Annotated in this window: 44 protein-coding genes and 2 pseudogenes (1 of these 46 only partly in view); 25 read left to right on the plus strand and 21 right to left on the minus strand. The window is 67.7% G+C overall.

What is annotated here, in order from left to right; translation table 11 throughout:
- The 3 genes from ACIBVN_RS22730 to ACIBVN_RS22740 all read right to left on the minus strand — a co-directional run.
- Positions 1–70, minus strand: partial view of a response regulator gene (locus ACIBVN_RS22730; RefSeq protein WP_397139323.1) — the beginning only. The gene continues 569 nt to the left of window position 1, outside the view; the window shows 70 of its 639 coding nt (coding positions 1–70); it begins with the start codon at positions 68–70; the stop codon falls past the left edge of the window.
- Positions 61–1,206 carry a histidine kinase gene (locus tag ACIBVN_RS22735; RefSeq protein WP_397139325.1) on the minus strand — a complete coding sequence of 382 codons (1,146 nt, stop codon included), beginning with the start codon at positions 1,204–1,206 and terminating at the stop codon, positions 61–63. The genes ACIBVN_RS22730 and ACIBVN_RS22735 overlap by 10 nt, the downstream gene beginning before the upstream one ends.
- 67 nt (positions 1,207–1,273) lie before the next feature.
- A complete protein-coding gene (locus tag ACIBVN_RS22740; RefSeq protein ID WP_397139327.1) occupies positions 1,274–2,074 on the minus strand; it encodes an alpha/beta fold hydrolase in 801 nt (266 codons plus the stop codon).
- Between the two features lie 83 nt (positions 2,075–2,157).
- Here ACIBVN_RS22740 and ACIBVN_RS22745 point away from each other — a divergent pair, with 83 nt between their 5' ends.
- The 3 genes from ACIBVN_RS22745 to ACIBVN_RS22755 all read left to right on the plus strand — a co-directional run bounded on the left by ACIBVN_RS22745 (position 2,158) and on the right by ACIBVN_RS22755 (position 4,368).
- The gene (locus ACIBVN_RS22745) at positions 2,158–2,544 is read left to right on the plus strand and encodes a hypothetical protein (protein ID WP_397139329.1); all 387 of its coding nucleotides are present in this window, start codon (positions 2,158–2,160) and stop codon (positions 2,542–2,544) included.
- A gap of 26 nt (positions 2,545–2,570) precedes the next feature.
- Positions 2,571–2,942: a hypothetical protein gene (locus ACIBVN_RS22750; protein WP_397139331.1), complete on the plus strand. Its 372-nt coding sequence runs from the start codon at positions 2,571–2,573 to the stop codon at positions 2,940–2,942.
- A gap of 88 nt (positions 2,943–3,030) precedes the next feature.
- Positions 3,031–4,368, plus strand: coding sequence for a hypothetical protein (locus ACIBVN_RS22755; RefSeq protein ID WP_397139333.1), 1,338 nt, complete (start codon positions 3,031–3,033; stop codon positions 4,366–4,368).
- A 116-nt stretch (positions 4,369–4,484) separates the two neighbouring features.
- Here the strand turns inward: ACIBVN_RS22755 and ACIBVN_RS22760 are convergent, their stop codons facing one another.
- Both ACIBVN_RS22760 and ACIBVN_RS22765 read right to left on the minus strand, forming a co-directional pair.
- Positions 4,485–5,162, minus strand: a complete 678-nt coding sequence (locus tag ACIBVN_RS22760) for a GntR family transcriptional regulator (RefSeq protein ID WP_397139335.1) — start codon at positions 5,160–5,162, stop codon at positions 4,485–4,487.
- Positions 5,162–5,287 (minus strand): hypothetical protein, encoded by a 126-nt coding sequence (locus ACIBVN_RS22765; RefSeq protein WP_397139411.1) that lies wholly within the window; start codon positions 5,285–5,287, stop codon positions 5,162–5,164. The genes ACIBVN_RS22760 and ACIBVN_RS22765 overlap by 1 nt, the downstream gene beginning before the upstream one ends.
- A gap of 45 nt (positions 5,288–5,332) precedes the next feature.
- Between ACIBVN_RS22765 and ACIBVN_RS22770 the strand changes: the two genes are divergently transcribed.
- Entirely contained in the window at positions 5,333–6,274 is a 942-nt protein-coding gene (locus tag ACIBVN_RS22770) for a threonine/serine dehydratase (protein ID WP_397139413.1), read from the plus strand.
- A gap of 297 nt (positions 6,275–6,571) precedes the next feature.
- Positions 6,572–7,441 (plus strand): hypothetical protein, encoded by an 870-nt coding sequence (locus ACIBVN_RS22775; protein ID WP_397139337.1) that lies wholly within the window; start codon positions 6,572–6,574, stop codon positions 7,439–7,441.
- A 206-nt stretch (positions 7,442–7,647) separates the two neighbouring features.
- Here ACIBVN_RS22775 and ACIBVN_RS22780 read toward each other — a convergent pair whose 3' ends face one another.
- Entirely contained in the window at positions 7,648–7,857 is a 210-nt protein-coding gene (locus ACIBVN_RS22780) for a ricin-type beta-trefoil lectin domain protein (RefSeq protein WP_397139339.1), read from the minus strand.
- 477 nt (positions 7,858–8,334) lie between these two features.
- Here ACIBVN_RS22780 and ACIBVN_RS22785 point away from each other — a divergent pair, with 477 nt between their 5' ends.
- Entirely contained in the window at positions 8,335–8,724 is a 390-nt protein-coding gene (locus ACIBVN_RS22785; RefSeq protein WP_397139341.1) for a hypothetical protein, read from the plus strand.
- 116 nt (positions 8,725–8,840) lie between these two features.
- Here the strand turns inward: ACIBVN_RS22785 and ACIBVN_RS22790 are convergent, their stop codons facing one another.
- On the minus strand, positions 8,841–9,266 hold the full coding sequence (locus ACIBVN_RS22790; protein WP_397139343.1) for an enediyne antibiotic chromoprotein: 426 nt from the start codon (positions 9,264–9,266) through the stop codon (positions 8,841–8,843).
- Between the two features lie 396 nt (positions 9,267–9,662).
- Between ACIBVN_RS22790 and ACIBVN_RS22795 the strand changes: the two genes are divergently transcribed.
- The 7 genes from ACIBVN_RS22795 to ACIBVN_RS22825 all read left to right on the plus strand — a co-directional run bounded on the left by ACIBVN_RS22795 (position 9,663) and on the right by ACIBVN_RS22825 (position 16,736).
- Positions 9,663–10,736, plus strand: coding sequence for a cytochrome P450 (locus ACIBVN_RS22795; protein WP_397139345.1), 1,074 nt, complete (start codon positions 9,663–9,665; stop codon positions 10,734–10,736).
- 290 nt (positions 10,737–11,026) lie between these two features.
- The gene (locus tag ACIBVN_RS22800) at positions 11,027–11,464 is read left to right on the plus strand and encodes a Fur family transcriptional regulator (RefSeq protein ID WP_397139348.1); all 438 of its coding nucleotides are present in this window, start codon (positions 11,027–11,029) and stop codon (positions 11,462–11,464) included.
- Between the two features lie 33 nt (positions 11,465–11,497).
- Entirely contained in the window at positions 11,498–13,729 is a 2,232-nt protein-coding gene (gene katG, locus ACIBVN_RS22805; RefSeq protein ID WP_397139350.1) for a catalase/peroxidase HPI, read from the plus strand.
- Positions 13,730–14,067: 338 nt separating this feature from the next.
- Positions 14,068–14,502, plus strand: a complete 435-nt coding sequence (locus ACIBVN_RS22810) for an SRPBCC domain-containing protein (protein WP_397139352.1) — start codon at positions 14,068–14,070, stop codon at positions 14,500–14,502.
- Positions 14,503–14,524: 22 nt separating this feature from the next.
- Positions 14,525–14,851: an ArsR/SmtB family transcription factor gene (locus ACIBVN_RS22815; RefSeq protein ID WP_397139354.1), complete on the plus strand. Its 327-nt coding sequence runs from the start codon at positions 14,525–14,527 to the stop codon at positions 14,849–14,851.
- Positions 14,848–15,231 carry a VOC family protein gene (locus tag ACIBVN_RS22820; protein ID WP_397139356.1) on the plus strand — a complete coding sequence of 128 codons (384 nt, stop codon included), beginning with the start codon at positions 14,848–14,850 and terminating at the stop codon, positions 15,229–15,231. The genes ACIBVN_RS22815 and ACIBVN_RS22820 overlap by 4 nt, the downstream gene beginning before the upstream one ends.
- Positions 15,232–15,836: 605 nt before the next feature.
- Positions 15,837–16,736 carry a M23 family metallopeptidase gene (locus tag ACIBVN_RS22825; RefSeq protein WP_397139358.1) on the plus strand — a complete coding sequence of 300 codons (900 nt, stop codon included), beginning with the start codon at positions 15,837–15,839 and terminating at the stop codon, positions 16,734–16,736.
- A 91-nt stretch (positions 16,737–16,827) separates the two neighbouring features.
- On the opposite strand, the gene ACIBVN_RS22830 is transcribed toward ACIBVN_RS22825, so the two are convergent.
- From ACIBVN_RS22830 to ACIBVN_RS22850, 5 genes are all read right to left on the minus strand, one after another.
- Positions 16,828–17,427: a GTP-binding protein gene (locus ACIBVN_RS22830; RefSeq protein ID WP_397139360.1), complete on the minus strand. Its 600-nt coding sequence runs from the start codon at positions 17,425–17,427 to the stop codon at positions 16,828–16,830.
- A complete protein-coding gene (locus ACIBVN_RS22835) occupies positions 17,408–17,806 on the minus strand; it encodes a DUF742 domain-containing protein (protein ID WP_397139362.1) in 399 nt (132 codons plus the stop codon). The genes ACIBVN_RS22830 and ACIBVN_RS22835 overlap by 20 nt, the downstream gene beginning before the upstream one ends.
- Complete coding sequence (locus ACIBVN_RS22840) at positions 17,803–18,237, minus strand: roadblock/LC7 domain-containing protein (RefSeq protein ID WP_397139364.1); 435 nt, start codon at positions 18,235–18,237, stop codon at positions 17,803–17,805. The genes ACIBVN_RS22835 and ACIBVN_RS22840 overlap by 4 nt, the downstream gene beginning before the upstream one ends.
- Entirely contained in the window at positions 18,234–20,555 is a 2,322-nt protein-coding gene (locus tag ACIBVN_RS22845; protein WP_397139366.1) for a nitrate- and nitrite sensing domain-containing protein, read from the minus strand. Before ACIBVN_RS22845 ends, ACIBVN_RS22840 begins: the two co-directional genes overlap by 4 nt.
- A gap of 257 nt (positions 20,556–20,812) precedes the next feature.
- Positions 20,813–21,805 (minus strand): helix-turn-helix transcriptional regulator, encoded by a 993-nt coding sequence (locus tag ACIBVN_RS22850; RefSeq protein WP_397139368.1) that lies wholly within the window; start codon positions 21,803–21,805, stop codon positions 20,813–20,815.
- A gap of 62 nt (positions 21,806–21,867) precedes the next feature.
- Here ACIBVN_RS22850 and ACIBVN_RS22855 point away from each other — a divergent pair, with 62 nt between their 5' ends.
- The 5 genes and pseudogenes from ACIBVN_RS22855 to ACIBVN_RS22875 all read left to right on the plus strand — a co-directional run.
- Entirely contained in the window at positions 21,868–22,455 is a 588-nt protein-coding gene (locus ACIBVN_RS22855) for a DinB family protein (RefSeq protein ID WP_397139370.1), read from the plus strand.
- On the plus strand, positions 22,452–22,913 hold the full coding sequence (locus ACIBVN_RS22860) for a VOC family protein (protein ID WP_349452094.1): 462 nt from the start codon (positions 22,452–22,454) through the stop codon (positions 22,911–22,913). Before ACIBVN_RS22855 ends, ACIBVN_RS22860 begins: the two co-directional genes overlap by 4 nt.
- Before the next feature lie 64 nt (positions 22,914–22,977).
- Positions 22,978–23,613 (plus strand): class I SAM-dependent methyltransferase, encoded by a 636-nt coding sequence (locus ACIBVN_RS22865; RefSeq protein ID WP_397139373.1) that lies wholly within the window; start codon positions 22,978–22,980, stop codon positions 23,611–23,613.
- Positions 23,614–23,702: 89 nt separating this feature from the next.
- Complete coding sequence (locus ACIBVN_RS22870) at positions 23,703–24,224, plus strand: hypothetical protein (protein ID WP_397139375.1); 522 nt, start codon at positions 23,703–23,705, stop codon at positions 24,222–24,224.
- Positions 24,225–24,603: 379 nt separating this feature from the next.
- Positions 24,604–25,794: pseudogene (locus ACIBVN_RS22875) on the plus strand (ATP-binding protein); the annotation flags it as partial.
- Between the two features lie 1,686 nt (positions 25,795–27,480).
- Here ACIBVN_RS22875 and ACIBVN_RS22880 read toward each other — a convergent pair.
- Positions 27,481–28,317, minus strand: coding sequence for an ABC transporter permease (locus tag ACIBVN_RS22880; RefSeq protein ID WP_397139377.1), 837 nt, complete (start codon positions 28,315–28,317; stop codon positions 27,481–27,483).
- Positions 28,314–29,339: an ATP-binding cassette domain-containing protein gene (locus tag ACIBVN_RS22885; RefSeq protein ID WP_397139379.1), complete on the minus strand. Its 1,026-nt coding sequence runs from the start codon at positions 29,337–29,339 to the stop codon at positions 28,314–28,316. Before ACIBVN_RS22885 ends, ACIBVN_RS22880 begins: the two co-directional genes overlap by 4 nt.
- A gap of 827 nt (positions 29,340–30,166) precedes the next feature.
- Here ACIBVN_RS22885 and ACIBVN_RS22890 point away from each other — a divergent pair.
- Together ACIBVN_RS22890 and ACIBVN_RS22895 are read left to right on the plus strand one after the other, a co-directional pair.
- A complete protein-coding gene (locus ACIBVN_RS22890) occupies positions 30,167–30,649 on the plus strand; it encodes a YcxB family protein (RefSeq protein ID WP_397139381.1) in 483 nt (160 codons plus the stop codon).
- 104 nt (positions 30,650–30,753) lie between these two features.
- Complete coding sequence (locus tag ACIBVN_RS22895) at positions 30,754–31,485, plus strand: phytanoyl-CoA dioxygenase family protein (protein ID WP_397139383.1); 732 nt, start codon at positions 30,754–30,756, stop codon at positions 31,483–31,485.
- A 193-nt stretch (positions 31,486–31,678) separates the two neighbouring features.
- Here ACIBVN_RS22895 and ACIBVN_RS22900 read toward each other — a convergent pair whose 3' ends face one another.
- Positions 31,679–32,461, minus strand: a complete 783-nt coding sequence (locus ACIBVN_RS22900) for a L,D-transpeptidase (protein ID WP_397139385.1) — start codon at positions 32,459–32,461, stop codon at positions 31,679–31,681.
- Between the two features lie 215 nt (positions 32,462–32,676).
- Here ACIBVN_RS22900 and ACIBVN_RS22905 point away from each other — a divergent pair, with 215 nt between their 5' ends.
- Positions 32,677–33,429 carry a hypothetical protein gene (locus ACIBVN_RS22905; protein ID WP_397139387.1) on the plus strand — a complete coding sequence of 251 codons (753 nt, stop codon included), beginning with the start codon at positions 32,677–32,679 and terminating at the stop codon, positions 33,427–33,429.
- A 281-nt stretch (positions 33,430–33,710) separates the two neighbouring features.
- On the opposite strand, the pseudogene ACIBVN_RS22910 reads toward ACIBVN_RS22905, so the two are convergent.
- Positions 33,711–33,806: pseudogene (locus ACIBVN_RS22910) on the minus strand (IS5/IS1182 family transposase); the annotation flags it as partial.
- Between the two features lie 821 nt (positions 33,807–34,627).
- On the minus strand, positions 34,628–35,041 hold the full coding sequence (locus ACIBVN_RS22915; protein ID WP_397139389.1) for an SgcJ/EcaC family oxidoreductase: 414 nt from the start codon (positions 35,039–35,041) through the stop codon (positions 34,628–34,630).
- A 229-nt stretch (positions 35,042–35,270) separates the two neighbouring features.
- On the opposite strand from ACIBVN_RS22915, the gene ACIBVN_RS22920 reads away from it, so the two are divergent.
- The gene (locus ACIBVN_RS22920) at positions 35,271–36,104 is read left to right on the plus strand and encodes a hypothetical protein (protein ID WP_397139391.1); all 834 of its coding nucleotides are present in this window, start codon (positions 35,271–35,273) and stop codon (positions 36,102–36,104) included.
- Positions 36,105–36,499: 395 nt separating this feature from the next.
- Here ACIBVN_RS22920 and ACIBVN_RS22925 read toward each other — a convergent pair whose 3' ends face one another.
- Positions 36,500–37,030, minus strand: coding sequence for a DUF3558 family protein (locus tag ACIBVN_RS22925; protein WP_397139393.1), 531 nt, complete (start codon positions 37,028–37,030; stop codon positions 36,500–36,502).
- A gap of 483 nt (positions 37,031–37,513) precedes the next feature.
- Positions 37,514–38,158: a DNA alkylation repair protein gene (locus ACIBVN_RS22930; RefSeq protein ID WP_397139415.1), complete on the minus strand. Its 645-nt coding sequence runs from the start codon at positions 38,156–38,158 to the stop codon at positions 37,514–37,516.
- Between the two features lie 171 nt (positions 38,159–38,329).
- On the opposite strand from ACIBVN_RS22930, the gene ACIBVN_RS22935 reads away from it, so the two are divergent.
- The gene (locus ACIBVN_RS22935) at positions 38,330–38,674 is read left to right on the plus strand and encodes a hypothetical protein (protein ID WP_397139395.1); all 345 of its coding nucleotides are present in this window, start codon (positions 38,330–38,332) and stop codon (positions 38,672–38,674) included.
- Positions 38,675–39,521: 847 nt separating this feature from the next.
- Here the strand turns inward: ACIBVN_RS22935 and ACIBVN_RS22940 are convergent.
- Together ACIBVN_RS22940 and ACIBVN_RS22945 are read right to left on the minus strand one after the other, a co-directional pair.
- Positions 39,522–40,142: a hypothetical protein gene (locus ACIBVN_RS22940; protein WP_397139397.1), complete on the minus strand. Its 621-nt coding sequence runs from the start codon at positions 40,140–40,142 to the stop codon at positions 39,522–39,524.
- 540 nt (positions 40,143–40,682) lie between these two features.
- Positions 40,683–41,714, minus strand: coding sequence for a zinc-binding dehydrogenase (locus tag ACIBVN_RS22945; RefSeq protein WP_397139399.1), 1,032 nt, complete (start codon positions 41,712–41,714; stop codon positions 40,683–40,685).
- A gap of 92 nt (positions 41,715–41,806) precedes the next feature.
- Between ACIBVN_RS22945 and ACIBVN_RS22950 the strand changes: the two genes are divergently transcribed.
- Together ACIBVN_RS22950 and ACIBVN_RS22955 are read left to right on the plus strand one after the other, a co-directional pair.
- Positions 41,807–42,280 carry an Lrp/AsnC family transcriptional regulator gene (locus ACIBVN_RS22950; protein WP_397139401.1) on the plus strand — a complete coding sequence of 158 codons (474 nt, stop codon included), beginning with the start codon at positions 41,807–41,809 and terminating at the stop codon, positions 42,278–42,280.
- Positions 42,281–42,976: 696 nt separating this feature from the next.
- On the plus strand, positions 42,977–43,894 hold the full coding sequence (locus ACIBVN_RS22955) for a sulfotransferase domain-containing protein (RefSeq protein ID WP_397139403.1): 918 nt from the start codon (positions 42,977–42,979) through the stop codon (positions 43,892–43,894).
- The last annotated feature ends 467 nt before the right edge of the window (positions 43,895–44,361 follow it).

Consider the following 44,361-nt stretch of genomic DNA (forward strand, 5'->3'; position numbering starts at 1 on the left):
CGAAGCGTTCGAGCAGGCCGACCAGGCCCTCCCGCAGCAGTACGGCGTCCTCCGCGATCACTACCCGCACGGGATCTCCACTCGTATCAGGGTCGGCCCGCCGACCGGGCTGGACAGGGACAGCCTCCCGCCCACCACGGCCAGCCGGTCGGCGAGCCCGGTCAGCCCCGTCCCCTTGGCCGGGTCGGCGCCGCCCACGCCGTCGTCGCGCACCTCGACGACCAGCGTGCCGCGCTCAACCCGCGCCGCGACGGCGCCCCCCGTGGCCTGGCTGTGCTTGGCCAGGTTGGCGAGCGCCTCGCTGACCACGTAGTACGCGGTGACCTCCACGGGCGCGGGCAACCGGCCGTCGAGCTCGACGGCCACGTCGACGGGCACGGGCGAGCGCCCTGCCACGTCGCGGATCGCCGCGCCCAGCCCGCGGTCGGTGAGCACCTGTGAATGCACGCCCCTGATCAGCTCGCGCAGCTCGGCCAGCGCCTGCTTGGCCTCGTCGTGGGCGCGCTCGATCAGCCGGCCCGCGGGCGAGTCGTCCGGCAGGTCGAGCCTGGCCAGGCCGAGCGTCATCGACAGGGCGACCAGCCGCTGCTGCGCGCCGTCGTGCAGGTCGCGCTCGATCCTGCGGCGTTCCAGCTCGAACGCGTCCACCAGCCTCGCCCGCGACCGCAGCACCTCGCTCAGCTCAAAGGCCTGGGGCGCGAGCATCGCCCGCACCATCGTCCCTCTGGCGCCGCCCCAGGCGGTGATCGTGTAAGCGGCGACGGGCAGCAGCAGAACGCCACCCGCTGAGGCCACGACGGCGACCACCTCGTCGCCGGACGGCTGCACGACCGGCGAGAGGATCAGAAGCACCGGTCCGCCGACGGTGAACGCCAGCATGATCAGGTCGATCCACCACAGCGCGAGCACCGTGAAGACGGCCAGCCCCGCCTCCCTGCTGCGCCTGTCCGGCACCTCCGGCAGCGGAACGCCGTCCACGAGCCGCAGCCTGCGCCGCTCGAACCAGGCGACGAGCGGGAGGCTCAGCGCCAGCACGACCGGTGCCGCGACCCAGCCGAGCGAGACCGTGGCGAACGCCCCGACCCCGACGGCCGCGCCCGGGACGGCGCTGGCCAGCAGGTACGCCGCGGAGCGCCACGGCCAGGCCGAGCCCAGGAACGGCAGCGGCCGCTGCGTGAGCGCCTCCAGCGCGGTCCGGTTGAGCACCTTCCGACGGTATCGGCTGGTGCGCGGGCCGAGCAGTAGTGCTGGGTCTACCTCGTGCGAGGGGCGCTCATCGGCCGAGGAAGCGCGTGAGCACCGGGGCCAGCGCCTTCGGGTCGACCATGTGCGTCTGGCCCTCGACGATCTCGCGTACGGCACCGGGGACGAACGCGGCGACCGCGTCCGCCGCCCGGTCGAAGAAGTCGCCTCCCCCGCCCACGAACGACTCCGCGCTCGCCCCGCCGGTGGCCACCAGCGTCGGGCAGGCGATCCCGGCCAGGCGGTCGGCGGGCGGCCGGCCGTCGCCCATGCAGGCGGCGTCGTACGCGAGCGTCGGCGCGACGGCCTCGAGCCCCGGCCACGCGGGCGAGTTGCGGGCCTGCTCCACCATCTCCTCCGTGGCGCCCGCCGTCACCATGAACAGCGCGAACGCGTCACCCCTGCGGCCCTCGGCCAGCAGCGCGTGCAGCCGCTCGACGTATTCGCGCCAGCGCTCCCGCCCGTCGGGGGCCACGTTGTACGGCACCTCGTACACGGCCAGCTTCGCGATCGGCAGCCCGGCGGCCGCGGCTTCGAGCGCGAGCGCGCCGCCCGACGAGGCCCCGAACAGGTGCGCGGCCCCGCCCGCCTCGGCGATGAGCGCGGCGATGTCCTCGATCTCGCGTTCGACCGCGTACGGGAGGGTGTCGCCGCTGTCGCCCCGTCCGCGCCGGTCGTAGTTGTAGACGGTGAACTTGCCCGACAGCTCCTGCGCGAGCTGCGCGTTGCCGGAACGGTCGACCGAGGCGCCGGCGACCAGAATGATCGCCGGGCCGTCGCCGAGGCGTTCGTACGCGATGGATGTGCCGTCTTTCGACGTGACGCAGTGCATATGGCTCCTCCGGAGGCCCTTATGACCATCCGATCTCGCTGGGTGACTATCGGCGGCGGCGTTATAGGACTACCGTCGTGCGTATGGCGATGCCCATTCCATCACGGCGGAATTCGACGGACAACGACAAAGCCCCCGACACCCCTACCCCGCCGTCGTGGCCCATGTCGGCTCCCCGGCTTTCCCAGGGGGACCGATCGGAGGAAACAGCATCAATCATCGTAAATTTAGACAAGGCGACACTTGATGCGGTTCATCAAAAAGCCCGCTCTGATGGCCGTATGATTTCCGACGTGATTCGCGCCGCGGTGGAGCGCGAAGTCAGCAACATGACGCACGCGACCATCCTGATCCAGCGCTGGAACCTGCAGTGCGAGGATCTGGACCGGGCGGCAGACGCGTTGCAGGTGGACCGGATTTCGGATGAAGTGATGCTCGGGCTCGGCCTGCATCGGAATCAAGAGGATTGACCATGCTTCCTGGGCGAGTTCTCGATGTGGGGGCGCTCGTCGACATAGCGGTCGCCAAGACGAACCATTCCCGCAGCATCGCGGCACTGTGTCTATACCGGGGCGGCGGGTTGTGCATTCCGGCGACCGCACTGACGCTCGTCTATTCGATCGTCCCGCTCGCCACGAAGGTCGAGCTTTTCGATCTGATCAGCAGCACGGCCGTGCAGGTCGACGAACTCACCGCGGGAAAGGTGCCCGACATCGCCGAGATCCTCGACGGGTCGGCCGACATCACCGCGGGCCACGTGATTTTATGCGCGCGGGCCACCCGGTGGCCGATACTGACCGATCGTCCGCGCGTCCTGCGCAACCTGGATCCGGGGATCCTCGTCGACCCGCTGCCCGAGCAGAACTGACCCGCGGAGGTCTCGGCCGGGCAGGCCGGTCCATGTCCGGAACACCCACTATTGTGGGGGCCCGGACACACGAGGAAGCAGATCCACCTTGGCTCATCGCGCCCTGGTCATCGCCATGCTGCCCGCGGTCGGGCTGCGACTGCTCGCCGTGCTCGGGTTCCCGCCGTCGATCCTCTTCTACGGCGACTCGTTCGCGTTCCTGCGCGAGGACGTGAGCCCCGGCACCACCAGACCCTCCGGATACTCGCTGCTCCTCGCGCTGCTCCGCCCGGCGCACAGCCTCACGCTGGTGACCGTCCTGCAGCACCTGCTGATGCTGGGGCTCGCGGTGGCGGTGTACGCACTGCTGAGGCGGCGCGGTCTGCCGGGCTGGGGCGCCGCCCTGCTGGTCACCCCGCTGCTGTACGACGAGTTCCTCATCCTGCTCGAGCACATGATCATGGCGGACGCGATCTTCATCGTGCTGGTCACGGCCGCGATCCTGCTCATCGTCCGGCGCGTCACGCCCGCCACGGCCGCCGTCGGCGGCGTGCTGCTCGGCCTGGCCGGCATCACCAGGACGGTCGGCCTGCCGCTGCTGATCCTGACGGCCGCGTACCTGCTGATCAGACGGTACGGCTGGCGCCCGCTCGTGGCGCTGCTGGTGGCGGGTGCGATCCCCCTGGGCGCGTACGCCACCTGGATGAAGGCCGAGAAGGGGAAGTTCGCGCTGACCGAGGCGGACGGGAACTTCCTGTGGTCCAGGACCATGAGCTTCGCCGACTGCGCGGTGATCAAGCCGCCGGAGCGGCTGGCCGTGCTCTGCCCGGACATGCCGGTGGAGCAGCGACCGTACCCGCCGCACTGGTTGTGGGAAAGCTTCTCGCCGCTGCTCAAGGTGCCGGGGACGGGCAATCGCAACCAGCTCGCCGGGGAGTTCGCCAGGCAGGCCATCCTCGCGCAGCCGGGCGAGTATCTCGCGGCGGTCGCGACCGACCTCGCGCAGCTGCTGCGCTGGGAGCGTACGGCCGTGGACGAGAAGACGCCGTACAAGCTCCCCACCGCCGAGCGGCCGCTGGGCGAGTCCGTGCGCGGCGTCGCCGAGTCGTACGAGGCCGGACCGGCCGCCACACAGGTGGTCGAGCCGTTCGCGGGGTGGCTGCGCGCGTACCAGCGCTTCGGTTATGTGCCGTTCCCGCTGCTCATGCTGGCCCTGGCCGGTGCGCTGACGGCCGCGCTGGTGCGGCGCCGCTGGGACGCGCTGCTGCCTGGGGTGGCGGCGCTCGCGCTGGTCGTCTCACCGCCGTTCCTGGCCGCCTATGACGTGCGGTACGTGATCCCGGCGATCCCGTTGATCTGCCTGGCCGTGGGGCTGACCGTCGGCACCCGCTCGCCGTCCCCCCGGGAGCCGGCCGAGGCCACGCGAGCGCCACTCAACGTGGGCTGACAGCGAAGTCGTTCAGCGCCGAGGTGACCGGCGTGTGCGGATGCGTCGTATACGATAGGCACCTGCTCTTGAAGGGCGCCACGGCACGCGCCAGTGGGCCGTTCTGCGGCGGTCGCCTACGCCTTGGCCGCCTTCTGGTCGAGCCAGGTCAGGACGAGCTCCATGCCCTGGCGCCAGTGCTCCTCGACCACGTTCGCCGCCCTGGGGAAGTCGCGGGCGACGACGGCGGCGAGCGTCTCGCGGTGCTGCTGGTCGGCCACTGCGCGGGAGCGGGTCTCGCGCATGTAGGCCAGCTCGTAGCGGGAGAGGTTGACGCGGAGCTGGGTGGTGAGCGACACGAGGTGCTGGTTTCCCGACGCGGCCACGAGCGCCCCGTGCCAGACGGTGTCGAGCCGCCAGCGCCGCACCGCGTCGTCGCAGCCCTCAAGCTCGTCGAGCGCGCGGTGGAGGGTGTCCATCGTCGCGGCGTTCGGCGCGTGCGCGGTGCGGATGGCGAGCCCTTCGAGCGCGCCCAGGATCGGGTAGAGCTCGGTGACCTCCCGGCGGTCCAGCGACCTGACGGTGAAGCCCCTGGCCAGCGCCGACGACAGCACCCCCTCGGATTCCAGCCTGAGCAGGGCCTCCCGGATCGGGGTGCGCGACACCTGGAGGGCGCGGCTCAGCGCGGCCTCCGTGATCGACGCGCCCGGCGCATAGTGCCCGGACAGGATGGAGTCGACGATCCGGGCGTACACCGCTTCGCGCAGTGGCTCGTTGCGCTGGATCGCCTGCGGCGCGAGGTCGGGAGTGCTCATCAGCGAAAGGGACTTTCGTCGCGGTGTCGGCGCTCGAACTCCGAGCGCATGCATAGCGTATCCAGGCTGGTCATGCGGTCCACGGCAAGAATCCCATCGAGGCGGTCGATCTCGTGCTGCAACAGCTTCGCCGTGCTTTCGAGCGCCTATCGTATACGATAGACGGCGTGATGAACCTCAGCCTGTCGCTCGAGCGCATCGAGCGAGCCAGCGATCTCATCGACCCCGCGTTCCTCCACACCCCTCAGTACGTGCACACCGGGCTCTCCCGGCGGCTGGGCCGCGACACGGTGATCAAGGTGGAGACGCTCAACCCGATCGGCTCGTTCAAGGGCCGCGGCGCCGACCACTTCATGCGGGGCGTGCCTCTCGACCGGCAGGTGGTGTGCGCGTCGGCGGGCAACTTCGGGCAGGCCATCGCCTATGCGGCCAGGGCGCGGGGGCTGGAGGTGCGGGTGTTCGCGGCGACCGCCGCCAACCCGGCGAAGGTGGCCGCGATGCGCGAGCTGGGGGCGCGGGTCGAGCTGGTCGGGGCCGATTTCGACGAGGCCAAGGCCGCGGCGCGCGCGTACGCCGACCGGCATCGCGAGTGCCTGTTCGTGGAGGACGGCCACGATCCGCGCATCGCCGAGGGCGCCGGCACGATCGCCGTGGAGCTGGCCTCCATGGAGGTCGGCACGCTGCTCGTCCCCGTCGGCAACGGGGCGCTGATCAGCGGCATCGGCTGCTGGATGAAGGAACGCTCACCCCGTACCAAGATCGTGGGGGTGTGCGCCGCCGGAGCCCCGGCGATGGCGCACAGCTGGCGCGAGGGCAGGCCGGTGTCGTCCCCGCAGGCGGCGACCGCGGCCGACGGCATCGCCGTCCGGGTGCCGGTCCCGGTAGCCGTCGACTGGATGCGGGAGTACGTGGACGATGTCGTCCTGGTGTCGGAGGAGGCCATCCGCGAGGCGCTGTTCGTCGTACGCGACACGCTGGGGCTGCTCGTCGAGCCCTCGGGCGTGGTGGGCGTCGCGGCGGCGCTCCAGCACGAGTTCGCCGACGCGCCCCTGGCCACGATCATCACGGGCGGAAACCTCTCTGACGACCTGCGGGCCGAGCTTACTTCGTAGTTGAAATACGCCAATTCCCCGCATCCTGTCGATGGTGCCTGCCGGTTGAGTATCCGCAGGTGGGCGGCACCAAGCACAAGGAATCCCAGGCATCCAGACCCCGCCTGAGACCATGAGGCCTGCGAGGTCCGGGCCGAACGTGATGATGCCTCAGGTTGGTGCTGGAGTTTACTCCTGGGCCTCCAGCTTTCTGACGTGATTTGTGGTAATTATGGTGACTGCTGGTGAACTCTCCCTCATCCTTTGTTATGGTCACTCCTCGTCCGGGATTGGGACAACCTTTACCTGAGGAGGATCATGCGGACCCCGAGGATCGTCGCCCTCACCACCGCTGTGGCGGCGGCCGCCGCTCCAATGTTGGCTCTCGCGTCCCCAGCGATCGCCGAACAGCGCACCACGACGACCACAACGACAGTCCAGAACAGCCCACTGGACTGGCTCTCCCTTCCAGCCCTCGGCGCCACCGATTGGCTGTCGAAGGTCAAGGAGTTGCTGAACACGGGCTACGTGCCCGAGGTGTTGAGCGTGACCAACGCGGCCAACCCGCAGTACACGTCCGTTTGGGTCAAGGACACCACCCGCAAGGTGAACGTCCTGCAGGGCCTTTCGGCGACCAGCCTGCAGCAGCGCATCACTGACCAGCTGAAGCTCGGCTACGTGCCGACCCTCATCTCGGGCACCGGTACGGGCTCGGGCGCCGTCTTCGCCGCGGTCTTCGAGAAGACCACCGAGAAGGTCCAGTCCAAGCTCACCCTGACCAAGGACGCCTTCGTCAGCCTCAACACCAAGCTCGCCGCCGCCGGCTACACCCTGTCCTCGCTGGACGTGTACGGCACGGCCGAGAAGCCGCTCTACGCGGCCGTCTGGGTCGTCGGGGGCGTCGCGGGCACCGTGCAGGTGACCACCGGCCAGACCGTGGAGCAGCGCGGCCAGGAGCTGCTGGCCAAGGCGAAGCAGGGCCTGCAGCCCGTTCTCATGTCCATCGAGCCCGGCAACCTCTACACCACGGTGTGGAGCAAGACCAACGCGACGGGCCTGAAGGAATACCTGAAGCTGAACCGCGTGACGTACACGCTCAAGGCCACCGAGATGAAGGCGCTGGGCTACAAGCCCGAGATCCTCGACACCAACGGCGACCTCATCGCGGCCATCTGGAGCAAGGGCTAAAGAGCCGTCTGATCGTCGGGACGGCTCGCGCTGGGCGGTGCGATGAGCCGAGTCACTGGCCTCCCTCACAGTGCTCGGGACGCGTGCCGGAAGGTGAGCTGCCGTACGGTCTTCGGCGCGGTGGGCGCCTTGCGCACGAGACGGCCCACCGCGCTGAAGGGCTCCTCCCGGTCGGGCGGAGCCCTTCAGCTTGATGTGGCCGGGCGTCAGGCGCGTGTCCACCGCTGGTTGGCGCCGCCCGAACAGTCCCAGATCTGCAGCCGGGTGCCGTTGGCCGTGGAGCCGCCGGTGACGTCCATGCACTTGCCGAGCGCGCGCACCGAGCCGTCACTGTTCCAGGTCCGGCTCTGGGCGGCGGTGCCGTTGCAGTCCCAGAGTTGGACGGCTGTGCCGTTGGCGGCGCCGGCGCCGGCCACGTCCACACACTTGCCGCCGATGCCGGTGATCTGACCGTCTCCCGGCGCGCGGTGATCACCAGGTTGCCGGCACCGTCCATGGCGGCGTTACGGGTGCTGTTGGTGTAGTACTGCTGCTCGTTGTTGCCCCAGCCGCTGCCGCCGATGTCGAAGCGCCATTTCGACTGGTCGACGGCGCTGCCGGCGGATCCGTTGAACTCATCGGACCAGACGAGCGGACCTGGGGCGGGGGCGGCGTCGGCGGTGCCCGTCATGGGACGAGCAGCGCGATCAATGCGGCGAGGGCGGCGCCGGTGTCAAGAGAGCGCTCTCCCAGAGTCGATCGCTCGCCGGAGCGGTGGTCGGCAATTCGCGGCATCCACAGCGGAACCTCGCGATCACCGGGTTCGTTTCCTGGTTAGCGCGAGCCCCGGGGGAAGGGTGGTCATGGGCGCGAGCAGAACCAGTGAGCGGCGTCTGAGAAGGCGTGCCCGGCGGGTGGCAGGCAGGTTCAAGTCCGTGGCGCCGGAGAAGCGATGGCGCCTGACCGCACGGCAGCGGCGGCGCGTGGCGCACCAGACCAGGGCGGACCGCGCGCGGGGCAGGACGGTGTGGCGGGAGTGGGGGCCGGTGACGGCGGTCACGCTGACCGTCTTCGAGCTGCTCTATTTCTTCGTGGTCGCCGACATGCTCGGGGGGACAAGCATCACCGGTGTGGTCGTGACGGCCGCCGTCGGTTGTGCCACGGTCTGCTCCAGATTCGTGCAGGAATATGCGATGCTCCGGAACACGGACGCCAAAAAGGCACCATTCCTGGTGGTCGGGGTCGTATCGGTGGGCGTAATGCTGGTCGCCATGGCTGCCGAAACACTGTGGAGAGCGTTCTGAAGAACGCCCCGGAAAAGGGAACGCGGGCCTGAGAGCCTCGAAAGACGAGATCCCGCCCGGCCATCAAGCTCGGGCGGGATCTCGTCAACCAACATCAGACCATCTCAACAACGGCCTCAGGACTTGAAAGAGATCTGCTGGGAACCGAGGTATACGGCCGCGTTCCCGGCGCCGACGGAGCAGGCCGTGGCAGCGCAGTCGACCGCGCCCACCGGGGTGCCCTCGGGCGTCACGCCCTGGAAGCTCTTCTTGACGACCAGCGACACGCTACTCGAACCATTGGCGTCCGTGGTGACCGTCTTTCCCGACGCCACATTGCACGCGAGTTTGTCGTTGACGGTCGCGCACTGAGAGACGAAGTACTGCTCGTTGGCTCCCGCACCGGTAATCGCCACCGTGACGGTGCCGCCGTCGGACAGGCCCGTGGCCGGCGTCACGGAGACGCCGGGAGCCGCGGCGGCGAAAGCCCCGGGCTGCGCTGCGATGGTCAGGCCCCCGGCCACGACGGCGGCGACGACACCGAGCTTGGCGAGAATCCTCATTTTCAATTCCTCTCTCCGGCGATTTGATTCGCTCCTACGCAGACAACTCTGCGGCACGCGTATCGGTTGAACCAGAGAAATGCATGTCCGCAAGTTGTCCGGCCATTTCCACTTCCTGTCAATCGCGTAGTGGCCGACCGCGCAGGCGCCGGCGGCTTTGTCCTCTGAGATGTGGCCACGAGGAGATATTGACCAGGTACGGGCTGTTCCGTACGTTCAGGGCGTTTGTTGGACGGCATCGCCAGGAGGGCGACCATGACAGCACAGTCCAGCACCACATGGCCTTGGCCGGACCTTCCACCCGGTCCCTTCGGGACCCCCTCGTCCGAGCTGGCCCGCAGGCTCGCCGAGGCTCCGATGGAGCACACCACGATGCCCAGCGGAGACCAAGTACCCATGATCGTCAGGTACAAGGACGTCCGTGCTGTGCTCACCTCGCCCGACAGCAGCCGCAACCTGCGCGAACCCGGCCTGCCCAGGATGGTCAGCGGCACCGCCCTGGAGGACGACCCCGCGGCGCTGATCAACCAGGACCCGCCGGAGCACACTCGCTACCGCCGCATCATGCAGGGCACCTTCACCCCCAAGCACATTGAGCGCTGGCGGCCACGCGCGGCGGCGATCGCCAACGAGTTGATCGACGCGGCCGGCCAGGAGTTCGACGTGGTCGCCGATTTCGCCCTGCCGCTGCCCGCACGGGTGATCTGCGAGATGCTCGGCGTCCCGATGGACCGGTTCGAGCAGTTCCGCGGCTGGACGGAGATGTTCCTGTCCACTTCCGAGGCGAGCAGCGAGGCCAGGGGCGAGGGGTTCGCCGCGTTCATGGCGTACGCCGGAGAGCTGATCGCGGAGCACCGGGTCAGGCGGGGCGATGATCTGATCGACCTGCTCATCGAGGCGCGGGACGACGGGGACAGGCTGAGCGAGGCCGAGCTGACCCACATGGTCTTCACGCTGATCATGGCCGGGCACGAGACCACCGCCTCGATCATCATCCGGGGCACGTACCGCCTTCTGTGCCACCCCGAGCAGTACGCGCAGCTGGCGGCGCGACCCGAGCTGCTGGAACCAGCGGTGGAGGAGATCCTGCGCTGCGAGGGGCCCGGAGGGAACGGCCTGCTCCGGCGGGTCACCGGAGACATCGAGCTGTCCGGCGGCGTGATCCCGGCGGGCGCCGTCGTGCTGCCCAACCCCACCGGCGCCAACCACGATCCGTCGGCGTTCGCCGATCCACAACGGTTCGACATCCACAGGTTCGCCGAAACGGCGGTCAACCCGCACCTGTCGTTCGGCCACGGCCCTCATTACTGCCTGGGTGCCAACCTGGCCAGGATGGAGCTGCAGGAAGCCTTCCGCGCCTTGGCGACGCGGCTGCCCGGCCTGTGTGCGCAGGAGGATCTGGCGACGCTGCGGTGGAGCGACGACGGGCTGATCTACCGCCCGCTCCGGCTGCTCGTCAAGGGCGGCTGAGCCACCGAAGCCGAGAGTGATGTACATGGGCCGGCGGAGCGCCGCCGGCCCGGGCCCGATGGGGCCACATCTACCAGCCGGGGTGCGGCCCGGCACGCGTCGGACCGGCGTTCAGGCGCGCCCTCGCCCTGCCGTCCTGCCGCGAAGAGGTCCGCCCGCGCGTACGGCACAGCGGTTGCCGTACGCAGCGGAGCAGGTACTCACCGGAGACACGCCGCCTGACGCCGGCACTAGACTTGTATCGTTCGTTATCTTGTATGATTCGTGTTTATGAAGTCAGGTTGGACGCCATGACCGCATCCAGGACTCCGACCACCGCCGAGGAGCTGCGCGGTGCCGGCCTGCGGGTGACGGCCGCCCGTGTCGCGCTGCTCGAGACCGTCCGGGACGGTGACCACCTCGATGTCGAGGCGATCGCCTCCGGGGTGCGCGATCGCGTAGGACATGTCTCCCTTCAAGCCGTGTACGAGGCCCTCCACGCGCTCACCGCGGCGGGGCTCGTACGCCGCATCGAACCGGCCGGCAGCCCGGCCCGGTTCGAGGGACGCGTCGGGGACAACCACCACCACGTCGTTTGCCGGTCGTGCGGTGCCGTCGCCGACGTCGACTGCGCGGTCGGCCATGCGCCCTGCCTGACCTCCTCCGACGACCACGGCTTCTTGATCGACGAGGCCGAGGTCACCTACTGGGGCCTGTGCCCCGACTGTTCAACCGCACGCACTTCCTGAGCCCCGTGATGCGCCAAGTCCGGAAGGATTCCCATGTCTGAGAACCATGATGCAATCGTCACAGACGCGAAGGCGGAGGGCGCAGGCGGCTGCCCGGTCGCGCATGAGCGCGCCCTGCACCCGACTCAGGGTGGTGGAAACCGCCAGTGGTGGCCGGAGCGGCTCAACCTGAAGATCCTCGCCAAGAACCCCGCCGTGGCCAACCCGCTCGGCGAGGAGTTCGACTACGCCGAGGCGTTCAAGAGCCTCGACCTCGCGGCCGTGAAGCAGGACATCGCGGAGGTGCTGACGACCTCGCAGGACTGGTGGCCGGCGGACTTCGGCCACTACGGCCCGTTCATCATCCGGATGGCGTGGCACAGCGCGGGCACGTACCGGATCAGCGACGGCCGCGGCGGCGCCGGGGCCGGCCAGCAGCGCTTCGCGCCCCTCAACAGCTGGCCGGACAACGGTAACCTCGACAAGGCTCGCCGCCTGCTGTGGCCGGTCAAGAAGAAGTACGGCCAGACGCTCTCGTGGGCCGACCTCATGATCCTCGCCGGCAACGTCGCCCTGGAGTCGATGGGCTTCAAGACCTTCGGCTTCGCCGGCGGTCGTGCGGACGTCTGGGAGCCCGACGAGGACGTCTACTGGGGCCCCGAGACCACCTGGCTCGGCGACGAGCGCTACACCGGCGACCGGGAGCTCGAGAACCCCCTCGGCGCGGTCCAGATGGGCCTCATCTACGTCAACCCGGAGGGCCCGAACGGCAACCCGGACCCGCTGGCCGCGGCCCGCGACATCCGTGAGACGTTCCGCCGGATGGCGATGAACGACGAGGAGACGGTCGCCCTGATCGCGGGTGGTCACACCTTCGGCAAGACCCACGGCGCGGGCCCGGCGGACCACGTCGGCCCCGACCCCGAGGCCGCCTCGATCGAGGAGCAGGGCCTCGGCTGGAAGAACAGCTTCGGCACCGGCAAGGGCGGCGACACGATCACCAGCGGTCTCGAGGGCATCTGGACGAACACCCCGATCACCTGGGACAACAGCTTCTTCGAGATCCTGTTCGGCTACGAGTGGGAGCTGTTCAAGAGCCCCGCCGGCGCGAACCAGTGGCGGCCGAAGGCCGGCGCGGGCGCGGGCACCGTCCCCGACGCGCACGATTCGTCGAAGAGCCACGCCCCGACGATGCTGACCACCGACCTCTCGCTCCGGTTCGACCCGGTCTACGAGCAGATCTCGCGGCGCTTCCTCGCGAACCCCGACGAGTTCGCGGACGCCTTCGCCCGTGCGTGGTTCAAGCTGACCCACCGGGACATGGGGCCGATCGCGCGCTACCTCGGCCCGGAGGTCCCGGCCGAGACGCTGCTGTGGCAGGACCCCCTCCCCGCGGTGACGCACGAGCTGATCGACGCTGAGGACATCGCCTCCCTCAAGGGTCAGATTCTCGCCTCGGGCCTGTCGGTGTCCGAGCTCGTGTCCACCGCGTGGGCGTCGGCCTCGTCCTTCCGCGGCAGCGACAAGCGCGGCGGCGCCAACGGTGCGCGCATCCGCCTCGAGCCGCAGAGCGGCTGGGAGGTCAACGACCCCGACCGGCTGGCGACGGTGCTGGGCGCCCTGGAGGGGATCCAGAAGGCCTTCAACGGCGCCCAGACCGGCGGCAAGCAGGTCTCGCTCGCCGACGTGATCGTCCTCGCCGGCGGCGCCGCCGTCGAGAAGGCCGCCAAGGACGCCGGCTTCGACGTCGAGGTGCCCTTCAGGGCGGGCCGCGTGGACGCCTCGCAGGAGCAGACCGACGTGGAGTCGTTCGCCGCCCTCGAGCCTGCCGCCGACGGGTTCCGCAACTACCTCGGGAAGGGCAACCGGCTCCCGGCCGAATACCTGCTGATCGACCGGGCCAACCTGCTGACCCTGAGCGCCCCCGAGATGACGGTCCTCATCGGTGGCCTCCGCGTCCTGGGCGCGAACCACCAGCAGTCGCCGCTCGGCGTCCTCACCACGACCCCCGGGTCGCTGACCAACGACTTCTTCGTCAACCTGCTCGACCTGGGCACGACGTGGAAGGCGACGTCCGAGGACGCGAACACCTTCGAGGGTCGCGACTCCGTCACGGGCGAGGTCAAGTGGACCGGCAGCCGGGTCGACCTCGTCTTCGGGTCGAACTCCGAGCTGCGCGCGCTCGCGGAGGTTTACGCGAGCGACGACGCGAAGGAGAAGTTCGTGAAGGACTTCGTCGCGGCGTGGAGCAAGGTGATGGACCTGGACCGGTTCGACCTGGTCTGATCAACGACGTCCAGGTCGGCCCGCGCCGGCCGACCTGGAACTATGCCTGAAGGCCGATGGGCCGCGCGTCATCGCGCGGCCCATCGGCCTTTTTCGGCTTCCTGCACTCTTGCGTTTTAAGGTCGCTGTCCTGTGGCAGCGAACCTTGAGCTTGGCACAGAGGGATGCCCGATCATGCCGCCGGTCCGGTTGTGCAGGTTGCCGTCCAAGCTGGTGAGGGATGCCGCATTTGGGGGTGCATAGTAAGTCGCCCTCCGCGCCGGGGCTTGCAGGGCGATGATCGCAACCTGTAGGTTGCCAATTAATTGGCAACCTACAGGTTGCGAAGGAGAGTGAGCATGGTTTCGGACGCGATCGAACGTGTGGTGGTGCTGCGGCACCCCATCGAGCGGGTGTGGGCAGCGCTGACCACCGCCGAAGGGCTCTCGCGGTGGTTCGGCTCGGTGGCGGAGATAGATCTGCGGCCCGGTGGGCGCGCATTCTTCCGTTGGGACGACCTCGACGAGGAATCCGTCGCCACGATCGCGGTGGTCGACCCACCTCACCGTTTCGCGTTCAGGTGGGCAATCGAGGGCCTGCCGGAGGATGACGCACCCCAGACGCTTGTGGACTTCATCCTGGAACCGGTGCCGGACGGTACTCGGCTGCGCCTGGTGGAGAGCGGGTTTGCCCAGGCCGCCGACGACGTGGCCCAGTCTGCCCACAAGGCCAACAGCCAGGGGTGGGACACGGAGCTCGTTGACCTAGAGACCTACCTCGATGCGACCGTCTGATGTGGAAGGGCAGGCCGTTGCAGTGTTCGCGGCGCTCACCGATCCAACGCGGCGGGCGCTGCTGGAGGAGCTCGCCCGCGCCGGGCCCGCAACCGTCACTGATCTGGCGCGACGGTTGCCGATCAGCCGCCAGGCGATCGCCAAGCACCTACGCCAGCTCGCCGAAGCGGGCCTGATCAGCTCCGGCGAACCGGCCGGCCGCCGCCATCCCTACCGGTTGGAACCAGCCGCCATTCGCACAGCCCAGGTGTGGCTGGCCAGGCTCGCCAACAGGTGGGATGACCGGCTGGCCGCGCTGGAAGGTGCATTGGACGCCACTGACACGAACCGAGGAGTCACGCAACAATGAGCGAGCCTGAATTCACGGCCGGCCTGAACATCGCCATGAAGATCCCCAAGGCGCAGTACGAGGCCACCGTGGCCTTCTACCGCGACACTCTGGGCTTCGACGTCAAAGAGGACGACGTCTCCTACGCTCCGACCGTCTCGAGAACTCATTCGGTGCGGTTCGGACCCAATACGCTGTGGCTCGACTGTGTCGACAACTACAGCCAGCCCGACCTGTGGCTGCAGCTCCACACCGACGACCTGGACGCGGCAGCGAGCAAACTGGCCGACATCGGTATCCACCCGTGCGACGAGGTCGAGCCCCTGGAGAACCTCGATTCCAGAACCCACTGGATCAAGAACCCAGCCGGTGTCATACATCTGCTCGCGGAGTCCGGCTGATCCTGATGCCCCGATGAGGTGAGCAGCCACCCTCGGCGGTATCGCGGAGCCAAACGCCCAGCTTCCCGAGTCGCTCAAGCTTCGATGACACAAGCCCAAGGTTTGCTGTCGCAGGACAGTCGCTCGCCCTGGATGATCACGATTGGGTGGCGGAGCGGCACATCGTCGTGACATGAGTACGGCCATCGCCGACGAGTCCGCCGGGATTTCGCCCGGGTACTACCGATCATCGGAACCTCGGCTACCCCTCCAAAACCCTCCAAGGCAGGTCCGGGACGACCTCGGGGACGCACCAGCACCCCAGCTCAGCGCCACCCCACGCTCAAGAAGTCAGCGTGACCGGGTTAAAACGCAAGTGCACTCTTCGGGGGCTCAATCGAACGCGTTATCGCAAACTGCGTTGCTGATTATGCGCGCCCCCTCCGGCGCGGAGAGCTACAAAATTTCATGCTGCAGACATTGATGAAGAGAACTTTCAGAGCTATGTTCATGATCGACCCGCCCTTCCACGGGCGGCGGAATGTCGAAATGCTCGCTTAAAGCGGCATCAAGGTAATGGGCGCCTAACCGTATCCCCCCATACGCACCTGTTCAGAGAGGTGAGCATGCCCACAACCGACAGGCCGACCTGGTCGAAGACCTTCAGGCCCACGATCACTGCCCTGTTAGTCACTCTCGCGACAGCGCTGATTCCCCAGGCAGCCTCGGCACAGAGCACAAACGTGCTGGCCGTGTCGCACAAGAGCCCGTTCAACTGCGGGAAGACTTTCTACGCCAACAACTGGACCCCCAGCCACAACCCATCTGGCTCCATCGACTGGCAGGACTACGGGGGCGATGACATCAACGGCGAAACGGTGCGCGCCACCGCTTCTGGCACCGCGTACTTCTACGACGCGGGAAGCACGAGCTACGGCAAGTGGATAGAGGTCCGCCACAGTGACGGCACCAGGACCCGCTACGCCCACCTCGCGACCATGGTGAGGTCGGCGGGCGGCTCGATGAGCGTCAGCCAGGGCACCGCGATCGGGACCGTCGGCTCGACGGGCGGCTCGAACGCTCCGCACCTGCACTACGAACAGCGAACCTCCACCGGTGCGATGGACACCAGCCCGACCGTGGACGGCGTGACCGTGTCCTTGGGCCAGAAGAAGGCCGTCACGAGCACCAACGCCTGCGGCGGCAACCCTCACACCCCTGAGGAAGTCTGCGGCAGCGGTTACTCGGTCATCGACTCGGCGGCCCTCACCGGTGGCCGCACCTACCTGCTCTACAACTCGGGCAACGGCTACAACTGCGTCGTGACGCTGAAGACGACGAACCTCGGCTCGGCATCGGCGGTGTCGGCGTTCCTGGAGCCGGAAGGGGAAAGCAGGACCACCGACTCGGGCAGCTACGGCTACTACGCGGGGCCCGTCAGGCGCGACGCGGCCGGGCAATGCGTCAAGTGGGGCGGTTCGGTCGGCAGCAGCTCGTACACCAGCCCCTTCGAACACTGCGGTTAAGAGCGTGACTCATTTCCGCAGGCGGACATGACGTCAAAGGCCACGACCTGATCACGGGAAGTGGCCTTTGGCGACGGACCGGACCAGCCGGTCAGGCCACGGGGCGCGGTGCGGTGCGGGACTTGGCAGCCATCAGGTGGTCGATGAGCGCGAGCAGCACATCGCGACCCGCCCTCCGGTCGCGGGCGTCACAGAGCACCAGCGGCACCTGCGGGTCGAGAGCGAGCGCCCTGCGGATCTCCTCCTGCGTCCGGTCCCGCACACCGTGGAAGCAGTTGACGCCCACGACGAAGGGGATGCCGCGGCTCTCGAAGAAGTCGATCGACGCGAAGCTCACATCCAGCCGGCGGGTGTCGACCAGGACGACCGCGCCCATCGCGCCATTGACAAGATCGTTCCACATGAACCAGAAGCGTTCCTGCCCGGGGGTGCCGAACAGGTAAAGCACCAGTTCGCTGTTGATGGTGATGCGCCCGAAGTCCAGCGCGACCGTGGTGGTGGCCTTGCCGCTCACCCCGTCCAGATCGTCGACGCCGACGCTGGCATGGGTCAGGTACTCCTCCGTACGCAGTGGCGGGACTTCGCTCACCGCGCCGACCAGGGTCGTCTTCCCGACACCGAAACCACCCGCGATCAGGATCTTCACTGCCAGGGGAGCAACGTCCTTCTGGTCAGAGTTTGCGTAGCCCATCCCTCACCGCCTCAAGGATTGTCATATCGGGAAGACCGCCCGCCTGCGCGAAGGCCAGGGGTGGCCGGGCCCGCATCTGACCGGTCTCGATCAGGTCGCCGATAAGGATCTTGGTCACGGACACCGGGAGGTTCAGCGCGGAGGCGACTTCGGCCACCGCCAGAGGTCGCTTGCACAGAGCGAAGATCTTGCGGTGCTCCGGCTGCATTCTCCTCAGGCCGCGTCGCCTTCCCGAAGAGTCCTCGGAAATCGCCGTAACCAGGGTGATCAGCGTGAGGTCGTCCTGCTCGGGGGTGGTTCGCCCGCCGGTGATCGTATAGGGGCGGACAAGGGATTCGTCGGCGTCATCGTCGTCGAAGCCCTCCGTCCAGTGCTTCATCCGTGTCTCCCCGCGTCATCGGCCCGCGGGGTACGCGTGTCGGTTCCCAGCTTCTGGCCGACCTGCTGGATCAGGGTGTGCATCGCGACGGACATCAGTTCGGCGTCGACCTCCTGGGAGGCGACCACGGCCAGATGGGTGCCGCGGCCCGCGGCCGTGATGAACAGCCACAGCTCGGCCATCTCGATGATGACCTGGTGGACCGGTCCGCCGCTGAAGAGCTGCCCGACACCGCGAGCCAGGCTCTGCTGGCCGGTGGCGATCGCGGCGAGGCGTTCGGCGTCCGAGCGTTCGATGGTCCTGGACCGGCTGATCACGAGGCCGTCGTCGGACAGCACGATGGCGTGCCGGGTGCCCGCGACCTGCTCGACCAGGCCGTCCAGAAGCCAGTCCAGGTCTGCGTTGGTGGCGGTGGTTCGCTGCGTCATCATCGATCTTCCGTCGTAGGTGAACCGGGCTCGGGGGATCCGTCCGGCCGGGGCTGGAAGGCGTCGTCGCCGGTCCGGCGCCTGCGAGACTGCCTCTGGAACGCGCCGATCGTGGCACTGGATCGGCTGGGCTGGTCCCGTACGGCCCAGGTCTCCTGTCCGGTCCGGTCATCCCTGTCCGCCGGGACTCTGAGCTCGGTGACCAGGTTTGCCTGGCGCACCCGCTGGGGCAGCGGCTGCCGGTCGGCCGGCGGGGGCGCGGGCGCGTCGTCCCCGGCGGGTGCGGTCACGTACGCCATCGCGCGTCCCCTGGAGCGGGTCGGCAGCGGCTCGCCCTGCTGAGGCGGGCGCGGAGCTGCCGTACCTTCCTGCGGGTGCGGCCGCGGACCGGTCGCGACCGGGGGGACCTCCTCGGGGGGCGTGGCCGGCTCGGGCACCGCACGGGGGCGCTCCACCACCAGCGGTTCGGGGAGCAGCACGATGACGCGGGTGCCGCCGAAGGCCGACGACCGCAGCTCCACCTGCAGGCCCAGGCTTGCGGAGAGCCGGGCGACCACGTACAGGCCGAGCCGCACATCGTCGGCGTGGGTCATCACGTCGAGCTGCGGCGGCGACTGCATCAGGGCGTTGGCGGCGGCGTACTGATCGGGTTCCATGCCCAGGCCGCGGTCCTCGATCTCCACCGCGACGCCCCGGCTGACCGGTGCGGCCCGCACCTCGACGGGGGTCATCGGCTTGGAGAAGGTGGTGGCGTTCTCCATGAGCTCCGCCAGGACGTGGACGAGCGGTCCCACCGCGCGCGCGGCCACCCAGGGCTCGCCCTCCACGTCGATCATGATCCGCCGGTAGTCCTGGACCTCGCCTTGCGCGGCGCGCAGGACATCGAGCAGCTGTACGGGCTTGCGCCAGCGGCGCTGCGGCTGGCCACCGCCGAGGATCACCAGGTTCTCCTCGTAGCGGCGCAGCCGGGCGGTGAGGTGGTCCAGGTCGAACAGGCCCTCCAGCACCTCCGGATCCTCGTGCTTGCGCTCCAGTTCGTCTAGCTTCTTGAGCTGAAGGCCGATGAGAATCTGCGTACGGCGGGCGATGCGCTGGAGCATGCGCTGGAAGCCACGGTGTTGTTCGGCTTGCCGCACGGCGGTGAGGACAGCGCTGCGGCTGGCCAGATTGAGGGCCTGCCCGAGCTCGCCGAGCTCGTCGGGGGTGGGCTCGACCATGTGTACTTCCGCGTCCACGTCGACGTCCTCGCCGCGCTCCAACCGGGCGACCACCTTGGGCAGCCGCTCCTGGAGCTCCTGGGCATCCTCGCGCAGGTGGAGGATGCGCCGGCGAAGAATGGCGGTGAGGCGCCAGCTGGTGAAGATCACCAGCCCCAGGGCGAGCAGGCCCACGGTGGTGACGCTGATGAAGATCACGAAGAGCATGTCGGCGTGGTCGTAGCCGATCTTGCCGACGTTGTCGAGCCGGAGCCGGAGGAGCTGCATCACTTGCGTGGTGACCGCGTCCACCGAGGAGCGCCACTCGGCGCGGTCCCCGCGCACTGTCACCTGGTCGCTCTCGGTGCCGCCCTCGGAGGTGCCCAACCGCCCTTCCAGCGCGATCATGGCCTTCCACGCCTTGCCGGTCGTCAGCGTTCCGTACCGGGTCTCGTTGCCCGTGAGACTCGGGATCACCCGGGACTGCAGGAGGTGCTTCCTGGTGCCGATGGCGTCGGCGACCAGGCCGTACTCGTCCCTCGTCAGGCTCCCCGCCTGCCAGCCACGGGCCAGAATGGCGTCTTCGCGGCCGATCATGTCGAGGATCCAGAAAAGGTCGACCAGGGTCTGCGCCTTGCTGTTCACCTCGCCCTCATCGGTCTCGCTGAGGACGGTCAGTACGCCGAGGTCCGACTCGAGGACTCCGCTGTAGTAGTCGAACGCCTTCTGCGCGCTGGACGAACCGCCATCCACCGCCCAGCGCTGCTCGTCGAGGAGGTCGAGGTCGCGCTCAGTGCGGGCGATGGCGTCGGTGAGCCCCTGCTGCCCGTTGGTGGTTTCCACGGCTGTCAGGGGACGGAAGGCGCTCACGGCCTGGTCGGTCACCGCGCGCTGCTTGACAAGCTGGTCGCGCGCGGCGCTACGGGGGTTGGCCTGCACCTCCGCGGTGAGCCGTCGCTCCTGGTCAAGGCTGAAGAACAGGTTGGCCGCAGGTCTGCCGACGGTTTTGGTGGCCAGATCCATCTGGGCCTTCTCCGCCCGCCACTGGGAGGACAGCTGGAACATGCCCGAAGCCAGCAATGGGGTGAAAGTCAGGCTCGGCACGAACACGACAATGAGCAGCACGGTACGCAATGGCAGCCGGCGGACACCAGCCAGTCGCCGCGGCCCGCCGCCGGCGGATGATCCGTCGGTCTTCGTTCGTCGTCGCCCGACCCTGCCCAAACCAGCCACGTGCCGGACACTCTCCTCACCCGATCGGTGCGATCTATGATGACAATCACCCAAGTAGGCGATTGGTGCCTGATCGTAGCCATACAGCAGTTGAGTCGAAAGTCCCCGTTACCACTTCGCCGGCCCTGGTGTGCGGCGCCGGCGCGGGCTCATGACTCCTCCGTGTCCGTTGAGATCGCGGCACCGGCCGACAGCAGTCTCTCGGCCAGCACGCGACAGCGCCTCCGGAGCTCCGGGGGGTCGACCACCTCGAAGTCGTGCCCCAGCAGGAGCACGTGCATGAGCACGAAGTCGAGGCTGCCGCCGCCGGCGAGCACCTCGCAGAGCCCACTGCCCCGCCGCCGTACGACGGCCGCCGACGCCGGGATCTGCGCGCGCACCGTGTCGGCCGAGGCGTGCACGAGAAAGCGCGCCTGGTGCCGGTAGACCCGGCTGGCCACGCTCTCCTGCACGTACGCCGCCGCGTCGGGCGCCACGCGCGGGCGGAAGCGCCAGGTCCGTGCTGACACCTCGGTCATCCGGTCGATGCGGAAGCTGCGCCAGTCGTCGCGATCGAGGTCGTAGGCGAGCAGGTACCAGCGCCGGTCGGAGGCGACCAGGCGGTAGGGCTCGACCCGCCGCCGTCGCACCTCGCTCCCGGACGGGTAGTCGAAGCCGGCCTCGACCTCGTCGCGGCAGGCTCTGGCCAGCGTCATGAGTGCCTCGGGGTCGACCGGCGTGCGGCCTCCGCCGAAGGACTCCACCGAGCCGGAGAGCGCGCGTACCTCGTGCCGCAGCCGGGTGGGCAGCACCTGGTCGAGCTTGGTCAGTGCCCGGAGAGCGGCGTCGCCGGCGCTGGCGACCGCGCCACCCGCGCCGGCGAGCAGCGAGACCGCCGTGGCGATCGCCTCCTCGTCGTCGAGAAGCAGCGGCGGCAGGTCCTGCCCTGGACCGAGCTGGTAGCCGCCGCCGACACCCTGGCTGGCATGCACCGGATAGCCGAGCCTGCGCAGCCGCTCGACATCACGCCGTACCGTGCGCGGCGTGACCCCGAGCCGGTCGGCGAGCTCGGGTCCGGTCCAGACCTGGCGCTGCTGCAGCAGCCCGAGCAGGGCGAGCACCCGCTCCGTCGTACCCCGCTCGTCACCGCTCGCCACGTCCATGTCACCCACCCTGCCAGAGATAGCGGACCGATCCTGTCCGCCAGGGGCGTCAGGGTGGCTCCATGAGCCCAGACGAACTCGACTGGAACCGGACGCTGCGCGAGCAGCTGGAGTTCCATTGGCACCATCAGCTCCGGGACCGGCTCGACGGCCTCACCGACGACGAGTACTTCTGGTCGCCGGTGCCGGACGCCTGGAGCGTGCGGCCGCGCGGCAGCTCGACGGCGCCCGTGCAGGCCGGTGCCGGGGACTTCACGATCGACTACGCCTTCCCCGAGCCGGTCCCCCCGGCCTTCACCACGATCGCCTGGCGACTCGGTCACGTCATCGTCGGCGTGCTCGCCGCGCGCAACGCGGCGCACTTCGGCGCGCCGGCGGCATCCTACGAGACCTGGGCGTACGCCGGCAGCGCGGCCACCGCGCTCGACCAGCTCGAGGCCCAGCTCGACCGCTGGCTGGCCGGCGTGCGCGGCCTCGACGAGGCCGCGCTCCGGGTCCCCGTCGGTCCGACGGAGCCCTTCCCCGACGTGCCCATGGCCGATCTGGTGCTGCACATCAACCGCGAGCTGATCCACCACCTGTCCGAGGTCTGCCTGCTGCGCGACCTCTACCTGCACACGAAATCCGCTGTGAACGGAGCAAGCCGATGAGCCGCCACATCCAGGTCACCTTCGACGCCCACGACCCGCAGGCGCTGTCGTCCTTCTGGCGCGACGCGCTGGGCTACGTCCACCCCGGTCCGCCCGGGGTCGACCTGCCCGAGGGCGCCGACCCGCTGGCCGCGTGGGAGGAGTTCCTCGAGCGGGTCGGCGTACCGAAGGAGGAGCGGAACACGAGATCGGCCCTCGAGGACCCGGACGGGCACGGCCCACGGCTGTTCTTCCAGCGGGTGCCGGAGGACAAGGTCGCCAAGAACCGCGTCCACCTCGACGTCCGTGCGGCTCCCGGGCTGCAGGGAGAGGAGCGGATGGCGGCGCTGGAGGCCGAGTGCGACCGGCTCGTCGCGCTGGGCGCGACGCGGGTACGTCGCCACGAACCCGATCCCCCGATGAGCGGCGGCTTCATCGTGATGACCGACCCCGAGGGCAACGAGTTCTGCCTGGACTGACGGAGCTCCACCTTGGCCAGAAGTCAGTACGACGGCGCCGGCCGATGAACTAGAGTCGTCCGCCATGGCCGAATCCTCCTATCTGACGGCGACGGCGGAAGCCTACGACGCCGTCGCCGAGATCTACGCCGACTTCGTCCGAGACTCGCTCGACCGCCTGCCCATGGATCGCGCGGTGATCGCTGCGTTCGCCGAGTGCGTACGGACCGCCGGCGCCCGCCCCGTCGCCGAGGCCGGATGCGGCCCCGGATATATGACGGCGCACCTGCGGGACCTCGGGCTGGATGCCTTCGGCATGGATCTGTCGCCTGCGATGATCGACCTTGCCCGCGAGGCCTATCCCGATCTGCGCTTCGAGGTCGGTTCGATGGATGCCCTCGACCTGGCCGACGGCGAGCTGGGCGGCCTGTTGTCGTGGTACTCCGCCATCCACATCCCGCCACAGGAACTGCCGCCATATTTGACCGAGTTCAGCCGGGTGCTGGCCCCGGGCGGCTACCTCCTGATCGGTTTCTTCGAATCTGAGGGCGGTCCGGTGGTGAGCTTCGATCACAAGGTGACGACGGCCTACCGGTGGCCGATCGACGACCTCGCCGAACTGGCGCGCAAGGCGGACTTCGTCGAGGTGGCGCGAATGTTGCGCGAGCCCCTGGAGGATGAGCGGTTCCGCCGGGGCCATCTGCTGATGCGCCGACAGTAGATGGCCCCGGCACGGCGACCACGGCATCATCGAGCAGCGGGAACTCGGCGCGTTGGTGCCAGTGGTCGCCGTCGCTGACGAAGAGGAGCTTGGCCGCCCAGGGCGACCGTTCTGCAGGAGTCCTGATCCTCGATCTGCCTGACTTCACGCCCCGCTTCATCAAGATCCACAAGGCGCTGGTCACCGTCGGCGGTTTCGAGTGGAACCACGACGGCACCCGCTTCCTGGTCAGGCACGGCAGGCTCGGCAGCACGACCGTCCGCCTGTACGACCTCCAGGGCAAGGCCACCAAGGAATACCAGGTGCGCGGCAGGCCCGGCGGCGACGGGCGCGGCGTCTTCTCCCCCTCCGGCAAGCGGTTCGTCACCGCCTGCCTGCCGCTGGAGAAGGCCGCCTGCGTGTGGGACGCGGCGACCGGCAAGGCCGTGACGAAGCTTCCCGTCGTCGCGGGCGCACGGCCCACCACCCTCGGCTGGTACGACGAGAAGCACCTGCTCATCTCCACCGCGGCCGGCATCGGGATCATCGACCTGACGGGCCGGGTGACCGAGACGCTGCTCAAGCTCGGCAAGAATGCCGAGATCTACCCGCACTTCGCCGCGCTGAAGTAAGCGGTCGGGGCGCGGAGCCGGTTCCGCGGGACTCGACATCGAGGACACCGTCTGCGGGCCGGCGCGTACCGGCTCCTCACCTTTGAATCGTCCGTAAGCTGAGGGTGTGTCCCCCGCACTGGTCCTGCTCGACGGCGTTCGCTGGCAGGGTGCGCGGGTGGTCGGCGATCGCGCGCATACCTTGCTTGCCGCACTCGCCCTGCAAGGGCGCGCAGGGGTCAGCGACGAGCGCCTGGTCGAGGAGTTGTGGCCCGACGAGGCGCCGGCCAATCCGACGAAGGCGCTGCAGGTGGTCGTCTCGCGGACCAGGGCGGCGACCTGCGCCGACGCCGTGGTGCGGGTCCCGCGTGGCTACCGGCTCGGGCTGCCCGCTGCTCAGGTGGACGCGCTGCTGCTCGGCGCGCTGGTGGAGCAGGCACGGGCCGCACTGGGCGAGGACGACGTGGCGCTCGCGCGTCGCCGTGCAGAAGAGGCCATGAGTCTCGTGGCCGGCGGCTTGGACGACGCCACGGGCGCACTCGCCGAGCTGAGGAGCGTCGCAGCGAAGTTGGTGGCCGAGGCGCGACGGGTGGCGGCGATCGCGCGGGGCAGGAGCGGCGCTCACGAGGGCGCACTGCCGCTGCTTGAAGAGGCCGCGGCCGATCGGCCGCACGACGAGGAGCTGCTCGCCTGCCTGCTGCGCAGCGAGGCCGCCGTACGAGGTGCCGCCGCCGCTCTGGAGCGCTACGAGCGGTATCGTGCGGGCCTGGTCGCGCGGCTCGGCACCGAACCAGGGCCTGAGCTCGCCCGCGTGTACGCCGAACTCCTCGCCGCGGATCGGCCGGTGCGTGTGGGCATCCTCTTCGATGGTTCCTCGCTGCTCGGCCGAGACGGCGACATCAGTGCGGTGCACGCCCTGTTGCAGACCAATCGGGTGGTCTCCATCATCGGTCCCGGCGGGCTGGGCAAGACGCGGCTGGCTCATGTCGTCGGCAGGAACGCCGCGCAACCCGTCGTTCACTTCGTCGAGCTCGTCGGCGTCTCCTCGCCGCAGGGCGTGGTGGGCGAGGTGGGCTCGGCGCTCGGGGTCCGGGACTCGGTCAGCGGACGTCTCGCCATGACCGCCGGGCAGCGCTCCGACGTTCGCGCCCGGATCGCCCAGCATCTCGACCAGGCTCCGGCGCTGCTGATCCTGGACAACTGCGAGCACGTGATCGAGGCGGTCGCCGACCTGGTGGCGTTCCTGACCGTGACGACCCGCGACCTGCGGGTGCTCATCACCTCGCGCGCCCCCTTGTCGATCCCCGCCGAACGCGTCTACCTGCTCGGCGAGCTGCCCACGGGCGACGCGGTGGAGCTGTTCCGCCAGCGCGCCACGGCCGCCCGCCCGGGTGTGCGGATCGAGGAGGGTGTGGTCGAGGAGGTCGTCGACCGCCTCGACGGGCTGCCGCTCGCGATCGAGCTGGCCGCGGCCAAGGTGCGGGTGATGTCGGTGGAGGAGGTCGCACGGCGCCTGGCGGACCGGTTCGCCCTGCTGCGTGGCGGGAACCGTACGGCCCCCGACCGGCACCAGACGCTGCTCGCGGTCATCGACTGGTCGTGGAATCTGCTGAACGAGCCAGAACGGCGGGCGTTGCGGTGGTTGTCGCTGTTCGGCGACGGTTTCACGCTGGCCGCGGCCGAGCACGTACTCGGCCAGGACGCGCTGCACGTCGTGGACGCGCTGACCGAGCAGTCGATGCTGAGCGTCCGCGAGACGGCGTACGGCCTGCGCTACCGGATGCTGGAGACCGTCAGGGAGTTCGGGCGGATGCGGCTGAAAGAGGCCGGCGAGGAGGCGCCCGCTCGGGCGGCGCAGCGGGCCTGGGCGACGGCGTACGCCCTCGAACACGCCTCCGAGCTGTTCGGCCCGGCGCAGTTCGCGGCGGCCGACGCGTTGCGTGCCGAGGAGAGCAACCTTGCCGATCTGCTCCGGCAGGCTCTCGGCGAGCCCGATCCCGTTACGACGATCCAGTTGCTGACCGGCGTCGGCGCGCTGTGGTCGATCCGCGGCGACCACCCCCGGATCTTCGTCCACCGGGACGCGATCACCCAGGCGATCGCCGGCTGGACGCCGCCGCCGCACCTCGTCGAGGTGACCAGGGCGGCCATGCTGATCACGATCGTGAACATCATGATCGTCACCGACGGTGACGATCCGCTGCGCGACCTGCTCCGCACGCTGCCCACCAGCGACACGACGGATCACCGCATAGCGGCGATGGCCACGGTGGTGCTCGCGTGCGATTCGGCCGACGACGCCGACGTACGCCGCCGGCTGGCGGAGTTGAGCCGGAGCGACGACCGTGACGTGGCCTTGGCGGCGGCGCACACCAGCGTCCACGCCTTGGAGAACGCGGGAGACGTGACCGGGGCGATCGAGGCCGCCGAGCGGACCCTGACGTTGCTCCACGAGGACGAAGGGCCGTGGCGCGCCGCGATCACGCACGCCGTGCTGGCCCACCTGGTCATGAAGCTCGGCGACCGCCGGCGGGCGGTCGGACACGCGCGGACCGCCATCCCGGTGCTGAGCCGGCTCGGCGCCACCGACGACGAGACCCAGCTCCGCTCGGTGCTACTGACCTCCGCACTCGCCGACGGCGACCTCGACACCGCGGAGGCCGAGCTGGCCGAGATCAACCGGATCAACGACAACGAGGCAGTGCTCGGCGGGGTGGCGATCGCCTCGTTGTGCGCGGCCGAGATCGCCCTCGCCCGCGGCGAGACGGCCGCCGCGCTCGCGGAATACCGCCTGGCCGTCCAGCGGGCGCGCGACCTGCGCCTGCCCGGGGTGCCGCGCGCGGAGTTCACGCCGTGGACGACCGTCGCGGAGTCGGTCACCCTGACGGCGTACGCGTACCACGCCCCGCCGGAGGACAGCCGGTACGGCGAGGAGCTGTTCTCCATGGTCCGGGGCTACGACCTGATGGCCGCGAAGAACCCCGTACTCGACTACCCGCTGTGCGGCTCGATGCTCTTCGCGCTCGGCGCCTGGGGGCTGCTGCGGGGAGCCATGGCCCCTGGTGACGCGATCCGGTTGCTGGTGCTGGCCGAGCGGTTCTCGTACAACAGCAGCATGCCCAGCATGGCCTTCGAGCGGATCGAACCCTACGCGGAGCGGGCCGCGCCCGGGATGATCGCCGCCGTGCGGGCCGAGTACGGCGATCGACGCGGCTCCGACCTGCTGGACGAGGCACGCAGCCACCTCTCGCATGTCTCCGGCCATGACGGGCGGGGGTCACATGTGCCGCTTGTAGCTGCGTACCGACAGCGGCGCGAAGATCGCGATGACGATCAGGCACGCCAGGAGCGTCCAGGCCACCTCTCCGCTGACGAGGGCGCTGTTGGCGAGGTCACGGGTGGCCGTGACCAGGTGTGAGACCGGGTTGACCCGTACGAACGCGGCCAGCCAGCCGGGCAGGGTGTCGACGGGGACGAACGCGTTCGACAGGAACGTCAGCGGGAACAAGATCATCATGGAGATGCCCTGCACGGCCTGGGCGCTCCGGGCGATCGTGCCGACCCAGGTGAAGACCCACGCCAGCGACCAGCCCGTGAAAATCGCCAGCAGGATCGCGGCGAGCACGCCGCCCGCCCCGCCGCCCGGGCGGTAGCCCATCACCAGGCCCATGGCGAAGGTCAGAGTGGCCGCGATCGTGTAGCGCAGCAGGTCGGCCACCATCGGACCGGCGAGCGGCGCGATCCGGGCGATCGGCAGCGACTTGAACCGGTCGAAGACGCCCTTCTCCATGTCCTCGCGGAGTTGCGTGCCCGTGGCCATGCACGTCGTCAGCACGGTCTGGGCGAGGATGCCGGGGATTATCAGGGGAAGGTAGCTCTCCACGTCGCCGGTGATGGCGCCGCCGAAGATGACGGCGAACATCGCGGTGAACAGGATGGGCTGCAGCGCCACGTCGAAGAACTGCTCCGGGTTGCGGCGCATCTTCTTGAGCGCCCGCCACGCCATCGTCAGGGTCTGGCCGAGCGTCTCCCCCATGGAGACGCGCCGCCGGGCGGCCGCCACGCGGTCGGCGGCCCTGACCGCCTCGCGGGCGGGTGCGATCACGGTGCTCATCGCTTCTCCTCCGTACCGGTCTCGTCGTTCCCGTCCGCCCCGTGGCCGGTGAGGGCCAGGAAAACCTCGTCCAGGCTGGGCTTGGCCACGCTCACCGAGGAGATCGACACCCCGGCGGTGCGCAGCGCGATCAGTACCTCCGCGGCCAGGTCGGCCTGGTCGAGGGCGACGTTGAGTCGGCCCTGCTCCGGGCTGAGTACCGGGTCGGAGCCGAGGACCCGCCGCACGACCTCCACCGCGGCGGGCACCGCGCCCGGCTCGGCGAGCAGCAACTGGAGGGTGGAGTTGCCGACCGCGGTCTTCAACTCGTCAGGTGTGCCCTCGGCGACCTTGCGGCCGTGGTCGATGACAGCGACGCGATCGGCCAGTTGGTCGGCCTCGTCCAGATATTGCGTGGTCAGCAGCACCGTGCAGCCGTCGGCGACCAGACCGCGGATGGTGTCCCACATCTGGCCACGCGTGCGCGGATCGAGACCGGTGGTCGGCTCGTCGAGGAAGATCAGTGGTGGCCTGGTGATCAGGCTGGCCGCCAGGTCGAGGCGCCGGCGCATGCCGCCGGAGAACTGCGCGATCGGCCTGTCGGCGGCCTCCTCCAGGCGGAACTGGCCCAGCAGCTCGGTGGCGATGCGCCGGGCGCGCGGCGCGCCGATGCCCTGCAGGCGGCTGAAGAGCCAGAGGTTCTCGCGGGCGGTCAGGTTCTCGTCGACCGACGCGTACTGTCCGGTGACGCCGACCAGCTGGCGGATCACGTGCGGGTTGCCGGCCACGTCGACCCCGAAGATCTCGGCACGGCCCGAGTCGATCTTCAACAGGGTGGCCAGCATCCGTAGCGTGGTGGTCTTGCCGGCGCCGTTCGGGCCGAGGACGCCGAAGATCTCACCGGGGCGTACGTCCAGGTCGATCCCGTCGACGGCACGGTGCTCGCCGAACGTCTTCACCAGCCCTTCCGCATGTACGGCCAGAGCGGTGCCCCCGTCGGGGACCGGGCCGCGCCCGGTACGTCCGAGTTCTGTGATGCTCATGGCTTCACTCTCAGCGGCGCCGGTTTCACGGTGCCCTCGACCAGGTTTCACCGGTTTCCCGTGAGCCCGCGGATCCGTTCCTTCGCGCCGGCCTTCACGAGGTGATGTCCCGGCGAATGCCCTGCAGGCCGCCGAGACCCTCATCCGCCGCCGACTACCGCGCGGTTCCGGGCGCGAGAGTCGAGTTGCTGCCCGGTCTCGGACACTCACCCATACTCGAGGATCCGCCGCGGACCGCCACACCCCTCCTTGCCTTCACTGCAATCCATGCCACGCAGGCCGACTGAACGGGACGATGAGCCGTTGTTCGCCGTGCGGACGCAGGCTCCCTTCCCTGCCGTCGCCGTCGTCCCACCCGTCAGAGGAGCAGGCCGACTGAGGATCTACCGCAGGACACCCATCGCCGGCCGCATGCGCATCTCAGATAGCGCACGACTCCTTCGGAGGTGTAGTGAGACGACTCGACCTCCGCGCTCATGCTGGGCTGGGAACAGCTCACACAGCATTCGAAGGGATGATGATCTTTGGGCAACGGCATTACTGCTCCAGGTGTAATCGGCGGAAATCGCCCGGCCGGGTCCTCTCATCCTGTGTGGTGGCGCGCATCAGAACAAGTGGCTCTTGCCGGGGGTATCCGTAAGAAAAGCTGATGCTAGGGCGGGTCATTTCTCATATGAGCTGGCTGTATGCGGTGGCGGCGAGGCAGGCGCGACGGCGGAACCATCGGGCACGCGCTTGGTGACGGTACCGATTGGCTCATGCCGACACGGCGTTGCGACTTCGTACCGGAGCCGTGAAGGATGGGTCATCATACGAACGAAGGCGGCATGGTGGACTTCACAGTCAAATACGAACCCACTCCTGACGAAGTGGCGCGAGCGCTCGGGCAGGGCCTTCGGCAACAACTCAAGATCGCCTATCTGGCGCTGCCGGTGGTCCTGGTCGTGGCGGGGCTTGTCTGCATCCTGGTCGACGCCACATCCATGGGCATCGGCATGCTCGCCGGGGCAGCTGTCTTCCCGCTCGTGCTGACTTGGTCGATCCGGCGGACCGGCAAGCGGCGGCTCGCCTACCTTTGCGTGCCGACCACGCTCCGGATCACCGACGAAGGGTACGAGTGCCGAACCGACCAGTCCACGATGACGACGCAGTGGTCGCTGTTCGGGCGGATCGTGACAGGCACCGAGTTCTGGCTGTTTTTCGTGGGCAAACAGTTCACGGGTTTCCTTCCCAGACGCGCCTTCAGCAGCGAGCAACAGGCCGAGCTCGACGGCCTTCTGGCTCCTCGACAGCGCGCAGGAATCACCTGAGCTGCGGACAGGGCGAACCGCGCGATCGAGATCCGTGGTCCTCGCTGTCCACCCTGGGGGACGCCTTCCATAAATGAGTGGACACGGTTATTAGCGTGTTGGATATGAGCGTTGTTGATCTCGACCGGTTCATAGCCGATGGGTTCGTCAAGCTCGAAGCAGCCGCCCCCCGTGAAGTCGGCGACGCTGCCAGAGCACTGCTGTGGCAACAGATCGGCTTGTCACCGCAGGATCCTGCCGGCTGGAAAGAGCCGGTGGTGTGGGCTTCAGACCTCGCCGGTGAAGGTCCCTTCGGAGAGCTCATGCGGAGTGCGCGGCTGGCCGAGGCGCTGGACGAGGTCTGCGGAACCGGCGGCTGGCTGCCGCGCGGTGTGCTCGGCATGGTGCCGGTGCGGTTCCCGCGTGTCTCCCCCGCCAATGACCGAGGGTGGCATATCGACTCCAACGCCGCACAGCCGGACGGCACTTACCTGTGCAGCGGGAAGCCGGAAACGATGCTGCTGCTGACCCTGATGTCAGATGTCGGTCCTGACGACGCGCCGACCCGTATCCGGGTCGGGTCGCATCGGGACACGGCCGCGGTGATGGCGGGCCAGGTGCTCGACCCGTTCGAGGCCGGACCGTTGGTGGACGCTGCCAGCTCACACCGTCCACTCGCCTACGCGACGGGCCAGCCGGGTGACATGTACCTGGTGCATCCCTTCACCGTCCACGCCGCCGACGAGCATCGAGCTGACGAGCCGAGGTTCATGGCTCAGGCACCTGTCTTCCTGACCGAGCCGGTGACTCCGGAGGGGAGCAACGCATTGGCTCGGGCCATCGCGGACAGTATCTGAACCGATGGGTCGCCATTCGCGCACGTCACCATTTACCTGGACGCGGCGACCCGCTTCAGCGGGGCCGAGCAGATCCTGACCGATCCTCTCGGACTCACCGCGGGCGTCGCCGCCGTGCCGGCACCGGCCGCGCTGGTGGCCCAGGAACGCGGCTGGCTCTAGCGGACCACCACCCTCAACGCCGCCCTCATCCTCAGGGAGCGATCAGAACCGGAGTCCCCAGAGGCAGTCCTGCCAGCACCTTGAGCGCGCGAGCAGGCACCCTGATGCAGCCGTGCGTGACCGCCTTGCCGAACACCTTCGGGTCGGGCCAGCCGTGGAAGGCGACCGTGCCGGGACCGCCGCCGAACGTGTCGAGCGTCGGCGAGTGTGTGCCGAGAGGCATGATCAACGGGCTGTAGGAGGCCTTGTCCTTCGGCGACATCAGGGCCAGCAGGAAGGTCCTGCCCACCGGGGTGGGCGTCTCAGGGCCGCCGACGGCCACTGTCCAGGTGCCGAGCTTCTTGTTCGCGTTCATGATGGTCAGCTGCCTGGTGCCCAGCTTCACGATGGCGCGGTAGCGGCTGCGCGCCTTCTTCAGGCCCTTGGCCTTGATCCAGCCGGTCACGTGGTTGGGCTTGCTGGGCAGGAGCACGCGGTACCAGCCCTTGCGCGCCTCCACCACCGGGACCCAGGTCTGGCTGCCGAGCTGCTTCGCCGGGAGAGTGGCCGCAGGCTTGCCGCCGGGCTGGGCGTAAACGGCCACCGTGCGTGCGGGGTGGACCACCACGCCGCTCATCTTGCCGTACGTGTCGGTGTCCTGCGGCAGGCCGCTCAACTCCGTGAACGTGGTGGCGGTGGGGAGCGCGGTCACCGTGACCGAGGCGCCGGCGGCGAGGGTGACAGGCGACGCGGCGACGCCGGTGGAGGTCGAGGCGACGAGGCTCACGGCAACGAGCGCGGCACCGATGAGTCGGCGGGGGGCATCGAGCGGCACGATCGGCTCCTGAAATTCTGTGACACATACGACACAACGCGTAACCGTATGGCCTGTTAGATAACGGTTTGGAACGTTTGAAGATCTTTGGCCAGCAGGTGTGACATTTTTACACAGATGAGCCCTGTGAGGCTCCAGTTCTCTCATACATCAGAGGTGCTGTCGTGTTACCCCCCAGACTCTCTTCAGTCCGTCGCTGGTTCGCAGCGGCACTCATGTTCGCAGTGGCAGCGCTCGCGGCGCTCGCCATCTCCAGTACGGCCACAGCGGCGGCGGTTCAGGGGACGCCGCCCCGCGACAACGGCACCGTCAAGGTCCACAACTGGACGACGCCGGAGTACGACCGGCGCGACGATCCGCAGGTCTGCTGCGTGTTCTATCTGGTCGGTTTCAACTTCGACCGGGGCCAGAAGGTGAGCTGGGAGATCAAGTCCTGGCCGCCCACGGGTAACGGGACCACGGTGAAGAGCGGCACCCTCGTCCTCGACAGGAGCGGGCATGGCCGTACCGCCGACATGACCCTGCCGGGCGGGCACTACAAGCTGTTCTGGACCTTCGAGGGCAAGCATGGCGCGCCCAAGCACAAGACGTTCTGGGTCAAGTGTGAGTCCGAGCCCACTCCGACGCCGACGCCGACGGTGACGCCCTCCCAGACGCCCACGCCCACGGTTACGCCGTCTCAGACACCCACGCCGACGGTGACGCCCTCCCAGACGCCCACGCCGACGGTGACGCCGACTTCCACACCCAGTTCGACGCCCACGGCGACCCCCACTCCCACCCAGACCCCCACCTCGACGCCGACGTCGCCGAACACGCCGACCCCCACCCACCCCAGTGAGGGTGAAAGCGTGACGGTGACCCACGACTGGATCAAGTGGGACGAGAACGTCACGCAGCCGCAGGACGAGCCCAAGCCCGCGCCCACCCCGACGCCGGTGAAGACCAACATCCCGGTCACTGGCTGACACGCGACGCCGAACGACGGAGGGCCCGGATCAACACGATCCGGGCCCTTTGTCGTCTCTCAGCTCCAGACGAGCATCCGCAGCGGATTCGCGTTCACGTTGCGGTGGATCAGCGAACCGAGTTCGCTCGGCCGCGGCGGGCACAGTCCCGCAGCAGACTCACCCAGGACTCGTACGATTCCCGGTAGCCGTCGGTCATGGCGATGAGTTCCTTGGCGCTGTCGTGGGCATTGCTTCACTGGCGCGTCTGGGTGAAGGCGCTCCAGGACGCCTGGCTACCGAAGATCCACTTCCATCCCGCGCTTCTTACGCTTGCCGGAACAGCAGGGCCGATCGGCGGCCACGCGGTCGATTGGGATGAGCGTGCCGTCCAGCACCGGGCTGGGTAGCCGGCACGCTCGGTCACCAGTAACACCCGTTCCAGGCGGGGATGAGCGGCGGGCGAGCAGCACGATGGCCTCACGGATAGCGCCACGGCGAGCCGCCCTATTCTTGCTTTTCTGCAAACTCAATGACCTGAAGGTACGCCCGTGACCTAACCATCAAGACTGTCGACTCGCGACACTGCAGCTTATGGCATTAATTGGACCAGGTGTAGCCATTGGTAGTGACCTGGCCTCCGCCAGACGTTTCTGCCACGGCATGAGCCGGGCTTGCAAATCCGATTCCGGCGGCAATAATCGCCGCAGCGATGAGCATTTTTCGTGCTCCGATTTTTGAAGCCACGGACACCTCCGAACGCGAAACCCCAGGCGATCCTAATTTCGCCAAGGCTCGACGGAAGTGATCGTACATAAGTTATCCGATCCTGACAAGAGCCCTAATTTAGGACATGTCCCATTATGCGGATTGTCGCCGACATTACCCATATTAACAGTTGGGTGACTGTCTGGAACGTTGAGAAATTTCATCGTGGCAGTACGCCGGGACACGGTTACAGCCGCACGAGCGGTCCGATCTCAAGTCTCTCCAGACACGTCTCAGCCGTTCTGATGCCACATGGGCGCAAGGTCGTCCCTCATGGAGTGGTCGTGATCTGGGTGTTCCCGGACACTCAAGATCAGGACGAACGCGTCATTCAACGTGCGGACGTGGTGTGCGAGAAGACGCCGGCAGCATGAGGCTGACGCGGTCTTGGTATGCGGGTTGGCGGGTTGGTGCGCTGCTTGTCGCTGGAGCTGTGCGCCGTCGAATGCGGTCAGTCGCTGCCGAGAACGCTGGTGTTCTGGCAGGCGGTCAGAAGCCACCGCCCACCCTCCTTTGCCATGACGAACAGCGGCGTGCCCACCTCCGTTCCGTCGGACGTTCGGTAGACCTGACGCACCTTCACGGCTGCGACGTCGGGTCGGATGAACAGCACATGTTCCACCTCCAACGTGACCGTCGCGCCCTGCATCCCTCCGGGAAGCACCTGGCGCGTGAACGTCGAGATCGCATCACGGCCGAAGAGGCGCTTGCCACTGCCCGTGGTCCAGATCGCATCCGCTCGGAACTGCGCAACGAATTCGTCAGGGAGTTCGTTGTTCTGGGAGTGCTCGACCGTGGCCACCACCTGCTCGATCGCTTCGATATCGGCCTGGCTGGTCTGCTCAGCGATGTCCGTTGTGCTCATGAAGATCACGGTAGAACCTTAAGCTTGCTTGAGGTCAAGAGCTTCAATGTGGTGGGCGACTTCCGAAAATACGAGAGCGGAACCAAGGACTACCCCGCCCGCCCGCATCGAGGGCTATCACCACTTGGTGATCACCGGCCTGCACCGGATCGTTACAAGACATCTCTTATCTCGCCAACACCGCCCTCTTACTCTTTTCCCTGCTATATCAATCCAAGCAAGGACACTAATGAAGCTCTTCTTCGCAGGCCTCGTGGCAACGGCCGCGGCTGCGGCCGTCTGCGCGGTGGCCGTACCCGCTCAGGCGGCCTCCGTCGCATCCGTGCAGGCCGCTCCAGTGGACCCGGTGAAAACCCTTAAGGCCCAACTGGCCCCGGACAAAGGCGTAAAGATCACCGAATCGAGCAGCATCACACTCGATTTCACCGCCGACGGCCGGACCATGCAGATACAGGTGAACACCCATACGGTCGGCACCCTGGCTTTCGACAAAGGCAATGTAGCGGCTGCCGACCTCCGTGTCCGCATGTCCTCACGCCAGAAAAGGTCTACGCCTCCCTACCGGGTCATCGCTGAGGGCAGAAACGCCTACGTGACCAACGCCGGCATCGCCAAGGCGCTGCCTTCCGGTCGTTCCTGGATCCAGTCGAAGGCCAGTGGGCACGAAAACGCTGTCCTCGACGTGGGCGTCACTCCAGCGGAACTGCAGTTCATGCTGGACAACGCATCAGAAGTAGCGACCGGCCAATATCAGGGCACCGCCACACTCGCTGACTTCCGGCACGACAAGTCCGCCGGGGAAGGCAACGTCGAGTTCCACCTGTACTTCGATGAACACAACCTGCTCACCCGCACGGTCGTCGACACGACGACCTACCCGGACGGCGACACCACGGCCTATGACCAGATGGTCTTCCACACCGACACCAAGTATTCGAACTGGGGTGCCAAAGTGAAGATCGCTGCACCGGCGGCCGGCAAGGTCATCAGCGAGAAGAAACTCAACGCGAAGACCCGCAAGGCCGTCATAAAGGCTGGCTATCCGGAGAGCGGCCCCTTCTAACCTGCGCCACGAAGGAACCGACGTCGGCGGGCAAACCCGTGCACATCTTTCCCGCCTGAGCGAGCGCCCCCTTCAGAGGGGCAGGGGGGAACTAATCAGGAGATACCGAGCCTTTTCATCTGTGGCCGAGCCGGCCAAGAGCACATTCCTGCGGATCTGGCGAAGGCCCGTGAGACGGCTCGGAGCGCCGAGAATCACCGCGATTATTTCGCGCGTCTCGTAACTGCGATTGGTTTGATGTGGTGCTCAAGCGCGGCGAGTAGAGCATGGGTGGCCTTGATGGCGGACTGCCATTCCTGCTCGTCGCGCAACAGGCCTCGCCCGCTCCCCCTTCAAGCGAGAGGCGGTGATCGTTTATTCGTCCTGACAGAATGAGCAGATTGAGCTCATCCTGCTCAGTTGGATAGGCCAAGCTGGAGCTTAGTAATAATCAGCTCGCTCAATAGGGTGGCGATCCCACATAGGTCCTTGGGGGCGTCGGATTCAGTTCGGCGGACCAACATGCTGAAGGAGCCGCTTGAGAGAACGGAGTCACTGGATCCGACAATGACGTTCTGGTAGCACGATTCCTTGTCTGCGGTCTGGACCACAGGGTAGCCAGCTATATAGAACCGTCGAGCACCTGGATCATCCGCATTCGCCCTCCACGTTTTTTCATGGGGATACGGAATCCAGGTTATCTGAACGCCCGTAGAGACCAGCCAGTAGCACGACTCCGCAGGACCCTCGGACAGATCGATCACGCGACCGGGCATCGTGATTCTGTAGGCGGCGCGGTCCTCGTCGCCATCGAGCAGGGCGCAGGGGGCGCCGGCGTACTCGCCCAGAGGTTGCGTCAGATCGGGCGGATTGGGATGCGAGACAGAGGGCGATGCTCGTGGGTTCGAAGGGTTTGCGGAGGAGCAGCCGACCAGCAGGATCAGCATCGCGAAGAGGATCGCCACTGGTCTTACGCATCGATCTCTTGGGCTGGGGGGCATGCGCTGAAAGCTAGCGTTCGAACATGGGGACCGGTCCCGAATGCCTGAACTCACCGACTGGCCATTCCAATCTGAAGTTATAGGTGGCGGGCATGCCTGCGGGAAGACTTGATCGACAAGTAGGAGAGCCCCCGATAGAAGGGTTGTCGACCAAGATCAACCTATGCACCAGTACCTCTGAGTTGCTGGTGTACCGTGCCGCGCTGCCATTGTCCCTCGCGGGTTCGCGAGATGCGGGCTCCGCGACCGGTCGATAAGCCCGCATGGTCACATGTCTGCACCACGGCGAGCGGCCAGGTCGCTTCAATCGACTCGGGCAGGCCCCGGTGTGCTCGCCAGCCGTAGGCGACGTGAGGCCCCTCACGGCCGGTTCGTATCGGGTGCCGCGTTCTGAGAGAGTAGCGGCACGAGCATGAGCGCGAGCCTTCCCTACTTGTCGTGCTGTCGGCGCACCATCTCGTTGATCCAGATGGGCGCGAACGGAGACGTGCAGCCCGGGGAAGTCGGGTAGTCCTTGAGCACTTCCAGGCGCTCACCGATGTCGATTGCACGGGAGCGGTGCTCGGCATGCTCGATCCCGATCTGAGCCAGGCAGTGGTTCATCGCCCACTGCAGGCGATCCGGGGCGTCTTTCATCTCCGCCTCAATGACGTCGAGCAGTCCTGCGAGGTCGAGGCCCTCGGGCTTCTTCGCCACGCGTTCGGTGGTCAGCGCCCAGCCGGCACTCGCGACCACTGGATCCGGATCGGCGGACCAGGCCAGGCGCAGCTCTTCGGAGTGCGGGTTCTTCTTCACCACGTAGTTCACGAGCCAGTCATGCACCTTGGGCGTGCGCGCCTCGCGCACCATGACGTCCAACTCGTCACGCTCGAACGCCTTCGGGCGGCAGATCAGGATCGCCAGCAGTCTCGCCGCGGTGTCATCCGTCCCCCAAAGCTGGCACGCGAGTTCCTGCTGCGTCTTCAGCCGTTCCGCGAGCGCGCGCAGCTTGCTGAGGTTCACACCGTGATCGTCGCCGTGTTTCTCGTTCACCTCGCGTATCTTCGGGTCCTCGAGCTCGGCCAGCTCCGCCATCACCTCGGCCACCGTCGTCTCGGTCAGCGTCGTCTTGGCCACCTCAGCCTCCTGTCCGTCACGTGCGAGATTCAGCCTAGCGACGGAAGTCGGCCTCCTGTCGTACACGCCGATTCGGCGGCAGCCACCGAACTGCACTACCTGGAGGACTGGGGACCGACGTTGGCCGAGATGCGGCGAGTGCTCAGGCCCGGCGGCCGGCTGATCGCGTCGGTGCAGCACCCTCTCGTGGACTACCTGATCCAGGATCCCCGGCCCAACTATTTCGCGACCACCAGCTATACCGACGAATGGACGTTCGACGGACAGTCCTTCCCGATGACCTTTTGGCGCAGGCCGTTGCACGCGATGACCGATGCGTTCACCACCGCCGGCTTCCGCCTAGATGGGCCGATTGTTGAGCGGCGCGAGGGGCGAGATCAATCCAGATGCAACTCACTAGCTCAACCTCATAGCCTCAGCCCCATGAACGACCATGCCCTCGTCCCGGACGACTTCGCCGTCCCCCATACCTAGCCACCCCGCAGTTCCGTCTGGAGCCCCTTGGACCCCAGCACAACGCTGCTGACCACGCTGCCTGGACCAGCAGCATCGAGCACATCCGCGCGACCCCGGGCTTCTCGGATGATGGATGGCCTCCCGTGGGCGGCATGACCCTGGAGGCGAACCTCGCCGACCTGCAGCGCCACGCGAACGACTTCGCTCAGCGCCGCGGAGACCTACACCGTCCTCGAGACGGCCAGCGACGAGGTGATCGGATGCGTCTACATCTATCCCTCCGCCAGCGACGACCATGACGCTGACGTGTCCTCCTGGGTCCGGGCTGATCGAGCCGAGCTGGACGTGCCCTTGTACAAAGCCGTGACAGCCTGGCTGTCCACGCATTGGCCCCTCGGGACGCTCAACTATCACCTGCGCTGAGACCACATCCCGCAGGGAACCACATCGACCTCTGCGGGGACGCCTCGCATTTCAACACCCGCCACAGGGTGATCAGCTGGACTCGTAGCAGTGCTAGTTTCGACGAAGATCAACGAGGCCATCCTCGACCACAGGGAATGGCCTTCTACGTGGGCAAATACCGACGTCTCGTTCTACCGTAACTACGTGGATCCCTTTGACGTACCACCAAGCCCGGACGGTCGTCCGTCGACCCAGCTCATCGTGGGCCAGGCCTGAGTGGCGACGATCACTCCGAACGCGGTCGTGATCGCACCCAGATCTCCACCTCCTGTACTTGAGGGTCGCCTTGGTGCGCGTATCGGGGATCCTGGTGATCAACAGCCCGCGCGAGGCCCCGATGCGGGCTGACAGGACTGCAGGCGACGCGGATTCGAACCCTTCTGCGACGACGGGAAGCCGCTCAGTCTGAAGCGACTGAGTCGCGGAAGAGGAAGCTGTTCGAGCGATCCGTGTGCAGGTAGTGGTGGAACCGCGTGGCCTTCACCTGGGCTGTCTTGTCGGCGGCGACGACCGTGAGGAGGACGTACCTCTCGGTCAAGGCCACCCGCTGCTTGGCGTAGACGTACTTGTCGAGCAGCTTGTCCCGGCGCCACTTCACAGCCCGGGAGGAGCTCGCCAGGTGCATGGCCGTGGCCTTGGCAGCCTTCGCGGTGGGGAAGGACATGATGACCTGGACCGCCGTGAGATGCCCTCGGTAGGCCGCATAGGCCAGTTGAACGACACGCTCGCACTTGTTCTTGGCCAGCACACCGCGCCTGTCCACCGGCGCACAGGAGTCGTACGTCCAGCCGCCCACCTTCTCAGCCTTGAAGGTGACGCTGCCCGCACGGAAGTTCCAGTCGCCGTATTCGTCGGCGTCGATCGGTGAGTCCGGGCGCTCGGTCTCGCTGGGGCTCGGTTCCTTGGGCTCGGGTGTGGGATCTGTGGTCGGCGAAGCCGCGGCGGTGTTCGGGTCGGGGGCGCTGAGGTACTTGTACAAGCTGAACGTGAAGCCGCCCGGCAGAAGCACTGCCAGGATCACGACCAGAGCAGAAACCACCCCCGGGTATTCCCGCAGACCTGGTTGCCGAGGGTATCCCATGCATTAATTGTGGTGTACTTCATTACCTTCTGCCCCATGTGTCGCAGAAGTTCTGCATGCGGTTCGCCTTCTGTGAGACAGAGACAGGCCTGCGCTCACCTACCAGCACGCCACGCGCGACGCTGACCAGCGAATCGCCGACGCCCTCAGGGCCCGCGTAGGCCGAACAACAGAAGATCGACAAAGGCTAGTCGAGTGATCTTTGCCCCTGGTCTTGCTCCGAGCGCACGTCTGCCCGGCATTCGAGAACAAGCCGCTCAACGCGATCAAGGAGCAGAGGGCGTACCGCTTGCTCAAGGCCATCATGAACACGGCAGTCGTCAGCAACAGCGACATCGAAGTCACCCTCTATGTTGCCCGTGGAGCGATCTCGGCCGGTATCCGGTCGCTCGCCCATCCGCTACGGCCCTTCAGAATCGAGGAGTGGCCGCCAGGACCAAGCGGTCATCGACCCGCCGCCTGACCGGCGCCGTCCAGAGATCACGTTCTCACTAGCGCCTTTATGACTTCACGCCGGTCCATCCGCTGGTAGGCGGTGGCCACATCTTCCAAGAAGACCTCGGCGGTGAACACGGGGGAGGGGTCGAGCGCGTCCGACAACACGTCAGCGACCAGCGGTTCCAGGTAGCGGCGGACCGGTGCGACGCCTGCACGCAGCGCGATGTTGGAACGGAAGAACCGGTACAGGTCCACGGTGTGCACCCCGTTCGGCACGCCGACGGAACCGATCGTGCCGCCCGGACGGGTCAGGGCGAGCGCGAGGTCCAGTGCCGACTGCGTGCCCGCGCACTCGGCCACCGAGCTGACGCCCCCGTTCGTACTGTCGATCAGTTCGGGAACCGTGGCGGGGTCGTCGGCGTCCAGGGTGTCGGTGGCGCCGAACGTACGGGCCAGGCGCAGACGGTCGGGGTGGCGTCCGATGGCGAAGATGCGTTCTGCGCCTACGCGGCGGGCGGCGAGCACGGCGCACAGCCCCACCGCGCCATCACCGATCACGGCGACGCTCTGGCCGGGGCCGACTCCAGCCAGGACGCAGGCGTGATGGCCGGTGGACATCACGTCGGTGAGCGGCAGCAGTCTGCGCAGCAGACTGTCGTCGGCGGCGTCCGCGCGTACAGGGACGAGCGTGGCATCGGCGAACGGCACCCGGACCGCCTCGGCCTGCCCGCCCTGGTTCGAACCGCCCCAGAACCCGCCCCGCACGCATGAGGTCTGCAGGTCGTCGCGGCAGCGCTCACAGGTGCCGTCGGAGAACGCGAAAGGTGCCAGTACCAGATCGCCGGGCTTGATCCTGGTGACCTCACGGCCCACGTTTTGGACCACGCCGAGCCACTCGTGGCCCATCCGGTCGCCGGGGCTGAACTTCTCCTGGCCCCGGTACGGCCACAGGTCGGAGCCGCAAACGGCGGCCAGCGAGATGCGTACCAGGGCGTCGGTGGGCTCATGGATGGCGGGATCGGGGACGTCGGTGATGTGGACATCCCCCACGTCCCGGATGACGGCTGCTCTCATGAGGGGTAACCGTATGCCGCCCGGCCTTGCCCATCCCATACCATCTCGGAGGCGGAGGCTATCTGTGGCTTGCGATACGGAGGTGTTTGGCGATGCCACCAGTCGATTCGTCGCTGGACGCGCTCGACCTGCAGATCGTCCGAGAGTTGACCCGCGACGCCCGCATCAGCCATGCCGAGTTGGGCCGGCGGGTCAACCTCAGCAGGCCCGCCGTCGCCGAGCGCGTACGCAGGCTGGAGGAGACCGCCGTGATCACCGGCTACGCCGCGCACGTGAACCTGGCCCGCCTCGGCCTCCCGCTCCAGGCCCGCGTCTGGCTGCGCCCCCGCCCCCGCTCCCGCAAGGGCGTCACCCAGTTGCGCGAGCGCCTACTGGCCATGAAATACGTGCTGTCCTGTGTACACGTCACCGGCGAGAACTGTTACGAACTGGCCATCGCCGTACGGGACGCGGCCCATCTGGAGCAGGTGATCGAACAACTGGCGGAACTGGGCGACACCACCACCTCGGTCGTACTCTCCCAGCCCGTGCACCCGCGTGACGTCGACGTGACCGCTTGGACGTGACCGGCCGCTCGAAGAAATAGCCAGGCGGCCGGACCGCGCCCAAGCGGGTGCGCTCCACCAGGCGACGGCAGGACGCACCGTGCCCCCGCGGCGCGTCTCCTGGCTTTCCGGAGGAATGCTCGGACGTCATTTGCCGTAGCACACCTTCAAGCCGTCCTGCGAGACGCCATCAGGTACCTCGACCTGTGCGGCTTGGCCGAGAGCGGGGTCTTTGACGTTGTACCCGTGGTCGCGGAGGCACTGGAGGGTCTTGAGCTCCTTCTCCTTGGTTTTGCTTGCAACTACCGACCGCACTTGTTCGTGAGTGGCGACGCACCCCGAGCTTCAGCGAAGTTGATGGTTGCCAGTTCTGACCGCACCCCGACGGTAGGCGGCAATGGACCGCTGACCTGGGCTCACGACGGCCAGCCGGATCTGTCCGGGAGCGGCCATACCGAGCTGCCCGGTGGCGGCAACGCGATTACCTAGCGTGATTGGCGTCCAAGGTAGACGCGCGCGTAGCCGCCGTTCGGCGCTCATCCTCTGGCCTTCATGATGCCCTCGCGGAGTGTCCGAGATCGGACATTATGGGCGGGTGCTGCGCTACGTACTGTTGCGCGACGCCCTTCGGAACCTCAGTCTTGAGCCCTCGGCAGGATGTCGCGCGGTGAATCATCTGGGCCTCACGGGATCGGATCCGCTGCAAGGATGACGGCCGTGCGCCGCTACGAGACGAGTATGTACGACAGCAACCGCTGGGACGGCTTCGAGCTCCGCCCCGGCGACATCATCATCAGCACCCCGCCAAAGTGCGGGACGACGTGGACGCAGATGATCTGCGCCCTGCTCATACTGCAGGAACCGGAGCTCCCGCTCCCGTTGGACACGCTCTCGCCGTGGATCGACATGGTGACTCGCGCCCGCACAGACGTGTTCGCGGACCTGGAAGCCCAGACGCACCGCCGGTTCATCAAGACCCACACGCCGCTCGACGGGATACCCAACGATCCGACGGTCACGTACATCTGCGTCGGGCGGGACCCGCGCGACGTGGGGCTGTCGATCGACCGCCATATCGACAACACCGACATCGGCGCGTTCCTCAGCCAACGCAAACGGGCGGCCGCGATCGACGGTATCGAGCTCGGACCATTGCGGCCACCGCGGCCGCGCCCCGACGGCGAACGGGACCGCTTCTGGCAGTGGGTCGACGACGAGACGCCATCGACGCAGGTCGGGTCGTCGCTGCGGCGCACTGTAGAGCACCTGCAGACGTTCCGGGACGCCGCCGACGATCTCGACGTCGTGTACTTGCACTACGACGACCTAAAGGCCGACCTGGAGGGGCAGATGCGGCAGATGGCCGCGCGCCTCGGCATCGACGTCGACGAGCACCGATGGCCCCGCCTGGTCCAGGCGGCGACGTTCGAGTCGATGCGCAGCAGGGCCGACACGACCGTCCCCGCCGGCGGTCCGGAGCACTGGATCGATCCCGCCGCGTTCTTCAGCCGCGGCACGAGCGGCCAGTGGCGCGACCTCCTCGACGACGCCGACCTCGCCCGGTACGCCGCGCGCGTGCGGGCGCTCGCGTCCGACGATCTCGTCGAGTGGGTGCATCGCGAGCCGATCGACTGAGATCCCCGTCTGGCGGTATCCCCGCACTACCCAAAGCTGATCGTCAGCGCCGCCCGCCGCCCATAACTGCCGATCCGCGCTCGGGACCAACATCAGGGGTCTGCGCCTCAACCGACGCCGGATTCGGCGATCGGGGCAGTGTGGCAGCGCGTCGGCTAGCGAATCTGGTCACACTCTGTGATGGTCATAGCGCCTTCTTCCTTGCCGCCAGCGGCCAGATCCGGATGGCCGCCGACACTGCGCCGCCGCCCCGCCCCTCCTCGGTGCGAATGACCTCGGGCCGGTGAGTGCGGTCAGCTCTCACGAACAACGGACCCGACTCCAGGCCCAAGATCGCGGTCGAAACTGGCGAGCAAACGCGGTCCGTTGTCGGGATCTGGCGCAAAGTCCGTGAAGCGGTGACGGTGCGTAATGATCGTTAGGTTGTGAGGAGCACTCGTTTGCGGAGGAGGAGAAAGCCGGCACGG

This window comes from Nonomuraea sp. NPDC049400 (assembly GCF_044466425.1).
Taxonomy (GTDB): Bacteria; Actinomycetota; Actinomycetes; order Streptosporangiales; family Streptosporangiaceae; genus Nonomuraea.

Bases quoted from the DNA above. Each gene is read 5' to 3' on its own strand.
- ACIBVN_RS22930 (WP_397139415.1), bottom strand. From the start codon at position 38,158: ATGGCGGAGCTGGCCGAGCTCGAGGACCCGAAGATACGCGAGGTGAAC.
- ACIBVN_RS22950 (WP_397139401.1), top strand. From the start codon at position 41,807: ATGCCACCAGTCGATTCGTCGCTGGACGCGCTCGACCTGCAGATCGTC.
- ACIBVN_RS22800 (WP_397139348.1), top strand. From the start codon at position 11,027: ATGACCGCATCCAGGACTCCGACCACCGCCGAGGAGCTGCGCGGTGCC.
- ACIBVN_RS22770 (WP_397139413.1), top strand. From the start codon at position 5,333: ATGAACCTCAGCCTGTCGCTCGAGCGCATCGAGCGAGCCAGCGATCTC.
- ACIBVN_RS22860 (WP_349452094.1), top strand. From the start codon at position 22,452: ATGAGCCGCCACATCCAGGTCACCTTCGACGCCCACGACCCGCAGGCG.
- ACIBVN_RS22795 (WP_397139345.1), top strand. From the start codon at position 9,663: ATGATCGTCAGGTACAAGGACGTCCGTGCTGTGCTCACCTCGCCCGAC.
- ACIBVN_RS22935 (WP_397139395.1), top strand. From the start codon at position 38,330: ATGCGGCGAGTGCTCAGGCCCGGCGGCCGGCTGATCGCGTCGGTGCAG.
- ACIBVN_RS22895 (WP_397139383.1), top strand. From the start codon at position 30,754: ATGAGCGTTGTTGATCTCGACCGGTTCATAGCCGATGGGTTCGTCAAG.
- ACIBVN_RS22880 (WP_397139377.1), bottom strand. From the start codon at position 28,317: ATGAGCACCGTGATCGCACCCGCCCGCGAGGCGGTCAGGGCCGCCGAC.
- ACIBVN_RS22745 (WP_397139329.1), top strand. From the start codon at position 2,158: ATGGCGATGCCCATTCCATCACGGCGGAATTCGACGGACAACGACAAA.
- ACIBVN_RS22905 (WP_397139387.1), top strand. From the start codon at position 32,677: ATGTTCGCAGTGGCAGCGCTCGCGGCGCTCGCCATCTCCAGTACGGCC.
- ACIBVN_RS22810 (WP_397139352.1), top strand. From the start codon at position 14,068: ATGGTTTCGGACGCGATCGAACGTGTGGTGGTGCTGCGGCACCCCATC.
- ACIBVN_RS22920 (WP_397139391.1), top strand. From the start codon at position 35,271: ATGAAGCTCTTCTTCGCAGGCCTCGTGGCAACGGCCGCGGCTGCGGCC.
- katG (WP_397139350.1), top strand. From the start codon at position 11,498: ATGTCTGAGAACCATGATGCAATCGTCACAGACGCGAAGGCGGAGGGC.
- ACIBVN_RS22830 (WP_397139360.1), bottom strand. From the start codon at position 17,427: ATGGGCTACGCAAACTCTGACCAGAAGGACGTTGCTCCCCTGGCAGTG.
- ACIBVN_RS22790 (WP_397139343.1), bottom strand. From the start codon at position 9,266: ATGAGGATTCTCGCCAAGCTCGGTGTCGTCGCCGCCGTCGTGGCCGGG.
- ACIBVN_RS22840 (WP_397139364.1), bottom strand. From the start codon at position 18,237: ATGATGACGCAGCGAACCACCGCCACCAACGCAGACCTGGACTGGCTT.
- ACIBVN_RS22855 (WP_397139370.1), top strand. From the start codon at position 21,868: ATGAGCCCAGACGAACTCGACTGGAACCGGACGCTGCGCGAGCAGCTG.
- ACIBVN_RS22890 (WP_397139381.1), top strand. From the start codon at position 30,167: ATGGTGGACTTCACAGTCAAATACGAACCCACTCCTGACGAAGTGGCG.
- ACIBVN_RS22820 (WP_397139356.1), top strand. From the start codon at position 14,848: ATGAGCGAGCCTGAATTCACGGCCGGCCTGAACATCGCCATGAAGATC.
- ACIBVN_RS22865 (WP_397139373.1), top strand. From the start codon at position 22,978: ATGGCCGAATCCTCCTATCTGACGGCGACGGCGGAAGCCTACGACGCC.
- ACIBVN_RS22825 (WP_397139358.1), top strand. From the start codon at position 15,837: ATGCCCACAACCGACAGGCCGACCTGGTCGAAGACCTTCAGGCCCACG.
- ACIBVN_RS22740 (WP_397139327.1), bottom strand. From the start codon at position 2,074: ATGCACTGCGTCACGTCGAAAGACGGCACATCCATCGCGTACGAACGC.
- ACIBVN_RS22885 (WP_397139379.1), bottom strand. From the start codon at position 29,339: ATGAGCATCACAGAACTCGGACGTACCGGGCGCGGCCCGGTCCCCGAC.
- ACIBVN_RS22760 (WP_397139335.1), bottom strand. From the start codon at position 5,162: ATGAGCACTCCCGACCTCGCGCCGCAGGCGATCCAGCGCAACGAGCCA.
- ACIBVN_RS22915 (WP_397139389.1), bottom strand. From the start codon at position 35,041: ATGAGCACAACGGACATCGCTGAGCAGACCAGCCAGGCCGATATCGAA.
- ACIBVN_RS22925 (WP_397139393.1), bottom strand. From the start codon at position 37,030: ATGCTGATCCTGCTGGTCGGCTGCTCCTCCGCAAACCCTTCGAACCCA.
- ACIBVN_RS22775 (WP_397139337.1), top strand. From the start codon at position 6,572: ATGCGGACCCCGAGGATCGTCGCCCTCACCACCGCTGTGGCGGCGGCC.
- ACIBVN_RS22945 (WP_397139399.1), bottom strand. From the start codon at position 41,714: ATGAGAGCAGCCGTCATCCGGGACGTGGGGGATGTCCACATCACCGAC.
- ACIBVN_RS22850 (WP_397139368.1), bottom strand. From the start codon at position 21,805: ATGGACGTGGCGAGCGGTGACGAGCGGGGTACGACGGAGCGGGTGCTC.
- ACIBVN_RS22835 (WP_397139362.1), bottom strand. From the start codon at position 17,806: ATGAAGCACTGGACGGAGGGCTTCGACGACGATGACGCCGACGAATCC.